This window comes from Jongsikchunia kroppenstedtii DSM 45133, from assembly GCF_000380485.1.
Taxonomy (GTDB): Bacteria; Actinomycetota; Actinomycetes; order Mycobacteriales; family Mycobacteriaceae; genus Jongsikchunia; species Jongsikchunia kroppenstedtii.
Window position 1 is genome coordinate 1 of record NZ_AQYG01000043.1, and the last position, 54,651, is coordinate 54,651.

A 54,651-nucleotide genomic window follows, 5' to 3' on the forward strand; every position below is an offset into this window, starting at 1 on the left:
GGGCCTACACCAACGGGGTGAACCGGCGGATGCTCGCTGGCCGCGGCATCAAGACCGTTATCCCGCAGAAGAGCACCGAGACCGACGCCCGCAAACGCAAAGGCTCCACCGGTGGGCGGCCTCCTGCTTTCGATGCAGTCCTTTACAAGGGCCGCAACGTTATTGAGCGTTCCTTCAACGACACCAAGCAGTGGCGCGCCCTGGCCACCCGCTACGACAAACTCGCCATCACCTACCGAGCCGCCGTGGTCCTACAGGCATGCCTCCGCTGGACACGCCTATTAGGAGACACGCCCTAGCTGAAGGATTGCTGAAGCCCCGTCCGCGGTCGCTCTGGTCGGAGGTCTTTGCGGATCAGTCGGCATCGAGCAGCGAGACGAACGCCCGCGCCGCCGGCGAGAGTGGGTCTTCGCGGTGAAAGCACGTGCCGGCGCGCGTCGGCTCCATGTCGACCAGGCGCAGCTGAGCTCCGAGCTTCTCCGCCAGCCGCGCCTCGGGTTCGGGAAGCAGCGCCACGCCGGTCCCGGCGAGCAGGAGCGGCAGCATCATCTCGCGGTGGTCGGTCTGCACCGCCACCGGCGGCATCGGCAGATGCGCCGCCGCCAGCTGGGCGACGAATTCGATTTGATTGGCGGACTTTTCGGGCACGTTGAGCAGGAGCCGAAACCGCACCAGATCGGTGAGCTGGATCGGATCGGCTTCGGGGACATCGGTGGCGTCGGGCGCGAAGACGGCGTACAGCTCGGGCGAGATCGCCAGCGGGAACGCGATGTGTCGCGGATACGGGGCCGGGTGGTCGGTGACCAGCAACTCGGCCTCGCCGCGGCGGAGCAGCTCGAACCCGTCCGGCCCGAACGGTGCGTGCAGCACCCGGACGGCCACGTCCGGGAAGCGTCTGCGGAACGACACGATCGGCGGGCCGAGCGCGTCGACCGCGATACCGTGCACCACCGCGATGTCCAGCCGGCCGGTGTGCAGCGACTCGACCGATTCCACCGCGGCTCGGGCGTTGTCGAACGAGCGCAGCGTCTGCCGGGCCGGGCCGACGAGGGCGCGGCCGGCGGGGGTGAGCGTGAGCCGCTTGCCACGCACGAAAAGCGGCGTCCGCATCGACCGTTCCAGCTCGCGGATCGACTGGGAAACCGCTGGTTGACTGAGGTGCAGGCGTCGTGCGGCGGCCGAGATGCTCTGCGCGTCCACCACGGCTATGAAGTGTGCGAAATGCCGCCGCTCCATAAGTGGAAGTTATCACTGGTCAAGGCAACTGGGCGGTTTACTTCGGGAACGACCCTTCCTAACGTCGATCGCATGGGCACATTGGATGGACGCGTAGCGGTGATCACCGGCGGTGGTCGTGGACTTGGACGTGAGCACGCGCTGCTCTTCGCGAAGGAGGGGGCAAAGGTCGTCGTCAACGATCTCGGCGGCGGTCCGGCAGGCGAGGGCTCGGACATTTCGGCCGCGCAAGCGGTCGCCGACGAGATCGTCGACGCCGGTGGCGAGGCCGTCGCCAACACCGACAGCGTGACCGACTGGGAGGGCGCGCGTCGGCTCATCCGGTCGGCCGTGGACGCGTTCGGCGACCTGCATGTCGTCGTGAACAACGCCGGCATCCTGCGCGACCGCACGCTGGTGAACATGTCCGAGGATGAGTTCGACACCGTCGTGAACGTTCACCTCAAGGGGACGTTCGCGGTGACCCGTCATGCCGCGGAGTACTGGCGCGAGCAGGCGAAGAACGGTATCGACGTCGATCGCGTGCTGATCAACACGTCGTCGGGATCGGGGCTGCACGGCAACCCCGGGCAGGCCAACTACGCGTCAGCGAAGGCCGGCATTGCCGCGATGACCCAGATAGCCGCCAAGGAGCTGGCGCGATATCACGTGCGCGCCAACGCCATTGCGCCGGTCGCCCGCACCCGGCTGACCGAGCAGACGCCCGGCCTCGGTCAGGTGATGACCGAATCCATCGGCGCCGACTTCGACGAATGGCATCCCGCCAATATCTCGCCGCTGGTCGCGATGCTCGCGGCGGCCGACTGTCGTTTCACCGGCCAGGTCTTCCGGGTCTCCGGCGGCGATGTGGGCCTGTACCAGGGGTGGACGGTGGTCGACCGGGTGAGCAGCGACAAGCGTTGGGCCATTGACGATCTCGCCGCCGCCACCGCGCACATGCCGGCCGAACCGGTCAGCGAACTGCCGGGCAAACACAACGAGAAGGCCAAAGCCATCCGAGGTGGAGTCTGAGTCGATGAGCCCCACCTACGAGATGCGCATAGAGCAGGGCAAGATCGCCGAATTCGCCCGTGCGACGATGTCGGACCACCCCGATTTCGCGGGTGAGAACGCGGTGGCGCCGCCCACGTTCCTGACGACATCGGGCTTCTTCTGGCAGACCGACGAATCCAAAGCTGTTGCGGCGCACGGCCTGGATCGTGCCCGAACGCTGCATGCGCAGCAGGAGTACATCTTCCACGGTGAGCCGCCGCATGCGGGTCAGGTGCTGACGGCCTCCGCACGCATCGCCGACCGCTACGAGAAGGTGGGCAAACGCGGCGGCACGTTGACATTCGTCGTCGTGGTCACCGAATATCGTGACGAACAGGGCAATCTGGTGGCCGAACAGCGCTCCACCGCGGTTGAGACCGCGCACGCGCCGAAGGCGGGCTGACATGAACGCACCCTCGATACATATTCCGGCGGTGGGGGACCGACTGCCCGAACGCGAATTCGGCCCGCTCACGATCACCGATATAGTCCGCTATGCGGGTGCCTCCGGCGACTTCAATCCCCTGCATCACGACGATGCGGTGGCCCGGGCGGCGGGCTTCGATGGCATCTTCTCGATCGGCATGTTTCAGGCCGCGTTGCTGGGTACGTTCGTCGTAGAGCGGCTGGGGCCGAGCAATATCCGGCGGTTCACCACCAGATTTTCCGAGCAGGTGTGGCCCGGTGACGTCCTGGTGTGCGCCGGGGTCATCACCGATGTGCAGCGCGACGACGCCGGCGTGACGGTGGCGGTCGACCTGACGTGTACGCGTCGCGGTGGCGGGGTGGCCATTGCCGGTTCGGCGGAGTTCCGGCTCGAGAATGGGACGGAGGCAGGATGACCGACATGGTGGGAGTGGTCGGGTACGGCGCGTACCTCCCGGTCTGGCGCCTCGACCGGGAGGCGATCGGGCAGGCTCTCGGGTCTGGTGGCGGCCGCGGCACGCGGGCGGTTGCCGGCTACGACGAGGACTCCACTTCGATGGGTGTAGGCGCCGGCCTGGCGGCACTCGACGGCGCGCCCGCGCCGGACGAGCTGATATTCGCCTCGGCCACACCGGCATACACCGACAAGACCAATGCCACGATCGTCCATGCGGCGCTGGCGCTGGACCGCGGCGCGGCGGCCTATGACATCGTCGGCGCGGCGCGCGGCGGAATGGGTGCGCTGTCGGCTGCCGCGGATGCGGCCGCCGCCGGCCGGGGCACCCTCGCGGTGCTGTCCGACATCCGTACCGGTCTGCCGGGCTCGGCCGACGAACGCGATGGCGGAGATGGCGCGGCCGCGGTGATGTTCGGGACGGGCGACGCCGTCGTCGCCGAGCTTCTGGGCCGGGGCAGCGCGACCGCAGAATTCTTGGACCGCTGGCGGGCGCCGGGTGACGCGTCGAGCCGGATCTGGGAGGAACGCTTCGCCGAGGGCATCTATCGCGAGCTGGCGGCCGAGGCCGTCGACGGCGCCGTGAAGTCCGCCGGGCTGACGCTCGCCGACGTCGACAAGGTCGCGGTCGGCGGCCTGCATCGGCGTGCGGTCGGTGCCGTCGGAAAGACATTGGCGGCCGATGCCGAACTGGTCGACGACCTCGTCGCCACCATCGGCACGACCGGCACCGCGCAGCCCGGACTGCTACTGGCGACCGCATTCGACACGGCGGCGGCCGGTGATGTCGTTCTGCTGGTGCATCTTGGAGACGGCGTCAACGCCATGGTCTTTCGCGCCACCGATGCGTTGCCGTCCTATCGCGAGCGTCGCACGGCTCCGTCCGTAGCCGAGCAGATCGACGGGATGCCGATCGCCTATCCGCGCTTTCTCACCTGGCGCGGCTTCCTCGATCGGGAGCCGCCGCGTCGCCCGGACCCGGATCGCCCGGCCGCACCGCCGGCGGCACGCAACAGCGAGTGGAAGTTCGGGCTCTCGGGCTCGCGGTGCGTCGATTGCGGCACTCGGCATCTGCCTGCTGTGCGAGTGTGCCGCACGTGCCACAGCGTCGATCACATGACCCGCCAACGGATTGTCGGTGAGCGCGGCACCATCGCCACCTTCCAGGCGGACCTGCTTGCGTACACATTGAGCCCGCCGCTCATCGGCGCGGCCATCAACTTCGGGAGCGACGGCGAATCGGATGCGGACGGTCGGCTGATGTGTGAGATCACCGATGCCGACCCGGACGCGCTGAAGATCGGCGATCCAGTGGAGATGACATTCCGGCGGCTGTATACCACCGCCGACGGCGTGCACAACTACTTCTGGAAGGCCCGTCCGGTCCGGGCGGCGAGGAGCTGATTCGTATGGCAACACATGGTATTCGCGACAAGGTCGCCATCGTCGGCATGGGCTGCACGCCGTTCGCCGAGCACTGGACCAAGAGCGCCGAGGACCTCCTGGTCGACGCCAACGTCGAAGCGCTCGCGAGCGCCGGGATCGCGCAGGACGATGTCGACGCCTACTGGCTCGGGACACTGGCATCGGGCAACTCCGGTCAGCTGCTGTCGAAAGCCTTGAAGCTGAACTACAAGCCGGTCACCCGGGTCGAGAACTTCTGCGCGACCGGATCGGAGGCCTTTCGCAACGCCTGCTACGCGGTGGCATCCGGGGCGGTCGATGTGGCGATGGCCATCGGCGTCGAAAAGCTGAAGGACTCCGGTTATTCCGGATTGGTCAGCGGGACGTTCCCGAACGACGGCACGATTCCCGGGCTCACCGCGCCGGCATCGTTCGGCCTGCTGGCGCCGGCGTACGCGAACGCGTACGGCCTCGACGATGACGACCTCAAGGACGTCATCACCCGGATCGCCTGGAAGAACCATCACAACGGTGCGCGGAACCCGCGGGCGCAGTTCCAGAAGGAGATCTCGCTCGAAGCCATCCGCAAGAGCCCCAAGGTGTCCGGCATGCTCGGCGTCATGGACTGTTCCGGTGTCTCGGACGGGTCGGCGGCGGCGATCGTCGTCCGCGCCGAGGATGCCCATCGCTACACCGACAAGCCGTTGTACGTGAAGGCGCTGTCGATGGTCGCCGGACCGGGCGACGGACCAATGGACCCGACGTTCGACTACACCTCGATCCGGGAGGTGGTCGAGTGTGCCCGCAACGCCTATCGCGAAGCGGGCGTGGACAACCCGCGGGCAGAGTTGGCGCTCGCCGAGGTGCACGACTGCTTCACGCCGACGGAATTGGTGCTGATGGAGGATCTCGGCTTCAGCGAACGCGGCAAGGGGTGGCGGGACGTGCTGGACGGCACGTTCGACCTGGACGGCGAGCTGCCGGTGAATCCCGATGGGGGACTGAAGAGTTTCGGGCATCCGATCGGGGCGTCCGGGTTGCGGATGCTCTTCGAGTGCTGGCTGCAGTTGCGCGGCGAGGCGCCGCCCGAGCGCCAGATAGCAAGTATCGCCAGCGGCGACCGCAAGCTCGGCCTGACGCACAACCTCGGCGGCCGGCCGGGCGACTGCGTCAGCTTCATCTCGGTCGTCGGTGCGGAGGCGTCGGAATGAAACGAACGCTGTTCGAGCAGGAGCACGACGACTTCCGGGCGACCATCCACAAGTTCTTCGAGTCGGAGATCGCGCCCAACATGGACGAGTGGGAGCATGCCGGCATCCTCCCGAAGTCGGTCTTCGTGCGGCTCGGCGAACTCGGTGTGGCCGGCCTCAACCTTCCCGAAGAGTACGGCGGCGGCGGCGTCGACGACTTCCGTTTCAACGCGGTCGTTCTCGAGGAACAGGCGCTCACGTACTCGACGCTGGGCGGGTTCGGGGTGAGTTGGAACATCGTCACGCCGTACCTGCAGCACATCGGCAATGAGGAACAGAAGCAGCGATGGCTCCCCGGCGTCGCCGCCGGGACCACGCAATGCTCGATCGCGATGACGGAGCCGGGCACCGGATCGGATTTGTCCGGCATCAAGACCACCGCCGTGCGCGACGGTGACGACTGGGTGATCAACGGCTCCAAGATCTTCATCACCGGCGGCATCAATGCCGATCTGGTGATCGTCGCCTGCCGAACCTCGACCGGTGACGACCGCCGGGATGGCCTGAGCCTGATCGTGGTGGAGGACGGGACCGCCGGATTCACCAAGGGCCGCAAGCTCGAGAAGCTCGGAACCCGGTCGACCGATACCGCCGAGCTGTTCTTCGACAACGTGCGGGTGCCGGGAGCGAACCTCCTCGGCGAGGAGGGCAAGGGGTTCAGCTATCTGACGCTGAACCTGGTGCAGGAGCGGCTGACGCAGTCGGTGTCGGCCGTGGCGACCGCGCAGGCTGCTCTCAATGCCGCGGTGTCCTACGTCCAGGAGCGGCACGTGTTCGGCAAGCCGGTGGCGGCTTTCCAGAACACGAAGTTCGAGCTGGCGGCGTGTGCCGCCGAGGTCGATGCCGGACAGGCCATGGTGGACAAGGCGATCGAGTTGCACAACGCCAGGGAGCTGTCGGTCGCCGACGTCGCCAAGGTGAAGCTGTTCGTCACCGAGATGGCGGGCCGAGTGGTCGACAAATGCCTGCAGCTGCATGGCGGCTACGGCTACATGCTGGAGTATCCGATCGCCCGGCTGTACGCCGACATTCGGCTGGGTCGTATCGCCGCGGGATCGAGCGAGATCATGAAGACCGTGATCGCCAAGTCGTTGGGTCTATAGGCGGCACCCGGGTGCGATCGGTACTGGACTTCGAACCGGCCACACTGCCGGCCGAACTGGATGATCTGCGGGCCGAGGTGCGCGAGTTTCTGGCGACGGAACTGGCGGGCCGCCGGTTCACGCCGACATCCGACAGCTGGATGAGCGCCGCCGATCTCGACTTCACCCGCGCCCTGGCCGGACGCGGCTGGTTGGGCATGACCGTTCCGAAAGAGTATGGCGGACAGGGGAGAACGGCGCTGGAGCGATTCGTGGTGGTCGAGGAGCTGGTGGCGGCCGGCGCGCCGATCGCGGCGCATTGGATCGGCGATCGGCAGATCACCCCCGGGCTGGTGCAGCGCGGCACCGACGATCAGCGCCGCCGTTTCCTTCCGGGACTGTGCAGCGGCGATATCGTCTTCGCGATCGGGATGTCCGAACCCGACACCGGGTCGGATCTGGCATCGGTGCGCACCAAGGGAGTTCGCGTGGACGGCGGCTGGTCGGTCACCGGTACCAAGATCTGGACCAGCGGCGCGCATATCGCGCAAGCGATGATGGCGCTGATTAGGACCGGCCCGCCTGGCGACAGTCGGCACGAGGGCCTGACGCAGATGATCATCGAATTGCCGAGCGATGGGGTGGAGATCCGGCCGATCGTGTCGATGGGCGGATCGCATCACTTCAACGAGGTGACCTTCACGGACGTGTTCGTGCCGGATGCGAATGTCTTCGGCGAGGTCGGCGGCGGATGGGCCGGGGTCACCGGCGAGCTCGCCTATGAACGCAGCGGACCCGAGCGGTTGCTCAGCACCATGCCGGTGCTACGGCTGTTGGCGACGCGCAGCCTGATCGACCAGATCACGTTGGGCCGCTTGCTCTCCCGTGCCTGGTGCCTGCGTGAGGCATCGATCTCGATCGCCATGTCGCTGAGCCGGGGTCACGCACCCGACGCGGCCGCGGCCGTGGTGAAGGAACTCGGTACCCGGTACGAGCGCGAGGTGCTGGATGCGGCTCGCGGTGCCGGCGTGGAACCGGATTTCACCTCGCCGGACGAGCTCGCCCGGATGCTGGCGCACGCCCAGGTGATGTCGCCGACGCAGACGCTGCGCGGCGGCACCAACGAGATCCTGCGGGGCATCGTCGCGAAGGCCGTCGGCGTGCGGGCGGGAGGAGCCCGATGAGCGGCGATCTCCTGGGCGATACCGCCGACCGGATTTTCGCCGACTGGTCCGAACATGCCGACCCGTGGCGGGTGGCCGAGGATGCCGGCCTGACGCGCATCGGCATCGGCGAGGAGGCCGGCGGCAGCGGCGGCGGCCTCGCTGAGGCGGCAGAGGTGTTGCGCTGGTCGGGTTTTCATGCGTTAGCGGCACCGGTCGCCGAGACGCTCTGGCTGGCGGGCCCGCTGCTGGCCGCGGCACGACTGCCGATCCCGGACGGTCCGCTGACCGCGGCCTGGGCCGACGCGGGCCAGGTCCGACTGGTCGCCGATGGGGGCGGCGCCTGGTCGCTCGATGGCGAGTTCAGCCGCGTTCCCTGGGCCCGTGACGTGGTGCGGATCGTGGTGGTCGTCGGGGACCGGCTGTGTTCGATTGCGCCTGATGCCTGCGAGATCATCCCCGGCGCAGATCTGGTCGGCGACCCACGAGACACGGTGCGCTGCAACCAAATCCGAATCGACGCCGACGATGTCGTCGACCTTCCGGTACAACCGGACATGCAGCTGCGGGCGGCACTGGCGCGCACAGTGCAGATCACCGGTGCGGCGCAGCGGGCCGTGGACCTGAGCGTGCGGTATGCCGGCGAGCGAGTGCAATTCGGCCGGAAGCTGGCGGCTTTTCAAGCGGTGCAACAGTATCTGGCGACGATGGCCGAGGAGGCAGCCGTCGCCGAGCTGGCGTCGATCAGCGCCGTGCGCGCCTACGAGGGCGATGCGGAGGCGGGCGCGGCGGTGGCGGCGGCCCGGATCAACGCGATCCGGGCCGCGGGAGTGATCGCCGAACTCGCACATCAGGTGCATGGTGCCATCGGAACGACCGAGGAGCACCCGCTGCATCGCGCCACACTGCGCCTCTGGGCATGGAGCGCGGAGCACGGCAACGCGCAGGCCTGGGCTCGACGACTCGGCGAGCGGGCGGGGTCCGTCAGCGACCCCTGGGAATTCCTGACCGGCTTCTAGGAATCGTCGGCGAGACCGACAAGACCGGCCGACGCCGTCCAGAGGCCATCGATCAGCTTTTGATCGTGCGCTTGCGGATTCTCGCGGCCGTTGGCCCGGTGCCGCGAGAAGTAGGTTCCGTTGATCTCCGGATCGGGTCCGCGCTGCGCCAGCGTGACCAGCGGAGCGGCGCCCTGCGCCGGCGTGATCGCGGCGACGCGTCGCAGCGGCGTGCGATACGCCAGCCCGACGATGAAGGAGTCGCGGCCGAAGCTCGATGCGACCGGGCCCGGATGCACTGCGGCGGAGACGATTCCGTCGCCCGACCAGCGCTGCGCGATGCCGCGGGTGAACAGGATGTTCATCAGTTTGCTGGTGCCGTACGCGCGCAGCTCGAGCTTGCGGCGTCGCTGGAAGTCCAGGTCGGTGAGGTCGACCCGGCCGAAGTTGTTGCCGATACTGGAGGTGTTGACCACCAGCGCGCCGTCGGCCGCGGTGAGCCTGTCGTGCAGGAGATTGGTGAGCAGGAACGGCGCCAGATGGTTGATCTGGAAGTTGGGTTCGTGGCCGTCGGCCGTGGTGTGTCCGGGATCGAAGGTACCGCCCGCATTGTTGAGCAGCACATCGATCGTGCTTACCCGTTCCCGGATCTTCGCGGCCAGCGCCCGGACGTCGTCGAGCTTGGCGAAATCGGCGGTGAAGGCGGTAGCGCCGGTGTCGGCGGCGACCGCGGCCAACTTCTCGGCCGACCGTCCGACGATGACGAGATCGACATCGGGTCCGGCCAACTCACGTGCGGCGACCGCACCGATGCCGTCGCTGGCGCCGGTGATGACGATTGTCTTGGGTGAGTTCATATTCTCGGTCCTGTCTGTGGTTTGGTTTGCTATCCGTACGCCGAACCGTCCGTGGCCGCTACGCGGTCACGTCGGTGACGAATGCCGCGATGTGATCGACCATCTGCTGTAGGCCGGGATCTTCCAGCGGGTAGTGCCCCGCGTTCTCCAATGCGGTCTCGCGGACCTCGACCTTGTCGATCCTGGACAGTACGGGCGTGCTCAGATGGCGTGGTGTCCAACGATCCTGGTCCGGTTGGGTCAGTAGCACCGGACAGCGATCGAAGTCCTCGGGCTCGACCGCCGGCGCGTAGTTCATGTAGCTGTTCAGGAAGGCGATCGACATGGCGTTGCCGGCCGAGGTCTTGTCCTTGGTAAAGACCTTCATCGCGCCGCGGTCGTTGGCGAGCGCGGACATCTTCGAGGCGAGCCGCATCGAGTAGCGCATCCGCCCGATCGGGGTGCCGGCGACCAGTCCCATCGCCGGGATGCCGACACGAGACGTGACGATGTCATGTGCGGTTTCATCGCGGACTTGCTGGTTACGCTGATCGAGGAAGGTCATGCCGACGATGCCTCGCAGCGTGTCCTTCGGGGCCGCGGCTGCGACGTGGTAGGTCAGCATGCCGCCGGCGCTCAACCCATACAGCACAGTGGGCTTGGGATCGCGGGCATTCTCGGCCGCCAGGAAGTCGACGACCATCTGGACCCAGTCGTCGTAGGTCGGATTGCTGTGTGGTGCAACAGCGGTCATGCCGTAGCCCAGATTGTCGACCGCGACGGTCTCGAACCCGAGTCTGGCGAGCGGCGCGCCGAGAATGAGCGACATCTGACGGCCGTTGGTGCCGACCCCGTGGTGCAGCACGACCCGGGCCGTAGCCGCCGGATTGCGGTAGCGGTCGAGATGGATGGTGTGGCCGTGCCAGTCCCAGAAGTCCTCTTCCGGCACATCCTGATCGGTCAGCCGCAGCCGTTCCGGGAGGAATTTCTGCAGGTCGCGCCAGGCGTTCTGGTCTCTGTAGAAGCGGCGCCCGGCCACGGTGGTTCTCCTTCACGCAAACAATGGGGTTTGGCCTAGAGTGTCATGAGTGGCACTGAGTGTCAACAGTGCTAGTGTGAACCCGTGAAGACGTTGCGCGATCAGAAGCGCCTGGCGGTGCAGCGCGAGGCGACGGCGCGGGCGGTCGAGCTGTTCGGTGAGCACGGATACGACGCCGTCACCGTCGATCAGCTCGCAGCGGCCGCCGGCATGTCGCGACGCACCTTCTTCCGTTACTTCGCTTCCAAAGATGAACTGATCGTGGGCAAGTGGGAGCTGATCGGCCGCGACATCACCGAAGCGCTGTGTGCCCGACCGTCCAACGAGCCGACCTGGGAGGCGCTGCGGCGGGCTTTCGACGTCGTGGTCGAGCACTACGCCGACCCGGTCCGGCGCGCGAACTCACTGCGGCTCGACGCGATCGTGCTGAACCATCCGACGCTGCGCGCCGCCTACCTGCTGAAGATCAACGACATCGCGCGAACCTGCGCCGATATCGTGCGCCGGCGGGACGGCTATGCCGCCAACGACCCCTTGCCGTACGTGATCGCCAATGCCGCCGGGGCCTGCCTGATGTCGGCGATGGCCGCGACGCTCGCCGATCGCCCCGACGAGTTCGCCGACGAGATCGATGCGCTGATGGCGCGGGTCCGCATCGGTTGACCCTCGGCATCAGTGGGTTTCGTTCTCGGCTTGCGGGCTCTACTGGCGCCTTCGGCGACGAAGTACATGGGAGCGTAGCCGCGAGAAGCCCTTCACTCGTACGTTGCGCAGATGGCGCAAGGAAAACTCGTTCTGGTCTTCGAGTGCGGCGGCCGCCTGGTCATCGATGAGTACGGTGCCTGGCCTGGCCACGCCTGTCAGGCGGGCCGCGACGTTGACGACCGTGCCATAGAGGTCGCCGAACCGGGTCAGCACAGGGCCGTACGCCAGCCCCACCCGGATCTGCGGCATCTCCGAGATCGTCTGCGCTGCAACTGCGATCTCGTCTTGAAGGGCCAATCCGATACGCGCCCCGGCAGCCGGATCCGCCGCCGCGAACATGACCTCGTCGCCGACGTTCTTGATCACCCAACCGCCCCCGTCGACAATCGCATCCGTGGTTGCGGTTTCGAAGGCGTCGAGCAGCTCGGTCAATTCGTCTGGATCAAGATGGCGGGAAAGCCGCGTGTACCCGACCATGTCTGCGAAACCGACGAGCAGTGGCCGCGTCGGTCCGGCCGATTCGACGGACCGGTTCAGCGCAGCGGCCAGATGCCGCTGCCAGGTGTAGTCCTGCAATCCGGTGAGCACGCCGACGATCCGGGTGATGGCCTCCGTCCGCCGATGAGAATCCGATACGGTCGAATCTCCCTCGGCCGGAGTGATTTCCCGGATTATCAGATCTGCATGCCATTCGGCGAGCCGAGCCATCGCCTGGCCGACGGTGCGCGCTGCGGCGATCTGATTGTGCTCGTCGGCAGTGGCGTCCGGCGCCAAACCGGAGAACGCGCGAATCGCGGCGACGTCGGCGTCTGTGAACGCCACATCGTCATCATCGGCAGCGGCCGGAAACCCCAACGCGACCCATAGTTTCCGAGCTCGTTCCGTGGGAACGCCCGATAGTTCCGCCACCTGTGACCGGGTATACCGGCGAGGGCCGCCCAGTAGCGACTGCTCGATGTCTGCCAGATCTCCCGTATCAGTCATGCCGCCAGTACAACATGATGACGCCCGTCTCTGTGGCCGCAGATCGAACCGGTCTATGACCGATCCGGTGTGACCGATCGGCGCGTCGCAGATGCGGCCAATGCGATCAGCGGTTGGGGCGTGGCGACTCGGCCTGAGAAGCGCTGCCGCGCAATGCCGATGCCAGCGCCGACAGCAGACCGATCGCGGCCGATACGCCGAACACGATCACCAGGCCGTGATGGAACGACGGTGAGATCAGCGACGGGAAGAACTCGCGGCCGGTCAAGGTGGCGCCGTTCGCCGCGGGGAGGCTGTGCAGGACTCCACTCGGCGCGAGCAGAGTGCCGACCGGATTGACGCCGAGGATGGATGCGAACAGCGACGAGACCGGTGGCAGACCCGCGACCTGATCGGCGACCGGGCCGGGCACCCCCTGCGCGGTCAGGCCCGTGGACATGGTGTGCGGCAACGAATGTGCCAGGCCGGCGATCATCAACGAGAAGAACACCCCGATCGACAGAGCGGTGCCGGTGTTCTGGAAGGTCGCCCGCATCCCGGATGCGACGCCGCGCTGCGATGCCGGGACGCTGCCCATGATCGCCGAGGTGTTCGGCGAGCTGAACACGCCGACGCCGATTCCGTTGGCGGCGATCAGGACGGCGAAAAGCCAATAGGGAAAATCGATCGGCAGCAGCATCAGCCCGACGAAGCTGGCCGCGAAGATCAGCATGCCGACGGTCGCGGGCCCGCGTGAGCCGATCCGGTCCGACAGCCTCCCCGACAGCGGTCCGGCGACGAGGAATCCGGCCGTCATCGGCAGCAGATAGATGCCGGCCCACAGCGGGGTATCGCTGTAGTCGTATCCGTGCAGCGGCAACCAGATCCCCTGCAGCCAGATGATCAGCATGAACTGCAGACCGCCCTGAGCCAGTCGGCAGCCGAAACCGGCGAGGTTGCCGAACGTGAACGCCCGAATGCGAAAGAGCTTGGGCGCGAACATCGGTTCGGCCACGCGGAACTCGATGACCATGAACGCGAGCAAGGCGATGGTCCCGCCGACGAACAACCAGACGACGAGCGGATTGGTCCAGCCCATCGAATGGTGGCCGTACGGATGGATGCCTTCGGTGATCGCCACCAGCAGGGCGCTCAACCCGACGGTGAATGTGGCGTTGCCCCACCAGTCGACGCGGGGCCGGTGTTCGGTGGGCGGCGCCGTCTCACGCAGTCGCAGGTAGGCCCACACCGTGCCGAAGACGCCGACCGGGACGTTCACCCAGAACACCGCACGCCAGTCCCAGAGGACCAGCAGGCCGCCGGCGACCAGGCCGATGAACATGCCGGCCAGCGCGGCGATCTGGTTGAGCCCCAATGCGAATCCGCGTTGATCGGAGGGGAACGCGTCGGTCAGGATCGCGGCCGAGTTCGCCATCAGGATCGATCCGCCGATGGCCTGCAGCATTCGCCAGACGATCAGCCACACGGCTCCGCCGCCACCATGGAACGGATCGAACGACAGGAGCACCGACGCGATGGTGAACACCAGGAATCCGAGGTTGTAGATCCGAACCCGGCCGAACATGTCGCCGAGCCGGCCCAGCGGAACCACGAGCACGGCCTGCACCAGGCGGTAGCCCATGATCATCCACAGCAGGAACCCGACGTTGCCCGGCGCGAGCGGGTCGAGGTCGATGCCGCGGAATATCGCGGGCAGCGCGATCAGCACGATCGAACCGTCGAGACCCGACATGAACACGGCCGCAGTGGTATTCGCGAGGACGACCCACCGGTACCGATCGGCGGCCGGCGTCGGCTCGGAGGGGGCCACGGCGGTGCGGGGGATGCTCATAGATTCTGCGCCACACGCGCGATCAGCGGGGCGGCCTCGGTGAGCCGGGCGCGCTCGTCGTCGGTCAACGCGGCCATCGCGGTGGCGACCGCCTCGGTCCGCGAGTTCCGGCGGTCGCGCAGCACCTGCCGTCCGGCGTCGGTGAGCGTGAGCACGATGCGTCGGCCGTCGGCGGGGTCGGTCGACCGGCTCAGCAGTCCCTGGGCTTCCAGGGGCGCGATGGTGGTGCCCATCGCCTGCGGGCTGACGGCCTCGGCCCGCGCCAACTCGCCGGACGTGGTGGGGCCGTTGGTGTCGAGCCTGCGGAGGATGGCCTGCGATCGCATCGACAGTTCGCCATCGGTAGCCCTGGCGCGTAGCCGGCGGACCAGTATTCGCACTGCCGACATCAGCTCTTCGGCGTCATCTCGCGGTTCCCGTCGGGTAGCCATATTGATAAACTAACTTTATCAACCTTGTTTATCAAATCGGGCGTTGTTGCACGGAGTGGACCCTCCGTGGGCGACCCGACCCGATTGGGACTAGGTTGTTACCTGGCAGTAGGACCAGCCGCCCACCCGGGAGGCGGTCCATGCTGCCCTGACGACCGTCTGGCAAGAAAAAGCTCCCTGGCCGAACGTCCACAAGACCGGCCAGCCTGTCACAAAGGGAGGACCACGTGTCCGCCGAAAACACCTCAGGACAGTCCGCCACAGTCTCGTATCCGGGCGGCAGTATCAATCTGCCGATCGTGGAGGCCACCGAGGGGAACAACGGCATCGGATTGGGCAAACTGCTCTCCGAGACCGGACTGACCACTTTCGACGGCGGTTTCGTCAACACCGCGTCCACCAAGTCGGCCATCACCTACATCGACGGCGACGCCGGCATCCTGCGCTACCGCGGATACCCGATCGACCAGCTCGCCGAGAAATCGACCTTCCTCGAGGTGAGCCACCTTCTGATCCACGGTGAACTCCCGACCCAGACGGAGCTCGAGGATTTCACCACCCGCATCCAGCGGCACACCCTGCTGCACGAGGACCTGAAGCGGTTCTTCGACGGCTTCCCGCGCAACGCGCACCCGATGCCGGTGCTGTCGTCGGCGGTGAACGCGCTGTCCGCGTACTACCAGGACTCGCTCGATCCGAAGGATCCCGAACAGGTCGAGCTGTCGACCATTCGGCTCCTCGCCAAGCTGCCGACGATCGCGGCCTACGCGTACAAGAAGTCGGTCGGCCAACCGTTCCTGTACCCGGACAACTCGCTCAACCTGGTCGAGAACTTCCTGCGGATGACCTTCGGCTTCCCGGCCGAGCCCTACGAGGTCGACCCCAAGGTCGCCAAGGCTCTCGACATGCTGTTCATCCTGCACGCCGACCACGAGCAGAACTGTTCGACGTCGACGGTGCGGCTGGTCGGCTCCAGCCAGGCCAATCTCTTCACCTCGATCTCCGGCGGCATCAACGCGCTCTGGGGACCGCTGCACGGCGGCGCCAACCAGGCCGTCCTCGAGATGCTCGACGACATCAAGGCCTCCGGCGGCGACACCAAGGCCTTCATGAACAAGGTCAAGAACAAGGAAGACGGTGTGAAGCTCATGGGCTTCGGACACCGCGTCTACAAGAACTACGACCCGCGCGCGGCCATCGTGAAGAAGACCGCCGACGAGATCCTCACCAGCCTCGGCGTCCAGGACGACCTGCTGGATATCGCTAAGGGCCTGGAAGACGTTGCGCTGCACGATGATTACTTCATCGAGCGCAAGCTGTACCCGAACGTCGACTTCTACACCGGCCTCATCTACCGCGCCATGGGCTTCCCGACCCGGATGTTCACCGTGCTGTTCGCCCTCGGCCGGCTCCCGGGCTGGATCGCGCACTGGCGCGAGATGAACGCCGACCCGGCCACCAAGATCGGCCGTCCGCGGCAGATCTACACCGGAGCCACCGAACGCGACTTCAAGGAGATGAGCAACCGATGAGCAAGCGTCAGCGAGCGAATCAAAAAGCGCAGTGCCTGTGTTCCTCATGGGCGCACGGAGCGAAGCGAGTACGTCCATGAGCAAGCCTGAGGTCGAATTCCAGGAAGGCCCGGCCCCGACCGAGCTGACCATCAAGGACCTGGTCATCGGTGACGGCGTCGAGGCCGTGCCGCATGGCGTCGTCGACGTGCACTACGTCGGCGTGGAGTTCGAGTCCGGCGAGGAGTTCGACTCGTCGTGGAATCGCGGTCAGTCGGCCAACTTCCCGCTCGACGCGCTGATCCCTGGCTGGCAGGAAGGCATTCCGGGAATGAAGGTCGGCGGCCGTCGCCAGCTGACCGTTCCGCCGGAGCTCGCCTACGGTCCCGCCGGCGGCGGACATCGCCTGTCGGGCAAGACACTGGTCTTCGTCATAGATTTGATCGGCGTCGGCTGAGCCGCAGGCCCATCACGCAAGCTTGAATGACGTCGCCGGGATTCCGGCGGCGTCATTCACGTCTATGGCCGCAATCATGTTGCCGGACACGGTGAATCGCATCACGATCGTTGGTCGGCCATGCGGTGCGACCACCACCGCGGGCCGGTCGTCGACCAGGACAACCGCCGACAGTCGCGCCCGAGCGGCGAATAGCCGGGTCTGCTCAGCGACCTCGTCGGCGCCCTCCGTGCGGGTCGGCATGCCGCTCGGCAGCACCGCGGGATCGGCCGTCCGGATCACGTCGGGCGCGAGGATCCGCAGCAGCCGCTCGATGTTGCCGTCCCGGGACGCCTGAAGGTACGCCCGCACCAGATCGACATCGGCGGTGTCGGTCTCGGCGGGCGGCGCGATGCGTCCGCGCGCCCGGCTGGCCAGCTTCTTGGCGGCGGCGGGGGAGCGACCGGTGATCGAGCCGATCTCGTCGAAGGACAGCGCGAACATGTCGTGCAGCACGAACGCCACCCGTTGCGCCGGCGAGAGTTGTTGTTGCACAACCAGTAATGCGCGCCCGACCTCGTCGAGCCGGATGGCCGCGTCCTCCGGGGTGGGGTCCTCTCCGGGCCGGTCGGCGATCGCGTCCAGTGCCACCTCGCCGCGCCGCCGATGCCCCCGGAGCAGATCCAGGCAGGTGCGCGACACCACCGTGGTGAGCCAGGCCGACGGCTCCCGGATGTCGGTCGGGTCCGCGTTCGTTCCGCCGACCGCCGCGGCCGCCTTCTCCCAGGCGATCTGCAGCGCGTCGTCGGCATCGTCGGCCGAACCGGTGATGCGGAACGCGATGGCGCGCAGGCGCCCGCGATCGCGTTCGAATTGCGCGAGGAGGGTCACCTTTTGATCGTGCCACGCGTCAGGTGGGCGAACGGAAAGGAATCCAGACCATGCATACCGCCTATCTCGTCCTCGCCTGGATCACGGTCGGGCTCAACGTATCGATCGCGGTCGCCGATTATCTGCGCGCGCCGTTCGTCTTGGCGAACTCGTCGGAGGTCCACGTCCCCGAGCCGTGGTTGCCGGGACTGGCGACGCTGAAATTCGCCGGAGGAGTCGGGGTGGCGCTCGGTGTCATCGCCGGGGTTCCGGCGCTCACGCTGGCCGCCGCGCTCGGCATCGTGCTCTTTTTCATCGGCGCGATGACATTTCACGCGCGCGCCAAGGTTTTCTACAACATCGCGTTTCCCGGTATGTTCCTCGGGACTGCGGCGGCGACGGTCGTCCTCTCCCTGTGGGAGATCTCGGGTTAGGGTGGCTGCATGCGCGCCGACGTGGGACTGTGGACCGGATCGATCGAATCGCAGCCGCTGGCGGCGATCCCGGAGATCGCGACGACGATCGAGTCGCAGGGCTGGTCGTCGTTGTGGATCCCGGAAGCCGTTGGTCGCGAGGCGTTTACCGCGTCGCAGCTGCTGCTCGCCGCGACCTCACGGCTGGCGATCGGCACCGGCATCGCGTCGATCTGGGGCCGCGACGCGTTCGCCGCCGCCAGTGCGGGCCGCACGCTCCGGGCGCTGTCGGATAACCGGTTCACCCTCGGGCTGGGCGTCTCGCACGCGCCACTGGTCGAGCGCATGCGCGGACACAACTACGGCCGCCCGGTCGCCGCGATGCGCGACTACCTGCGGGCGATCCAGCAGGCCCCGCCGACGGTGCCCGGCGAGGCGGATCTGCCGCCGATCGTCATCGCCGCGCTCGGGCCGAAGATGCTTGATGCGGCAGTGGAATTCGGCGTCGGCGTGCACCCGTACCTGGTGACACCCGACTGGACTGCCGCCACCCGTTCCCGGGTCGGTTCCGATACCCGGGTCGTGGTGGAGCAGGCCGCGGTGATCGACCCCGCGGCCGACCGCGACGAGTGGCGCCGCCGTGCGCAGTGGCATCTGGAGATCTACACGGGGCTGCCCAACTACCGGGCGTCGTTCGAGCGTCAGGGGTTCTCGGCCGAGGACGACGCGGTCCGCGGCGGCAGCGAGAAGCTGAAGGAAGCACTGGTGACGCATGGCGTCGACGCGACCGCTGCGCGCATCGACGAGCATTTCGCGGCCGGCGCCACCGAGGTGGTGCTGCAGGTTCTGGGCACCGACATCACGCAGGTGCCGACGGCTGACTGGCAGCTGCTGGCCGAGACTCTGTAGCGCCGACCTGACCGCCGGTCACCTCAAGCCGCGTGCCCCCGAGCGGGCTGTCGGTGAGAGTGGCTGTGCCGCCGTGCAGTTCGGCCTGTTGGGCGACCAGCGCCAAGCCGAGTCCGGACCCGGGCTCGGGGGAGTCTCCGCGCACGAATCGTTCGAAGAGTCGGCCGCGGTCGGCCTCCGGAATGCCGCGCCCGTTGTCATCGACGCGGAGCCGCCAGGCGCCCGGCAGGTATTCGGCGGTGATAACGACGCGGGTCGCACCGCCGTGGCGGACAGCGTTCTTCACCGCGTTCTCCAGGACCATCCGGATTCCCGATTCGATCACGGTGGCCGGCACCGGACCGTCGGGCTGACCCTGAATGATCTGCAGTCCGGGGTGGCTCCGCGTGGCTTCGGTGACGACGCGGTCGACCAGGTCAGCCAGGTCGACGGCATCGCGCGGGGCGCCGCCGAGGCTGCCCTGAGCCAGTGATTCCAGCGCGCCCAGTGTCTCCACGACGCGGGCATGGGAGGTGCGCAGGTCACCGATGATCGCCGCCCGGTCGGCCTCGGACGGATTCATCGTCGCGAGTACTTCGAGATCGGTGCGCATCGCCGTCAGCGGGGTGCGCAATTCATGCGCCGACACCGAGGAGAAGTCGCGGGCCGTCGCCAATGCGTCTGCGGTTCGGGCGTGTTCGGCGTCGACGCGGCCCAGCAACGAGTCCATCGCGGTGGCGATCTCGGTGGCCTCGCGGGCGCCGGTGATGTCCAGGAGCCGGGCGCGTCGCCGATTGTCGGTGCCGGGGTCGACCGGCAGCGTCGCGGTGCGGTCGGCCAACCGCCGCAGCGGCCGCACGGCGAGGCCGCCGAGCAACCACGCCAGCAACGCGGACAGCGCGATGGCGCCGACAGCGATACCGACGAGCGCCCAGTGCTGGCGGTCGATCCGATCGAGCGTGGGCTGCAGCGGGACCGCCACGGAGACCTGCGCCAGCTGCTGCAGCTGCGGGGTGTCGATGACGTAATTGGTCTTGACGCGGTAGCGCTTTCCGTTGATGGTCATGTCGCCGGTGCCGGGCGCGCGCAGCGGGATGTCGACGGCGGTGCCCGCGACCTTGGCTCCCTCGAACCGGAAGGTGACCAGCGCGCCGTCGCTCTGACTCTGCTGCACCGTTGCCCAGTTGAGGGCGGAGATGTTCGGTTGCATTGCGGCGGACAGGGTGTCGACCTTGCCGTTCAGCGCGCCCGACGCACTGTCGGTGATCTGCGTCCAGGCGATCACCGAGACGATCAGGACGACGAGCGTGGTCGCGGCGGTCGCGGCCAGGGTGACGCGGGTGCGCAGCGACAGGTTGTTCACGAGTCCTCCCGCACCACGAAGCCGACCCCGCGCACCGTCTGAATGATCCGGGATCGATCGTCGGCCTCGAGCTTGCGGCGCAGGTACCCCACGAAGACGTCGACGACGTTGGTATCGGCGGCGAAGTCGTAGCCCCATACCTTGCTCAGCAATGTCGTGCGGCTCAACACGATTCCGGCATTGGCGACCAGCACCTCGAGCAGATCGAACTCGCGGCGGGTCAGCGCGATCTCGGTATCGCCGCGGTGCGCGCGCCGGGCGCCGAGGTCCACCCGCAGATCGCCGAACGTCAGCACATCGGTCGACGCGGGTCCGGCGGTCTCGGCGGTCGACCGTCGGCGCAGCAGGGCGCGCACCCGGGCGATCAGTTCGCCCAGGTCGAACGGCTTGGTGAGATAGTCGTCGGCGCCGGCCTCCAGCCCCGCGATGCGATCGTCCACGGAGTTGCGGGCGGACAGTACGCAGATCGGAATCTCATCGCCGAGTGCGCGCAGCGCGGTGACCACGCTGACGCCGTCCAGGCCGGGCATGTTGACGTCGAGGATCAGCGCATCCGGCCGAGAGCCCTGGATCGATCGCAGCGCGTCGGCGCCGTCGGCGGCGGAGTCGACATCGAATCCGGCCAGCCGTAGGCCGCGCTCCAGTGCGCTGCGCACCTGCGCATCGTCGTCCACCACCAATACCGACGCAGTCATGCGCTTCATTCTGCCGTAACCAGGCCGGCCGGGTCCGCCACCACTATGAAAGATTCGGGTAGCCGAACAATTTGATTCGGCAGACTTGAATTGGCTGCGATCGTGTGCGAGATTTGCCGCATGAGCCTCGACACCCCGCGAATGACGCCGACGCGTCGGCTGGCGCTGCTGTTGGGACCGGCGTTCGTGGCCTCGATCGCCTACGTCGACCCGGGCAATGTCGCGGCGAATGTCACCGCCGGCGCGAAGTACGGCTTTCTGCTGCTGTGGGTGCTGGTGATGGCCAGCGCGATGGCGATGCTGATCCAGTACCAGTCGGCGAAGGTCGGCATCGTCACCGGCCGATCGCTACCGGCGCTGATCGGCGAGCGACTGAGTTCGCGGGGGCGCCTGGCGTTCTGGGCGCAGGCCGAGATCGTGGCCGCGGCAACGGATCTGGCGGAGGTGGTCGGCGGCGCGATCGCACTGCGGCTGCTGTTCGGGCTCCCGTTGATCGTCGGCGGGCTGATCGTCGGCGTGGTGTCGATGGGTCTGCTGCTGCTGCAGGCGCGACGCACGCAACGGCGGTTCGAGTTCGTCATCGGTGCGCTGCTGCTGATCATCGTGATCGGCTTCCTCTCCGGGCTGGTGGTCAACCCGCCGTCGTCCGGTGACATGCTCGGCGGCCTGGTCCCGCGGCTCGAGGGCGGCGAGACGGTGCTGCTGGCGGCATCGATGCTCGGGGCGACCGTGATGCCGCACGTGATCTACCTGCATTCGGCGCTGGTGGTCGACCGCTTCGGGCCCAGCCGGGAGCCGGGCAGAATGCGGAGTCTGGTGCGGGCGACCCGCTGGGATGTCGGTCTGGCGCTGCTGGTCGCGGGCGCGGTGAACGCGGCGCTGCTGCTGCTCGCCGCGCAGAACCTGCGGGGCAAGACCGGCACGGACACCATCGACGGCGCACAGCATGTCGTGCGGGACGCGATGGGGCCGACCATCGCGACTATCTTCGCCGTCGGTCTGCTCGCCTCGGGGCTCGCGTCGACGTCGGTCGGCTGCTACGCCGGCTCGGTGATCATGGACGGCCTGCTCAAGCGTCGGGTGCCGCTGGTGGCCCGGCGTGCCCTGACGATGGTTCCGGCGCTGGTCGTGCTCGGCATCGGATTCGATCCGACTCGTGCGCTCGTGGTCTCGCAGGTGGTGCTGAGCTTCGGGATCCCGTTCGCCGTCATCCCGTTGCGCCGCATCGCCTCCGATCGAGCGCTGCTCGGCGACTTCGTCGACGGTCCGGCCTTGCGCTGGGCCACCGGGATCGCTGCGACGATCATCGTGGTGCTCAACGTGGTGTTGATCGGGCTGACGGTGACGGGGCGGGGCTGACGGGAGCGCAGCGCCGGGGCGCGGACGGGGCGCGACCGACGGGCGAATGGCCGATAATGCCCGGGTGACCCAAACCCGACGGTCGAGTCCCCAAACCCGACAGGCGAGATTCCGCCTCGTCCCGATGTCCGGCCGCGATCCTGACGAGCCGCACCGCACGGCATCCCCCCTGGAGCTGCTGTTCGACCTCACCTTCGTGGTGGCGGTCGGCACGGCCTCGGCCAACTTCGCCGACGCCTTCGTCGAGGGGCATGAGGGAACGGCGCTGCTGGCCGGGCTGCTCGCGATGTTCGCGATCAGCCTGGCGTGGATCAACTACTCCTGGTTCGCCTCCGCATTCAGCACCGACGACTGGCTCGACCGACTGCTGACGATGCTGCAGATGATCGGCGTCGTCGTGTTCGCGCTTGGGATTCCGCCGATGTTCCGATCGGTGGTGGCCGACGAGCGATTCGAGATCCGGCTGCTGGTCTTCGGTTACGTCGTGATGCGGATCGCGATGGTGCTGCAGTGGTGGCGGGCCAGTCGGCAGTCGGCGAGCTTTCGTCGCGTGGCCCGGATCAACATCGCGGGCCTGATCGTCGCGCAGGCCGGGTGGATCGCGGTGGCCCTGGCACGTCCGCACCTGGCGGTGGCGCTGGTGTTCTTCGTGCTCTTGGCGGCGCTGGAGCTGCTGCTGCCGGTCTTCGCGCAGGGCGGTGCGGGCGGCACGCCCTGGCATCCGCATCACGTCGCCGAGCGCTACAGCGCATTCGTCATCATCGCGCTCGGTGAGGGCGTGGTCGGCACCGTCGCTTCCTCGGCCGGGCTGCTCGGCGGCGACAACGGACTGCACTGGACCGGCAACGGCATCGCGGTTGCGGTGGCCGGCGTCGGATTGACCTTCGGGCTGTGGTGGGTCTACTTCTCGGTCCAATTCGGGGAGATGCTCTCGCGCCGCCGCGGTCTCGGGTACGTGTTCGGATACGGCCACTTTCTGATCTTCGTCGGCATCGCCGGTGCCGGTGCCGGGCTGCACATCATCGGGCTGGAGATGGAGCATCATGCCGACATCGGTCCGGTGACAACCATTGCGGCGCTGGTGATCCCGGTCGCCGTGTACCTCGTTGCGGTCTACGCGCTCTATACCGTTCTGCTGGGTGAGCTCGATCCCTTCCACCTGGTGTTGATCGTGGTGACCACGCTGATCCTGGTGCTTGCGGTGGTGCTGGCGGTAGTCGACGTGCCGGTCGCGGTCTGCCTCATCGTGGTGATGGTCGCGCCGTTCGTCAGCGTGGTCGGCTACGAGCTGGTGGGGAACCGGCACCAGCAGACGGCACTGGCGCGCACTGCCGCTAGCGAGTGATGCGGTAGTCGCGCGGGTCGGGCACCGACAGCATTGTGGCCAGCGTCGCGCGGTCGTACGGCCACAGGTCGACGGTGTTGTCCTCGTTGAGATACCAGGAATTGCAGCCCGTGTTCCACACCGTCGGCGCCATCGCGTCGATGACGCCGGCGTTGAACTCGTCCGTCGCCTCCTCGGTCACCTCGACCGCCGACACGGACCCGTCCGCGAACTTGCGCAGCCAGTGCAACAGGTACTTCGACGTCCGCTCGGCGGAGTACTGCAACGAGATCGAACCGGTCGGCGAGTTGGGCCCCAGCACGGTGAACAGGTTGGGGAATCCTGGGATCGCCGTCATCCGATATGCTTTGGGGCCCTTGACCCACGCATCGTCGAGGGTGATGCCGTCGCGGCCCACGACATGCATCGGTCGCATGTAGTTGTGCGCCGCGAACCCGGTCGCCAGCACGATCAGGTCGAGCTCATGATGTCGCCCGTCGGCCGTCGTGATGCCGGTCGGTGTCACCTCGACGATCTCGTCGGTCACCAGCGCCGCGTTTGGTCGCTGGATGGCGCGGTAGTAGGTCCCGGAGACCACCTGGCGCTTACACAAGGGCTGGTAGTCAGGGGTCAGCTGGGTGCGCAGCTTCGGATCGCGCACCTGGGCTCGCAGCGATTGCCGGGCGTACTCCTGCACGGCGCGCCGGCGCCAGGTCGGCCGCAGCACCACATCGGCGAGCACGCCCGAGAATGCCAGCAGCCCTTGGTGTACCGCGTCGTGGGCGCGGGGCGCGCGACGGAGCAGCTCGGCGACGAGGCGGGGCTGGCGCAGCGTCATCGGTGCCCACAGGATCCACTGCGGCGACCGGACGAAGTGGGAGATGTGCGCCGCCTCACGCTGTAGGGCTGAGACCACCTGCACCCCGGTCGATCCGGTACCGAGTACGGCGATCCGCTTGCCGCGCGTCTGCACCGAATCGTCCCACCGGGCGGTGTGCACGACCTCGCCGGAAAACGATTCCAGCCCAGGGATATCCGGTATCGACGGGTGATGCAGCACCCCGGTGGCGCAGATGACGAAGTCGGCTTCCAGCTCCTCGCCGTCGGCCAGCCGGACCCGCCACTGCTGACCGCCGTCGGCCGATTCGTATTCGGCGGCAACGACTTCAGCGTTCAGGCGCAGGTATCGATCGAGCCCGAAGCGTTCCAGCACGTCGCGGTGATACTGCTGGATCTCCGACCCGCTGGCCCACATGTGCGACCAATCGGGCTTGGGCGCGAAACCGAACTGATAGATCTGCGACGGCACATCGCAGGTGAGTCCGGGGTAGCGGTTCCAGTGCCAGACGCCGCCGACGTCGGATCCCTTCTCGAGGATGGTCAGCTTCGTGAAGCCCGCCTGGGTGAAGGTGTGCGCCGCGGTGATGCCGGCGACGCCTGCGCCGATGATGATGATCCGCGGGTCACGCGGCGCGGCAGTCACTTCGCGTCCTTCGCGTGTTCGCGGGTCTGGCGATCGATGCGGTCCGTGTACGCCCGGCGATCCTCGGGATCGAGCGAGGTGAGGGCGCGCCGGTCGTCGATGACCCGGCGGCCCACCCGCATCACCGGTTCCGGCACGAGGGTTTCGGTGAGCGACCACAGCCGCCAGATCCAGCCGGGCACCGAGACGCGCGCCTTGCGGGTCGAGAGCGTTTTCACGATCGCCGCGGCCACGTCCTCCGGATCCACGGCCGGCAGTCCCTTGCCGAGCGGTGCTCCCGAGGCCAATTCGGTCCGGACCGCCGCGGGCAGGATCGCCGACACCGTGACGCCGGTACCCGCGTACTCCTGGCGGGCGGCGAGCGACGCACCGAGCGCCCCGTACTTGCTGGCGTTGTAGGTGACCATGCCCGGGATGGGAATCATGCCGGCCATCGACGCGACGTTGACGACGTGGCCGCGACCGCGCGCGACCATGTGCGGCACGACGGTCCGCATGCCGGCGAGCATGCCGCGGACATTCACGTCGAGGATCAGGTCGGTGGTCGCATCCGACTCGTCGGCGAAAGCGCCGAGGGGCATGATGCCCGCGTTGTTGATCAGCACGTCGATGCGACCGTCGGCCTCCAGCACGGTGTCAACCGCGGCGCGCCAGGAGTCGCGGTCGGTGACGTCGAGCGGGAGTGCGGCCGCCCGGGAGATGCCGGCGGCGGTGGTCACGGCGACATCGTGATCGACGTCGCCGATCCAGACCTTGGCGCCCTGCGCCGCGAACAGCGAGGCGGTGGCGGCACCGATGCCGCGGGCCCCACCGGTGATCAGGACGACGGCGTCGTGCGGGGCGATTCGGGGGGATGTGGTGGGCATGTGGCTCCTTCGGATTTCGGATACCGACGGTATGCGAATGGCTGCGGCGAGTCAACAGTGCCCGGTACGATTCCTGCCATGGCATCGTTGACCCGCGCCGAAAGGCAGGCCCGCACCCGCGCTGACCTGCTGCAAGTCGCGCAGCAGCGGTTTCTTGCCGATGGCTATACCGGCGCCAGTCTGGATGCGATCGCGGAGGCTGCGGGCTATTCGAAGGGCGCCGTCTATTCCAACTTCACGGACAAACGGAGCCTTTGTGCCGCGGTTCTCGACAATATCCACCACCAGAAGGTGGCGGAGATCGAGGCAATCGTCGCCACCGACGCGCCGCTCGCCGACCGAGTCGAGCGCATCAACGAATGGCTGGAGCACACCGTGGGTGATGTCGGCTGGACCCGGCTCGAGATGGAGTTCGCCGCCGGGGTCTGGCGCGACGAAGAACTCGCGGCCATGGAGATCGGGCTCCGCAGGGACATGAAGCAGCAGGTGGCGGCGATGTTGCAGACGCTCGCCACCGAGCTCGGTGTCACTGATGAGCGAATCGCGTTGGCGCAGATGTCGATCGACGACATGGCCGAACTCGTGCTCAGTACCGGCATCGGTCTGGGGATCCAGCGCGCGGTCGATCCCACGGTGTCGGTGGCCCCGGCGGTCGACGCGGTGCGCCTGGTGGTGGGCATGCTGTCGATGCTCGGCGGCGCGGCCTCGGGCGCGCGTTAGGTCAGGTCAGGCCCAGATACTCAGCCACATTCCGAGCCGCCTCACGGCCCGCCCGGTTCGCGCCGATGGTCGACGCGGACGGACCGTAGCCGAGCAGTTGGATGCGATGGTCGGCCGCCACGGTGGTGGCCAACCGGCCGGTCATCGTGATGCCGCCGCCGGCCTCGCGCAGATGCAGTGGTCCGAGGTGGTCCAGCGAACTGCGAAAACCCGTGCACCACAACAGCACGTCGACATCCAAGCGTTCGCCCGTATCCCAGGTGACGCCATCCGCGTCGATCGCGGTGAACATCGGTCGCCACCGCAGCAGCCCGTCGCGCCGGGCGGCCCGGATCGAATCGTTCTCCGGGAGGCCGGTCACCGAAACGACCGAAGTCGGCGGCAGGCCGGCGCGCACCCGACGCTCCACCCGCGCGACCGCCTCCCGGCCGCGCTCCGGGCTGAACGGGCCGGGGTCGAAGACAGGCTCTCGGCGACTGCACCAGAAGGTCTGTGCGCCCGGGGCTTCCCGGCCGATCTCGATCAGCAGCTGCACCGCGGAGATGCCGGCGCCGACCACCAGCACGCGGCGTCCGGCGAAATCGGCGGGCCCACGGTAGTCGTGCGTGTGCAACTGCGTGCCGCGAAAGGTGTTGCGGCCGGCGAAGAAGGGAATGAACGGGCGATCCCACGTGCCCGTGGCGTTGATCAGGGTGCTGGCGATCACGGTCGCGTCGCGGCCGTCACGGACGTGGTCGATGGCGAAGCCCGCCGGATCGGGACGGACGCGGCGCACATGCACCGGCCGCTGGACCTCGATGCCGAACTTGTCCTCGTATTGGCCGAAATACTCGGGGACCGCACTCGCCGCCGGCAGCGCGTCGCAATCGGTGCCGAGCGCCTCGACGATCCCGAGACCCGGGAGATCGTGCACGCGGTTGGCCGTGGCGAGGGTCAGCGTCGGCCAGCGATGTTGCCAGGCGCCGCCGGGCCGCTCATAGTGATCAACGATCAGCGAGCGATCGACGCCGAATTTGACCAGATAGTAAGCACCCGACAAACCGGCCTGCCCCGCGCCGAGTACCGCTACGTCGACATCTGCACCCGCCATGAAATTCACGGTATGCGATGTCGGTTCAAGTACGGTGAGCGCCATGATTGGAGTCAGTCGTACCGGTGATGTGACCACTATCGAGCTGCAACGCCCCGAACAACGCAACGCGCTCAATCACGAGATGGTCGACGGTATTGCGACTGCGGTGACCGGCGCCGTCGACGCCGGAGCCCGCGTGATCGTCCTGACCGGGCAGGGCACGGTGTTCTGCGCGGGCGCCGACCTGTCGGGCCCGGTCTACGACCAGGATTTCCTCGAGAAGCTGCTCGCGATGCTGCGCGTGATCGACTCCGTGCCGGTTCCTGTCATCGCGGCGCTGAACGGCCCCGCACTGGGTGCGGGGCTGCAATTGGCGATGGCCGCCGACCTGCGGGTGATGGCACCGGAGTCGATGGTCGGCATACCGGCGGCGAAGATCGGTGTCGCTGTTGATGATTGGACCATCAAGCGGCTCGTGTCGCTGGTCGGCGGCGGCGTGGCCCGCGGCATCACGCTGGCCTGCGAGTCGTTGAGCGCCGATCGCGCATGGGAACTCGGCTTCGCGAACAAGATCGGTGACCTCGCCGATGCGCAGCACTGGGCGGCGACGATCGCCGTGCTCGCGCCGTTGACGCTGCAGCATTACAAGCTGGTGCTGAACGACGACGGTACGCGCGATGCGGCCCCCGCGGCGCACCTGGAATCGATGATGCGTGCCTGGGAGAGCGAGGATCTCGAGGAGGGTAAACGCGCTCGGATCGAGAAGCGCATGCCGGTCTACCGGGGGCGATGACCGCGATCATCGCCCCCGATCCCGGGTGGTCAGAAGTCGAATTGCTTTCCGTACGCGGTCGTTTGGAGCGTGCCGGCATCGGAGTTCAATGTCGCCGTCACGAACGGGACCGCGGATGCGCGTCCGCCGCACTGCGACAGATTCAGCGCGGTGGCGGCATGCTCGACCTGGTAGGGCGACGTGGCATGGTCGCCGAGTGTGGCGTCGATGACCTTGACCGCGGTGACCTCTCCGGGAGCCAGCGTGAGGGAGATGTTGCCGCCCAGGTTCGCCGAGGGGCTCAGGCTGTTGGAGCCGGGGGACGCGCCCAAGCTGGCGCCCAGCCCGATTCCAGGGGAGACGCCGAGACTGAGACCGCTGCTCAGATCGGCCTGGCACCCGATGAGGTAGCCCGCGACCATCTGGCCGCCGCTGACCTTTCCGTTGAAGCGAACGTTGGCACGCTCGGAAACCGTTGCAGCATGGTTGAATAGGGCCGCGTTCGGGGTGCTCTGACCGGCCGGACGCGAATGCGAATCGATCACCTGCACCGTCATCGTGAGCGGGCTGTTGTCCAGCGAGACTGTGCTGGTACCGATCCCGTGCGCGGGTGCGGCACCGGCGATTCCGGCGACCGCGGTGGACGCGGCGGCGGCGGTGATGACGGCTGTGACGATCGATTGGCGGGTCAGCATTTCTCTCCTCATGGCGGGTGATGAACAACGCGTCCGACACCGGCCCGGATTCGGGTGATTGCAGTGGTCGTCGGAAACGCGCGACATCCACTAGTCGGGGAGAATGCCGACGGGGTTCCGGCGGGTGCGAGAAACGCTGGGTGAGTGCCGTCACACCCGCCGTGGGCGGTCAGAAGTCGAATTGCGTTCCGTACGCGGTGGTCTGCAGGGTTCCGGAGTTCGAATTCAGCGTCGCGGTGACGAACGGAACGGCCGACGCGCGCCCGCCGCATTGCGAGAGGTTCAACGCCGTTCCGTTGTGCGCCACCTGATACGGCGAACTGATTCCGCTGCCGAGCGACGTGTTGATGATCGTGGCGGTGGTGACCTGGCCAGGTACCAGTGACATCGAGATGCTGCCGCCGAGACCGACCGATGGGCCCGCGTAGTCGTCCGACGGCACGCCCGGCGTGTAGCTCCCGCTCAGGCCGACGTTGGGCGAGATCCCGACGTTGATGCCGTTGCTCAGATTGACCTGGCAGCCGACCAGATACCCGGCGGTCATGTTCCCGCCCGTCGTCTTCCCGGTGAAGGTCAGATCGGCGCGCTCGGAGACGATCGCCGAATGGTTCAGGACCACGGCGGTCGGTGTCATGGCGCCGGCGGCTGCAGAATGCGAATCGATCACTCGCAGGGTCATGCGCAGCTGGTTGCCGGTCAACGACACGCTGCTCACCCCCGCGGCGGGCGCCGCGGACGCCGTTGCCGCGGCGGCGCCGGCGAAGGTTGCGGTGGTCACGGTCGCGATGGTGGCGAGTACGAGGGTGCCGCGGGTCGGTCGTCGCAGATTCATGGCGGCGATAGTAGAGGCGATTCCTGGGGGTTCAGTGTGGGCGCCGATCTGCCCGGATGGCCCCAAAGTCCGGAAATGACAGTACTTTCCGGCTTCGGCAGGCGAAGAATGCGTCGATCGTCGGCCGCGCACGCCGACAGATGTCCGATGTGGCCCGCGTGACCCGGCCGTATCCCCTGCGGATGAAGAACGTCGGGATCGCCGGATCGATCGGTAGGCTGCAGTGTTGTGCTATCCAAGCTTTCCGAGCGGCCCCGTGATCTGCTGAACTCCGGCCGCGCCACCTACGACGCGATGGGCGCGTCGAAGGCGCAGATCGTCGCCGATATCGCGGGCTCCCCGCACCAGCGCGACGGTGTGTTCGCCAACCTGGAACCGTCGCGGCAGGTGGAGAACGGCGGCGGGGCGGCCCTGGAGATGGCGCGCCGGGGACGGACCGGATCGCCGCGGCGGCCGATCCCGCTCCTGCCGGTCGACAGCCCGGCCGAGCCGGCCGAACTGGCGGCGACCTGGCTCGGACACGCCACCGCGCTCCTCGAGGTCGACGGCGCCCGCATCATCACCGACCCGGTGTTCTCGCAGCGCTGCTCGCCGTCGCCGATCCTGGGGCCCGCCCGAATGCATCCGATGCCGTGCGCCGTCGCCGATCTGCCGCCGATAGACGTGGTGCTCGTCAGCCATGACCACTACGACCATCTGGACATGCCATCGGTGATCGACCTAGCCGGCCGGTTTCCGGACGCGCAGTTCGTCACCCCCATCGGGGTCGGCGCGCACCTGCGCCGCTGGGGAATCGATGGCGACCGCATCCACCAGGCCGACTGGGGCCAGCGGATCACGGTCGGGGACATCGCCTTCGACGCCTGCTCCGCCCGGCATTTCTCGGGGCGGGCGCTGCGGCGCAACACCACGCTGTGGGCCAGCTGGGCGATCGCCGGTCCGCGGCACAACGCTTTCTTCACCGGCGACACCGGCTACACCGACGCGTACATCGATCACGGTGCGGCCCACGGACCGTTCCAGCTGACGCTGGTGCCCATCGGCGCCTACAGCCCCATGTGGCCCGATATCCATACCAATCCGGAAGAGGCGGTGCGCATCCATCGGGCGCTCGGGGGCGATCGCCCGGCGGACAGTGTGCTGCTGCCGATCCACTGGGCCACTTTCAATCTGGCCACCCATGAGTGGGACGACCCGGTCCGCCGGCTGCGGGCAGCGGCCGACGGGCTCACGGTGTACACGCCGAAACCCGGTGGCCGGATCGACGTGGTGGCGCGCACCGGCCCGGGAACGACGGATCAACAGTGGTGGGAGGCCGTGGGATGACAGTGGGCGAGCCGGAGGCCGGGCAAATAGGCACGTCCGTGGCGCGCGATCCCGGACTCACGACCGCCCAGGTCGCCGAGCGGGTCGCGGCCGGGCAGGTCAACGAGCTGCCGGATCGTTCGGGCCGCAGCGTGTGGGACATCGTGCGCGCCAACATCTTCACCCGGATCAACGCTCTGTTGGGTGTCCTCTTCGCGTTGGTGCTGTTCACCGGTTCACTGGTGAACGGGCTCTTCGGCCTGATCATCGTCGCCAACAGCGGAATCGGCATCATCCAGGAGATCCGCGCCAAGCGGACCCTCGACAAGCTGGCGATCGTCGGCCAGACCAAACCGGTCGTTCGACGCGATGGCGTCGCCGTCGAGATCTCGCCGAACGAGGTTGTCCTGGACGACATCCTGGAGATCGCCGCCGGTGACCAGATCGTCGTGGACGGCGAATGCGTCGAGGGCGCTGCGCTCGATCTGGACGAATCGCTGCTCACCGGTGAGGCCGACGCGGTCGACAAGTCGCCCGGCGACCTGATCATGTCCGGCAGCTTCGTCGTCGCGGGTTCGGGCGCCTACCGGGCCACCAAAGTGGGTGCCGACGCCTACGCCGCCAAGCTGGCCGAGGAGGCCAGCAAGTTCACCCTGGTCAACTCCGAGCTACGCAGCGGCATCAACCAGATCCTGAAATTCATTACCTGGCTGCTGATTCCGGCCGGAATTCTGACGATCGTCAACCAGCTCTACATCTCGAAGAGCGGGCTGAAGTCGTCGATCCTCGGCATGGTCGGCGCGCTGGTCCCGATGATCCCCGAGGGTCTGGTGCTGCTGACGTCGGTCGCCTTCGCGGTCGGCATGATCCGGCTGGGCAAGCGCAACTGCCTCGTCAACGAGATGCCGGCGATCGAGGGGTTGGCGCGGGTCGACGTCGTGTGCGCCGACAAGACCGGCACCCTCACCGAGAACGGCATGCGCCTGTCGGAGGTGAATCCGGTCGGTGATGCCGACCCGGCCCGGATCGCGGAGGCGTTGGCCGCGCTGGCCGCCGCCGACCCCCGGCCCAATGCCAGCGTGCAGGCGATCGCCGAGGCCAACCCGGACTCGCCGGGCTGGACCTCGACCGCTATCGCGCCGTTCACCTCCGCCAAGAAATGGAGCGGAATCTCCTTCGAGGACAGTGACACAGGTGAAAGCAGGGGGAACTGGCTGCTGGGCGCGCCCGACATGCTGCTCGACCCGGCGAGCGAGACCGCCGCGGCGGCGACCGAACTCGGGTCCGGCGGACTGCGGATCCTGCTGATCGCCTCCACCGACCAGCCGGTCGACGCGCCTGGCCCGACGGAACTGGCACCGCCCGGCACCGTGCGTGCGGAGGCGCTGCTCGCGCTGGAGCAGCGGGTGCGCCCGGACGCGCAGGACACGATCGAATACTTTGCTTCGCAGGACGTCTCGGTGAAGGTGATCTCCGGCGACAACGCCGTGTCGGTCGGCGCGGTGGCGGCGTCGCTGGGGCTGGGCTCAGTGGAGACCTCCGTCGACGCCCGCGAACTGCCGACCGATCAGGAGGCGTTGGCCGACACCGTCGAGTCCGGTGTCACCTTCGGCCGGGTCCGGCCGGATCAGAAGCGCGCGATGGTGACGGCGTTGCAGTCGCGCGGCCACACCGTCGCGATGACCGGCGACGGCGTCAACGACGTACTGGCGCTCAAGGACGCCGACATCGGCGTCGCCATGGGGGCGGGCAGCTCGGCGACCCGGTCGGTGGCGCAGATCGTGCTGCTGGACAACAAGTTCGCGACCATGCCGTACGTGGTCGGCGAGGGCCGGCGGGTGATCGGCAACATCGAACGCGTCTCGAATCTGTTCCTGACCAAGACGGTGTACGCGGTGCTGCTGGCGATGATCGTCGGCGTCGCCGGGGTCATCGCCAAGCTGGCCGGCGCATCACCGGTCTCGTACCCGTTCCAGCCGATCCACGTGACGATCCTCAACTGGTTCACGATCGGCGTACCGGCGTTCATCCTGTCGCTGGCGCCGAACAACGAGCGGGCCCGCACCGGTTTCGTCCGCCGGGTGCTGCGGCTGGCCATCCCGTCCGGCGTCGTGGCCGGGCTCTGCACATTCGTCTGCTATCTGATCGTCAATCCCGGCGGCGAAGCCAACGCGCTGGGCAGCAAGGACTCGGTGGAGATGACGCCGGCGCAGATGCAGGCGTCGACCACCGCGCTGATCACGCTGATCATGATCGCGTTCTGGGTGCTGGTGATGGTCGCCCGGCCCCTCAACTGGTGGAAGTACATCCTGCTGGGGACGTGCATTGTGGCGTATCTGCTGATCTTCACGATGCCATTCACTCGCCACAAGTTTTTCCTCGATCCGAGCGACCCCGCGAAGACTTCCCTGGGTATCGTCTGCGGCGTCGTCGGGATCGTGCTCGTCGAACTGTGCTGGCGAATCGGGCCAAAAATTCTTGCTCGGTGGGAAGATCGGCACTGACATATATTGGAGATCGAGCAGAATCTCCGCTCCACTGACAAGGGAAGGCATCATGGCCGACATCAAGGGACTTGTGGACAAGGCGAAGGGCTTCCTCGGCTCCAAGACTGGCCAGGACGGCCTGGCGAAGGGCGCTGACGCAGTCAAGAAGGCGACCGGCGGCAAGTTCGACAGTCAGGTCGACAAGGGTGTCGACGCCGCGAAGAAGTTCGCGGGCGGCGAGGCCGACAAGAGCGAGGGTCAGCCGAGCTGATTTCTCGCAATAATCTGCAGCACCGCCGCAATCGGATCAGTCCGGTTGCGGCGGTGTGCTTTTCGGCGGCCTTGCTGACGCTGGTGGCTGCCTGCGGCTCCGGTTCGTCGAATCCGGAGCCGGCCGCGTCGTCCGGAACCGCCGCCGGGACGACGGCGCCCCAGCAGCCGTCGGCGTTGCCGGCGGCACCGAGTGCCGCCGATCGGGGTGCGCTGATCCGGCAGGAGTCGTATTCCGGAGGCGGAGGCCTTACGGAGTACCGCGGCCGCCGGATCGTCTACCGGTCGACCGCGGGCTACCGTCCCGGCGCGGCCACCGGTGAATTCGGCACGCAGGTGTCGGGGGTGGTACTGATACCGAACGGCATTCCGCCGGCCGGCGGCTGGCCGATCGTCGCGTACGGGCACGGCACCACCGGGACCGCACCGAACTGCGGGCCGTCGGGCTACGCGAATCTGCTGGGCGGCGCGGGCACGGTCGCCTCGCTGCTGAAGGAGGGGTGGGCCGTCGCGGTTCCTGACTACCAGGGCCTCGGCACGCTCGTCCCGAACGCGCAGCCGCATCCGTATCTCGAGCCGCGCACCGCCGCGTTCAACATGATCGACGCTGTCCGTGCAGCGCGCCATACCTTCGCCGACATCGGCGCCACCTGGGCCGCGATCGGATCGTCGCAGGGCGGCCAGGCCGCGTGGGCATCAGCCGAGTATGCGGGCGACTACGGCAGTGGCCTGCGGTTCGTCGGCGCGACCGGCTCGGCGCCGGCGGCCGATATCTCACCGGTCGTGCGCGGCGCCGCGACGGTCTACACCACCACGCAGAAGATGTTCCTCCCCGTGATCTTCGACGGTCTCAAGGCGCAGTATCCGCAGCTGAACGAGGCCGACTACTTCCGCGGCGAGATCGCCGCCAACCAGGCGACCCTCACCAGTTGCGGCCCGGGCTACCTGCAGTCGCGGATCGGTGCGGCGCTCAGCTTCCAGCCCGGGGACGCGGCGATGACGAACGCGGCCGGAGACGTGGTGCGACCGATGCTGCAGGCGCGTGCCCTGCCGCAGCGACGAGCCGCCGGACCGCTGTACTTCGCGTATGGCGACCAGGACCAGATAGTCAATGCTGAGTGGACCACGGCGGCCATCGGCCGTGCCTGCCGGTTGGGCGACGTCATCGACTCCGAGATCGTGCCCGGTAAGGGGCATACCGATGTCGGCCGTTCCGGGCAGGAGATCGATTGGCTACGGGGTCGCTTCGCCGGTCGTCCGGCGCCGAACACCTGTCCTGCCGGGAGTTGACCGCAGCTGGGGTTAGATAGCAGGCATGGCGAAGGTGAATGTCTCCGGTGATCTGTCGTTGAGCCCGACCCAGGCGTGGGCGGCGTGTTCGGACCTGTCGCGGTTCGGTGATTGGCTCACCATCCACGAGACCTGGCGCAGCCCGCTCCCGGCTCCCGACGAGATCGGCGCCGGCACCAAGCTGTCGTCGATCATCAAGGCCAAGGGCACTCGGGTGCGGTTCGAGTGGACCATCTCCGAGTACCAGCCGCCGGCCGACGATTCGTCGTCCGGCACCGTGACGCTCAAGGGCGACGGCAAGGGCGGCGTGAAGACCGATGTCACCCTGTCGGTGAAACCGGCCAAGTCGGGTTCGGCCGTGGGCATCGAGGCGAATCTCGGCGGACTGCCGCTGATCGGCCTGGCCGGCAAGGCCGCGGCGAAAGTGATCAAGGGCGACCTGGAGAAGTCGCTAGCGAATATCAAGCGGGAGTTCGACTCCTAGCGGGCTCTGTTCAGTCCAGTCCGATGCGAACGAAAGCGTAAGTCCATGAACACTTTTCAGCGCGTTGCGAAGGCGATGAATTCGGTCGTGATGCCCATCCTGCGCATCCCGGGGCTGTCGGGCCTGGCCGCCAAGTCGATGACGGTGCTGGTCTATCGGGGCCGACGCTCCGGGAAGTCATTCGAGCTGCCGGTGGGATATCGGCGGAGCGGCGAGAACACGCTGCAGGTCGCCGTGGCCATGCCCGATCAGAAGACGTGGTGGCGCAACTTCACCGGCGACGGTGCGGATCTCACCGTCCGCCTACCCGAGGGCGATCGATCCGGTCATGCGGTCGCGACGCGCGACGATGCGGGCCGGGTACTGGTGGCCATCGAACTGCGCTGATTGCCCTGCAGCTAGGACGCTGAGCCGGTCGGCGGATATGCGACGTCTGACGTCCACCCTTCGTCGGGGCGGGTAGCGGCCTGCCACATCGCCTCCGCGATCGGCGGCGGGGAGAACTCGCCCTCGTCGGCGAGGATGCCGTCGATTTGCAGGCAGACCGCGCGGACGCCGACTGGCTTGAGGGCGGTGTCGAGGCTGCGGGTGAGATTGCGCAGACCGGCCTTCTGCACCCCGAGGGACGCTGCCTTGAACCAGGGCTTGTCGGCCGCGGCACTTCCGGTGACCAGGACGCGAGCGCCGGGAGGCAGTGCGGGCCGAGCCGCCTGGACCGCCGGGAGCAGTGCGGCGACTCCGAGCGCGAGATCGGCCAGCAGTTCGTCTGCGGTCAGCTCGAGCGGATCCTTCTCGCGCCATGCGCTCGGGTTGAAGTGCAGCACGTCGATGCGGCCGTACCGGTCGGCGACCTCCGTGACCGCGCGTTCGGTGTCGACGGCGCTGGACAGGTCGACCGCGATCCCCTCGGCGTTATTCCCCTCGTCGGTCAGCGCGGCCGCGAGCTGCGCGACCCGATCGGCGTTTCGGGCGCCCAGCACGGCGACATGGCCGGCCCGCGCGAACCGGCGGGCGGCGGCGAGGCCCAGTCCGGGTCCGACGCCGAGGCCGAGATAGACCGGAGCATTCTTGTCCACCCGGGCGATGTTGTCGGAGTTGACGTTCATGGTCAACCCGACGGCGCTGGGCTGACGGGATCGTCGGCGGCCGCTGACGTAGACTCCGACACGGCTGTTTCAGCCCTCGTAGCTCAGGGGATAGAGCACGGCTCTCCTAAAGCCGGTGTCGCAGGTTCGAATCCTGCCGAGGGCACCGCACGGGCGTCTCAGTAGACGCTGACGCGTCCCACACTCCGGTGCCAGTGGTTGTACCAGTCCCAGGCCGAGGTGACGGCAAAACCGGCGCCGCAGGCGGTGGCAAAGGCCCAGACCGCGGGCGCGGTTGCCGGGCTGACGCTGAACATCGCCGACACGGCCTTGACCGCACAGGCGAGCACGCCGCACGCGCTGGCCAGGATGTAGCCGGCGACCATCGTCCGCATCTTGGTCTCGTAGAGCACCGGCCAGAACAGGTATGCGCTGTACGCGAGTGCGTAGGCCAGGACGCCGGTGAGCGCCAGCCAGTACCAGACCAGCCAGACGCCGTCGTCGACGGCGAAGAAGTCGTGCGCCTGCTCCTGCTTCCCGTCGGCCAAGAAGAACGCGAGCATCACGGGAATGATGAGCAGGCAGGGCAGTTCGACGCGCTGCTGGAACTTGCGCTGGAGCTCTTCGTCAGGATTGCGCATGTAGAGCGCGGTCATGAGGATCGACGACGCCGCCACCACATAGCAGTCGTGTCCGATCAGATTGGTGAGGTTGCCGTAGCCGGTGCGGTCGTACAGCCACTGGCCGAGAGTGTCGTTCGTGACCGGCAGCATCAGCAGCACGGCGCATCCCTGCAGCAGCAGGTTGATGGTGATTCCGCGCTCGGCTGGACTCGACCACGTGGCATGGCGGATGAGCAGCGCCGCAATAATCGCAACAATCGCGATGAAGGCGGGGATTGGCATGGGTCCTACAACTTAATCGGGGCCGCCGACCACCCCCGATGGTGGCGCCGGAGGAACAGCTGAGTGTCAGTAGGCGTGTGTTCCGCGGATGAACACTTCGCGCTGGCGCTTGCCGACCTGCTTGGCGGTCGTAGTAGCCGTGGTGGGCTGCGTGAGAACTGCGGCAGCCGACGCTGAACGGCCCTCGCCGGAAGGTACCCGACCCTCGACGAGGTCCATGAAATCGCGAACATCGGCGATGTCGATGACACCGCACCAGTTGAGCAGCCCGACCAGGTTGACACCGAAGTGCTGAGCGATCGCGCTGAAGTCGGTTGAGGTCATCGTGCCGTTGCGGCAGCGGTTGCTGTACGTCTGCCGCGTGACGCCGAGTAGATCGGCGACCTCCTGCTGGTTGATCTCGCGCTCAAGCATCCTGGTCAGGTAGGCCTCGGGGCGGTTGATACTAAGCATGGCCAAACACTACCGGCTGGTGGCGGACAGATTCAAGTATCAAGTGCCCAGTACGTTATAAATTTTTGACACAAGGCTTGCATTTCATAACGCATTCGGTAATGTCGTGCGTACTCCAGCACGACCGAGGGGTCGGAGTCGAAGGGCCGTACGGCGGGGGCCGTCGGCCGATTCCGTTGTGTCGTGTCGGCCATCGAGTAAGGGGTCGTCCGGTAGTGGTCGGGGGCTACATCGCTCCGAGCGGTGCAGCAACACTACTGGCGGTCGGGGAGGACTCGGTACGAAAGAGCGGGTGGCAGGGATACCCTGCAACCCGCTCTTCGTGCGTTGTGGGTCGGTTCAGAGGGCGCCGCGGTCGGCATCGCCGGCCGGGATCGGGTTGGCGACGGTGACCTCCAGCGGACCTGCGAGCAGGGTGCCGATCTTCTCCGTCAGGCCGGTCAGCGCAGGCGCTTTGCCGTGCACGCCCAGGTCTTCGACGCTGGCCCACTTCTCCACCATCACGAAACCCTCCGGAGCCTCGTGCAGCGAGTAGAGTTCGCAGCCCGGCTCGGCGTGGACTGCCGGAATCACCTCCAGGAGTGCCGCTTTGACGGCGTCGCGGTGTTCGGGTTGCGGGGTGATCTTGGCGATGACTGTGACGGACATGACTTTCACCGTAGGCGACCGTCACGATTTTCGGTTGTACCCCGTCGATATGGCGAGCACCCATCGTGAAGCGAGAGGATGAACCGATGAAGATCGCAGTCGCCGGAGGTACAGGAGTCGCGGGTCGCCGAGTCGTCGAGGCGTTGATCGCCGCGGCACATGAGCCCGTCGTGCTCGCGCGCTCGACCGGAGTCGACGTACTGACCGGCGCGGGCCTGGATGCCGCGCTGGCCGGGGTCGATGCGGTGGTCGACGCCACCAACAAGATGACGACGAGTCGCCGAACGGCGGTGAAGTTCTTCGAGACCGCCGGCCGCAACCTGACCGCCGCCGCGTCCCGGGCCGGTGTCGGGCACTTCGTCACGTTGTCGATCGTCGGCATCGACCGGGTCGACTACGGCTACTACGAGGGAAAGCTGGTGCAGGAGAAGATCGTTCGTGAATCCGGCTTGCCGTACACGATCCTGCGCGCCACGCAGTTCCACGAGTTCGCCGATCAGGTGCTGAAGCTGACGCCCGGCCCGGTCGCGTTCATTCCACGAATGCAGAGCCGGACCGTTGCGGTCAGCGAGGTCGGGCAGGCGCTGGCCGAGATCGCCACCTCCTCGCCGCAGAGGATGGTCGAGATCGCCGGGCCGCAGGTCGAGTCGATGCTCGATCTCGCGCGTCGACTGGTCAAGGCGCGGGGCGCGCATCGGGTGGTGCTCCCGTTGTGGATGCCGGGTTCCGGTGCCAAGGCGATGGCGTCGGGCGGCCTGCTGCCGACCGATCCGAACAGCCGGCGCGGCCGCATCGGCTTCGACGAATGGCTCGCCACCGTGGGGGCTCCGAGCGCCCCGTAGTGACCGCGAACGGCCGGTTCCGAGGCGCGCGATCGCGTAGGTTCGGGGCATGGGAACGACGATCGTGGATCGGCCGGCCGTTGTCGCGGCCCTGGATTCGGTGTGGGCGACCATCGACGGTCTGGTCGCCGAGCTGGACGACGCGGGGTGGCGCTCTCCGTCGTCGTTGCCGGGGTGGTCAGTCGCTGACCTGGTGGCGCACATCATCGGCACGGAGCGCTTCCTGCTCGGCGAGCAGCCGCCGGAGCCGGACGTCGACGTCACCGAACTCGATCATGTGCGTAACGACATCGGCGCCCTGAACGAGAAGTGGATCCTGCACTACCGCGCACAGGGCACCGGACAGCTGCTCGCCGACTTCCGTCAGGTCACTGCCACGCGGCGGGCACAGTTGGCCGAGGCGACCGACGAATCCTTTGCGGTGCAGGGCTTCACGCCGGCCGGGCCGGACACGTATGGGCGATTCATGCGGATCCGGGTGTTCGACTGCTGGATGCACGAGGTGGACATCCGGGACGCGCTCGGCCTGCCGGCCCCGTCGGACGCCGAGACCGCGGACGTCGCCTACTCGGAGATTGCGAACATCATGCCGTACGTGGTCGGCAAGAAGGCCGGGACGCCGGACGGATCAGCGGTGCGAATGTCAGTGTCCGGCTTGCTGAATCGTGCTATCGATGTCGCGGTGGATGGCCGGGCGGCTCTGGTGCCGGGGCTCGACCGGCAGCCCGATGTCGTGCTGGCCTGCGACACAATCGAATTCGCTCGACTCGCCGGCGGACGCGCCAACGCCGATCCCGCTGCGGTCGCGGTCTCCGGCAACGCCGACCTCGCCGCCCCCATCATCGCCAATCTCGCGTTCACGATCTGAGCAACGCCACCGCGTGACTCAGTCCAACGCGATGACCAGGTCGCCCAGCTGCGTCTGATCGGTGATGACCTCGATCGATGCGATGCGACCCGCTCGGATCGTCACGCCGAACATCGCGCGCGGCACGTCGTCGGGCGCCCACACCGCGGCGGGGACTCCCTCGACGAGACCGACGCGGGCCTCCTCCGCGCGACCGGCGAACACGCGCGCCACCGCATCCGCGCCGACGACGTGCTCATCGAGCAGCGGTGCCCCGTGGTCGGCGTTGCCCGCAGCATAGGCGACGGTGCGTGGATCGGTGCGCAGCTCGACCTCGGGGTCGAGCAACTGCAGCAGCGCCCCGAAGTCGCCCCGGCGCGACGCGGCGAGGAACGCATCGACGGCCTCGCGCTGCCGGGTCTGTTCCGCGACCGGGTCGGCCGCCTGGACCCGACTCCGGGCACGGGAGGCGAGTTTCCGGGTCGCGGCCGGAGTGCGCTCGACGATCGGCGCGATCTCGTCGAACGGCATCCCGAACAAGTCGTGCAACACGAAGGCCAGACGCTCGGCGGGCGACAGTGCGTCGAGCACGACGAGCAGCGCCGCGCCGATCGCGTCGGCAGCGACGGCCTCGGCCTCCGGGCCGATCGGGATCACCGTGCCGGCCGGCGTATCGCTCTGCTCGTCCACGGTGGCGACGTCCTCCACCGGGTCTTCGGGACGGGCTCCACGGGCGCGGAGCATGTCGAGGCATATCCGGGAAACGACCGTCGTCAACCAGCCGGCCAGATTCTCCACGGCGGCGATGGCGGCGCGCTGCAGCCGGAACCAGCTCTCCTGCACGGCGTCCTCGGCGTCGGCGTACGACCCGAGGATCCGATAGGCGATGATCCGCAGCCGCGGACGCTGCTCCTCGAACGCGAGTGCCAAATCGGCAGGGGCGGCGGGCATATCGGTGGTCACCAGACTCCTCAATCGATCGCGGTCACACTTTTCGCGCCGCATCCGTCAATCATCATGACACGGTAAAACTGCCGTGGCCCTTCCGAACAAGGAGTCCGCCATGACCGCACGTATCGCCAATCTGTCCTCGTACCACGCGTTCGCCAACGAGGCGCTCGGCACGCTCGGCAGCCGCGCCGGCGAGTATGGGATCGATGCCTCGATCCTCGAGCTGACGCATCTGCGGGTCAGCCAGATCAACGGCTGCGCCTGGTGCCTGGAGTACGGCCTGCGCGGTGCGGCGAAGGCCGGCCTGACCGACTCGCAGGTGATCCAGGTCGCCGGCTGGCGAGACTCGGAGCTGTTCTCCGAGGCCGAACGCGCCGCACTCGATCTCGCCGAGCACATCACCCGGATCGGGGATCGCAGTAACCCGGTGCCGGATCCGATCTGGGAAGAGGCGGCGCGCCACTTCGACGACTCGCAGCTCGCCGGTCTGGTGCTATGGGTGGCCACCACCAACGCCTACAACCGGATCAACGTCACCACCCGGCGGGTGCCCGGAACCTGGTGACCCGAGGCGGCCGGAATCAGCGCAAACCGCTGATTCCGGCCGTTGCGTTCGCGTACCCTTCGGCCAATGCGGCTCATTCGAAATGCACTGGCGGCCCTTATCGTTTCCAGCGTCGTCGCCGCCGGGTGCGCCCTGTCCGCCGGTCCGGCGCAGGCCGCGCCGTCCGTGCTGGGTCCCGGGTTCTTCTGGGGCGTGGCGAGCTCGGGCTTCCAATCCGAGGGATCGTCGCCGGACAGCAACTGGCTCCGCTACTCCCGCAAGCAGACCGACCAGATCGGCACCGCGGCCGACTTCTATCACCGCTATCGGAGCGACATCGCTCTGGCAAAAGAATTGGGCGTCAAGGTTTATCGGATCAGCGTCGAGTGGGCCCGTATCCAGCCCCGGCCGGGGGTATGGGACCCCGCCGGAGTCAAGTTCTACGACAACGTGATCGGTGCGATCGTGGCGGCCGGTATGCGGCCGATGATCACCCTGGATCACTGGGTATATCCGGGATGGGCGGCTGATCGCGGCGGCTGGAACAATCCGCAGATGGCCGACTGGTGGTTGGCCAATGCGCGGTACGTCGTCCACCGGTACGCCCACTACAACCCGCTGTGGATCACCATCAACGAGCCGACAGCGTATGTGATGCAAGAACTTCGGCAGGGCGGACTGCCGCCGACGAGCACGTCGATGATGTTCGATCAGCTGGTTCGGGCGCATCGCAGCGCCTTCGACTACATCCACTCCCGCCAGCCCGGTGCGATGGTCTCGTCGAACGTCGCCTACATCCCGGCGGTCGAGCCCGCGCTCGACGCGCAGTTCCTCGACCGCGTCGCCGACAAGCTCGACTACGTCGGGATCGATTACTACTACGCCGTCTCGCCGACGGACGTGTCGGTCGCGAGCCTCGTCCTGAACGACTATGGGTCCGCCGGCGTCGCGCCCGACGGCCTGTACTACACGCTCCGGCACTACGGCCGGAAGTTCCCGGGCAAGCCGCTCTACGTGGTCGAAAACGGTATGGGTACCAACAACGGGGCCCCGAGACCGGATGGCTATCGGCGCGCCGATCTGCTGCGCGACGATGTCTACTGGCTGCAGCGAGCGAAGGCGGACGGGTACAACGTCATCGGCTACAACTACTGGAGCCTGACCGACAACTACGAGTGGGGCAGCTACACACCGCGTTTCGGGTTGTACACGGTCAATGTCAAGACTGACCCCACGCTGACCCGCCGCCCGACCGATGCGGTGGCCGCCTACCGGCAGATCACTGCGTCGAATGGTGTCGGGTCGCAGTATCGACCGACTCGTCCGGCCCAGTGGTGTTCTCTGGTGGACGGTGCCGATAGCTGTTTGAATCCCGTTCGCTGACTTCGCGTTCCACCGGAGCCGGCCGCAAGGCCTCGCCCAGGTGAGCGCGGTCCAGCGGCGGGATGTGTACCTCGTTGGCCTCGGCCGACCGTTGCGCCTCGCCGGCGCCGAAGGCCGCTACGAGGACCGCGCCGCCGATGGCGAGGGCGAATCCGAAGAGCCCCAACCAATGCAATCCCGGTTGCATGGAGTCGTTGAGCAGGGCCAAGCCGATGATTCCGGGGAATGCGGTCTCGCCCACCACCATTGCCGCCGTCGAGCCGTTGACGGCGCCCAGCTGCAGCGACACCGTGCGGATATAGAACCCGAACGCACCGGCGATCGCCAACGCCCACGTGGCCGGATCGGAGAGCAGCGCGGTGATCGAGAACGGGGTGATGCCGTCCATCACGCGGACGCAGACCGCGACGATGCCGAACTGCAGCCCGGCCGCCGCGCCGGCGGGCACCGACGCCTTGGCGCCGAGCAGGCGGACCATCAGCAGGGACGCGAGCGTCAAGGCGATGGTGGCCCACAGCATGCCCCAGTGGAATGTGGTGCTGGCGGCATGTCCACCCGCGCTGCGTGAGGCCGCGCCCAGCATGCCCAGCGCAATTACCACCAGCGCCATGGCCGACCAGTCGCGGGCGCGTAGGCGCACGCCCAGCAGCGAGGCGCCCAGGACTGCGGTGACCAACAGATTCGCCGACACCAGGGTCTGCGACAGGAACAGTGGCAGCATCCGCGCTGCGGTGGCGCCGGCGGCGAAACCGAGAATGGTGAAGGTCATGCCGACCGCGAACGCGCTGGTCTGCGCGGCCGCTTTGGTGGACTCGAGCGATGGGGCGCCGTCTTCAATCGTGCCGCGCCCGGCCTCGCTCACCGATTGGCGCGCCCCGATGGTCTGCATCACGGCACCCAGGCCGTAGCCGACCGCGGCAACCAGGGCGAACACGACACCGATCAGCATGGGGGCAGCACCTCCTCTTCACACTCTTACCTGATTCTTAACATCGCACACTGCTCAGACATTTCGGGTCCAACCAATATCTAGCCCACCTACTAGCATTATCCCATGCAACAACGCTTAACGGTGCTGGTCACAGGGGCTTCCAGCGGTATCGGAGCCAGCGCGGCAAAGATGTTTAATGATCGTGGATTCCACGTTGTGGGAACAAGCCGCAGTCCGGAGAACGTGGCCGATCCCACTCCGGGCGTCGAGTATCTGCCGCTGGACCAGACCGACCCGGCGAGCATCGCGGCCTTGGTCGAGGCGGTCGGCGAGGTCGACATCCTGGTCAACAACGCAGGCGAGAGCCAGACCGGCGCGCTCGAAGAGGTGCCGATGGCCGACATCGAGCGACTCTTCGCGACGAATGTCCTCGGTCCGATCGCGCTGACCAAAGCGGTGCTGCCGGGTATGCGGGAACGCGGCCGCGGCTCGATCGTGATGGTCGGATCGATGGCCGGGAGCTTTCCGACGCCGTACCGATCGGTGTACAGCGCCGCCAAGAGTGCGCTGCGGACCTTCGCCGACAGCCTGCGCGGCGAGGTGGCCCAGTTCGGCGTCGCGGTCACCACCGTGGAGCCCGGCGTGATCGCCACCGGTATCGAGACCCGGCGGGCGCGGATCTCCGACGACACCTCGCCGTACCGAGTCGGCTTCGAGTCGGTCGACAAGGCGATGGCACGCCGCGAGCGCAGCGGTCTGGCCACCGACAAGCTGGCAGAGCTGGTCGTCGAGGCGGCGCTGTCGGCGAATCCGAAGCCGTTGTACGCCAGGGGCACCAACGCGCCCTTCGTCTTCGCCCTGGCGCGCCTTGTCCCGCGACGAATGCTGCTCGATACGATCGCCCGGACGCACGGCATCGGCCGGACGCGACCCGACTTGTCCGGTCGATGAACTACAGGGGGAGTCGATGACCGCTACCGGCGTGCGTGATGATTCGCCGAATCTGCTGCTGATCGGCATCGGGCCGGGCGATCCGAAGCAGATCACCATCGAGGCCATCGAGGCCATGCGCGAGGCGGACGTGTTCTTCGTCCTGGACAAGGGCGAGCACAAGCACACCCTGCTGGCGCTGCGGCGGGAGATCTGTGAGCGCTATATCCCCGAGGGCGGCTATCGATTCGTCGAGATTCCTGATCCGCCCCGCGATCGGCATCCGGACGATTACACCGCCGAGGTCCGCGCGTGGCACGACGGCCGGCTCGCCAAGATCGAGGAGGCATTCGCCGCCGAACTCGCAGACGGGCAGGTCGGGGCTTTTCTGGTCTGGGGTGATCCGGCGCTGTACGACAGCACCCTGCGGATCGTGGAACAGATCGCCGAGGCGGGCCGCTTCCCGGTGCGGTACCGGGTGATCCCGGCCGTCTCGAGCATCTCGGCGCTCGCCGCGGCGCATCGAATCCTGTTGAACCGCATCGGCGAACCGATCCACATCACCACCGGTCGACGGCTGCTGCTCGACCGCGGCGGCGACACCAACCAGGTCGTGATGCTCGACTCCGGCTGCTCGTTCCTCGAGGTCGCCGAGCCCGACGACCACATCTGGTGGGGCGCGTACCTGGGGACCGATGAGGAGATCCTGATCTGCGGCACGGTCGCGGAGGTCGGACAGCTGATCAAGGTGACCCGCGAGGAGGCCCGCATCCGGATCGGCTGGATCCTCGACGTCTATCTGCTGCGTAAACCTGAGTATCGGTAGTTACAGCGCGGCCAGGAGATCGTCCGCGATCTCCTGACGGCAGATGACGAAGTCGGGCAGGTAGATGCTGCGTCGGTTGTAGACCAGCGGACTGCCGTCGACCCGGCTGCAGTGCAGCCCGGCCGCCCGGGCCACGCCGACCGGGGCACAGTTGTCCCATTCGTACTGACCGCCGGTGTGCACGTAGGCGTCGGCATCGCCGCGAACCACCGCCATCGCCTTGGCGCCCGCTGAGCCGATCGGCAGGTACTGCAGATTCAATTTGCTTGCGGCCCAGGAGATGTCGTAGTTGACGTAGTGCGGTGTCGCGATGAATCCGGTGAGCGGTCCGGTCGGCGGCTCGACCGTGTCCGTGCGGAACAGTTCGTCGGTGTCGGGCAGGGCGACCGCGCACGCGGTCGGCTGTCCGTCGACCGTGAGGGCCACATGGACGGCCCATTCGGGGCTGCCGGATGCGTAGTGACTCGTCCCGTCCAGCGGGTCGATGATCCACACGCGACTGGCGGTCAGGCGATCGACGTCCTCCGGCGACTCCTCGGAGATGATCGCGTCGCTGGGCCGATGAGCGTGCAGCACCGCGTGAATCCAGGCGTTGGCCAAGGTGTCTCCGGCGTCGCCGAGCGCTCGGCGGGTCAGCAGGTCGCCGTGGCGCACCCCGAGCAGCAGCCGGCCCGCACCTTCGGCGATACGCGCGGCGAGTTCGGCATCGGTCAGCCGGCGTCCCGCGGGACTGGGTCGCATCACGCTCCCAATAGAACACGAACGTCGGACCGATAGATGAGAATGGGCCCATGCCCGAGTTACCGGAAGTGCAGGCGATCGCCGACTACGTCGATTCGCGGGCCGCCGGGCTGCCGATCCGGCGCGTCGACGTCGCGTCGCTGTCGCTGCTGAAGACGGCCGATCCAAGCTATTCGGCGCTGGCCGGGCGCACCATCGCGTCGGTCTCGCGGATCGGCAAATACCTGGTCTTCGACACGGTGTCGGACGCCGGTGAGGGCTCGATCTACCTGATCATCCATCTGTCGCGGGCCGGTTGGCTCCGATGGTCGGACAATCTGTCGCCGACGCCGCCGAAGCCCGGCGGCAAGGGACCGATCGCCCTGCGCGTGCACTGCGGCTTGCCGGGTGAGGGGTTCGACGTCACCGAGGCCGGCACTCAGAAGCGTTTGGCGGCCTGGATCGTTCGCGATCCGGCCGACGTGGAGCGGGTGGCGACGCTCGGGCCCGATGCGCTGGCGGTGAGCCGCGAGGAGTTCGGCGCGCTGCTGGCGAAGACGTCCGGGCGGATCAAGAACGTTCTCACCGATCAGCGCACGCTTGCCGGAGTCGGGAACGCCTACAGCGACGAGATCCTGCACACCGCAAAGATGTCGCCGTTCGCCACCGCGAAATCCCTTGCGCCGGACAAGGTCGATGCGCTCTACACCGCGATGCGGGAGGTCCTGCGTGATGCTGTCGACCGGTCGTCCGGGCAGAAGGTGGCAACGCTGAAGGGGGAGAAGCGATCCGGCCTGCGGGTGCATGCGCGCACCGGCCTGCCGTGTCCGGTGTGCGGTGACACGGTGCGCGAGGTGTCGTTCGCCGACCGCTCGTTCCAGTACTGCCCGACCTGCCAGACCGGCGGCAAGATCCTCGCCGACCGTCGGATGTCACGTCTGCTGAAATAGCTGGTCAGCGGTGGGGAGTTCTGCCCATCGCCAATCGCGCGCCGCGCTCCTAGCGTGTTCGTCAACAGCCACGAACCCAGGAGGCCGACATGATCCGCAACATTCGCTTCGCTCGTGCGGCGAGTGCCGCCGCATTGACCGCTGTGGCCGGTGCCGCACTGCTGGCCGTGGGCACCGGCCCGGCGGCCGCGGTCCAGGGGCCGTGCAACGCGCACCAGAATCTGATCGCCGGCGTCGACACCGACAACGCCCGGGCCGCGATCTGCCAGTGGCAGGGCGACGGCCGACTGGCCTACTTCGGTCTGAACCGGAACACCGGCGACACCATCGTGCTGGAAGACGCCATCGACGTGTCGCACGGCGGCACCATCGAATATGCGGCGACCGCCGACGACGGCACCATCTACCAGGTCTATCCGGACGAGCGACTCGTCATCGTCTCGCCCGCGCATCGGGTGATCTTCGACGAATGGCAGGTCACCCACTGAGTTGCCGTCCCCGAGAGGGCTGCGTCTGACAGACTGGCCTGGTGCCGACCGGACCCGTGTTCGACGAGCTGCCAGAGGGATTGCGGCTCAATCAGATTCAGGTGATCGGTACGCACAATTCCAGTCATCGGATGCTGCGGCCCGACGAGCGGTTCACCCCGTTGCTCGGGCGCGACGTCGATGACTATCGCTACGAGCACCCATCGCTGACCGAGCAGCTCGGTGTCCAGGGCGTCCGCGGCCTGGAGCTGGATGTATACCCCGATCCCGACGGCCGCTACGGATATCCGCTGGCGCGCAGGTGGTCCGGTCGGGGTCGACGGCCGCAATCACTCTGGGCTGAGCCGGGTTTCAAGGTGATGCACGCCCCCGATGCCGACTACCGGACGAGCAGCCCGAGACTGCTGGATGCGCTTGACGAGATCGCCACGTGGTCGGCGGCGAATCCGCGACATGTTCCGATCTTTCTGCAGCTCGAGCTCAAAGGGAACTGGCCGTGGTCCCGGTTGTTCGGCGGCGTCGCCGTGCCGCGCTGGACGACGCGGATGTTGGATGACCTCGATGCGATGCTGCGTGCTCGGCTGACCGATCGGCTGCTGGTACCGGACGATATCCGGGGCGCGGGAATGACTTTGGCCCAGTCAGTGCGCGACGTGGGCTGGCCCTTCGTCGACGACATCCGCGGCCGCGTCCTGTGCTTCCTGGACTGTCCGGTCGCGATCCGCCGGCGGTACGCCATCGGTCGGCCGAGCCTGCAGGGTCGGGCGGCATTCACCTGCCCGGAGCCGAGCGCTGCGGATGCAGCGATGCTGATGCGCAACGACCCCCGGGGCGCATACGCCGGCGAGATCGCCGGGCTGGTGCGGGATGGCTTTCTGATTCGTACTCGCGCCGATGAACCGGTGGCCACCGCGCGGACCGACGACCTGGCGCGTCCGGCGTCGGCGCTGGCCAGTGGCGCGCACCTGATCAGCACCGACTTCCCGGTGCCGGGGCGAGCCTTCCGTTGGGGTTCCGGTCGGTATGTCGCGCAGCTGCCAGGCGGCGCGACGGTCCGGCCGAATCCGATCACCGCGGGGCTGGACCCACAACTCTGATCCGAGTACTCTAACTAGAGTATTTGGAGGTGAGTATGTCGTACCGGCGATCGAATCCGCTGGCCCTGGCGGTGCTCTGCTGCGTATCGGAACGGCCGATGTACCCCTACGAAATCACCACCACCCTGCGCGAACGCGGCAAAGAAGGCAGCATTCGGCTGAACTTCGGATCGCTGTACGCGGTGATCAAGAACCTTGCCAAGCACGGCTTGATCGAAGAGTCGCAGACCGAGCGTGACGGCAACCGGCCGGAGCGGACCGTCTACCAGATAACGCCGGCCGGCAAAACCGAGACGCTCGACTGGCTGCGGTCCTTGATCTCCGAGCCCGCCAAGGAGTACCCGCAGTTCGAGGCGGGTCTGTCGTTCCTGCCGATGCTCGATCCGGATGACGTCCTGGAGCTGTTGCGGCACCGGCTCGGCCGGATCGACGAGCAGATCGCCTTCGCAGATGAGATGTGCGCGATGGCGAGCCGGGCCAACTTGCCGGATCTGTTCATGATCGAGGGGCAGTACGCCGTGGCGATGATGCGGGCCGAGCGGAATTTCGTTGCAGGCGTTGCCGATCAGTTGGCCGCAGGCACGTATCCGGAACAGGATCAATGGCGGGAGCTTCATCAGATGCGCTCCGCCGGAAAGACTTTCGCCGAGGTCGCGGCGGAACTGCCGATGTTCGGAGGTATTGACTACAGCAAGCTGCCGAAATAAGAGTGGCCCGGATGTTGCAGCATCCGGGCCCGACTTCGAAGAAAAACATCCGCGAGCGGACGCATTGACATCCCAGGAAGCCGTTTTCAACTATACGGGTTCCGCGTTCGCTCACCCCTGTGAGGAGCATGATGAGCCCACTTGGCTTGCAGGCGCAGGACCTGCACAAAACCTATCGAATCGGACGGGGCAAGCCGCCCGTCGAGGCGCTGCGCGGCGTGACCTTCGCCGCGGACAGCGGAACCGTCTTCGCCCTGCTGGGCCCCAACGGCGCTGGAAAGTCGACGACCGCCAAGATTCTGTCGACTCTCGCGAAGCCCGACTCGGGGCGGGCATCGGTCGCCGGCATCGACGTCGTGGAGCATCCCGACCTGGTCCGCCGAACCATCGGATTCGTTGCACAGCAGCCGGTTTCCGAGCCGATGGACACCGGTCGCGAGAACCTGGTGCTCTCCGGACGCATCCACGGCATGTCCGGTCGGGACGCACGTGCGCGGGCCGATGAACTGCTGACGCTGTTCGGTCTCGCCGATGCCGGCGATCGGCTGGTCAAGACCTACAGCGGCGGCATGGCACGCAAACTCGATGTGGCCCTGGGCATCATGCATCGACCGCAGGTGCTGTTCCTCGACGAGCCGACCACTGGCCTCGATCCGGAGGCGCGGGCGCAGATGTGGGCCGAGATCGAACGCCTCGCCGGTGGCGAGGGCATGACGATCCTGCTGACCACCCACTATCTCGATGAGGCCGACCGGCTTGCCGATCGCATCGCGATCGTCGACGGCGGCCGCATCGTCACCGAGGGCAGCGCGGACGAGCTGAAGAACCAGCTGCGCGGGGACACCGTGATCGTCGACATCATGGGGTCGGCCCAGCAGGCCGCGGGGCTGCTGACGGCGGCCGAGCTGCTCGAGGTCGAAGTCAGCGGATCGACGATCCGCGCGCGAGCCGACCGCGGCGGCGAGGTGCTGCCCAAACTGTTGGCCGAGTTGGATTCTCGGGGCGTGACGGTGGCGTCGGCCACGGTCGCGCGACCGAGTTTGGATGATGTATATCTGCGCCACACCGGACGAAGTCTGGTCGCCGCCGGCGCCGAAGGAGGCGTGCAATGACCGTCGACCTGCGCACCACTCGCCCGGCTCCCGGAGCCGGACTATCCACCGCCGTGACCCACACGGTGCAGCTGACCGGACGACCACTGCGCACGCTGCGGCGGATGCCGGTATTCCTGGTCATGACGATCGTGCAGCCGATGATCTGGCTGCTGCTGTTCGGGCAGCTGTTCAAGAACATCGTCGATCTACCAGGATTCGATTCCCCGCCAGGCGGTTACATCAGCTTCATGGTTCCGGGAGTCGTGATGATGACGGCGATGTTCGGCTCCTCGTGGGCGGGTACGTCCTACATTCAGGACATGGAACGCGGGGTGATGGCCCGCCTGCTCACCTCGCCGACCAGTCGGACCGCAATGATCACGTCGACCATCGTCTATCAGTCGATCTGCACCGTGATCCAGGCCGGCATCGTGCTGGTGGTGGCCGCGTTGTGCGGCGCCCAATATCCCGGCGGCGCAACGGGAGTCGTCGTGCTGCTGGTGGCAACCGTACTGCTGACCGCCATCTTCAGTGCGTTGTCCAATGCCGTGGCGCTGCTGACCAAACAGCAGGAGGCGTTGATCGGCATCTCGCAGCTGCTGATCATGCCGTTGATGTTCCTCAGTTCGGCGATCATGGACACCCGTCTGTCGCCCTCCTGGGTGCGGACGGCGGCGAAGTACAACCCGTTCGAGTGGGCTGTGCAGGTCGGGCGGCAGGCCATGTCGTCGTCACCGGACTGGGGGAGCGTCGGCATTCATCTGGGGCTGCTCGGGGCGGCGACCGTGGTGATGATCGCGCTGGCCACGCAGGCTTTCCGGAGCTACCAGCGGTCGGTCTGACAGACTGGCACCCGTGAGTAAGACGCCGCAACGCAACAGGATTCTGATCACGGGTGCCAGCTCCGGGCTGGGCGAAGGGATGGCCCGGGCCTACGCGGCCCGCGGCAAGTCGCTCGGACTGGTCGCGCGGCGGAAGGCCCGGCTGACCGAACTCGCCGCCGATCTGTGCTCGACGGCCGCGGCGGTCGCCGTCGAGCGGCTGGATGTCACCGAGATCGAGACGGTGCCCACAGTGTTCGAGGCGATCGCCGAGGAACTGGGTGGACTCGATCGGGTGATCGTCAATGCCGGTCTCGGTAAGGGCGCGCCAATCGGTACCGGCAAGGCCCACGCCAACATCGAGACGGTGCAGACCAATCTCGTTGGCGCCCTGGCCCAGATCGAGGCCGCGATGGAGATCTTCCGGGCGCAGGACGCCGGCCACCTGGTGCTGATCAGCTCGATGTCTGCGGTGCGCGGGTTGCCCAAGGGGCAGGCCGCGTACTCGGCGTCCAAGGCGGGGCTGGCCGCGCTGGGGCAGGGACTGCAGGCCGAGCTGGCGGGCTCGCCGATCAAGGTCAGCGTGATTCTGCCGGGTTACATCGAGACCGACATCAACCGCGGCGTCAAGACCCGGATGAAGGTCGATACCGAGACCGGCGTGCGGGAATTGGTCGCCGCGATCGATGCCGAACCGCAGCGGGCCGTGGTGCCCAAGTGGCCGTGGATCGGCATCGATGCCGCGCTGCGTTACTTGCCCGACAATGTGACGCGCCGGATGGTGTAGACGCTCGGTGTCGAGGCGGCGAAATGGGTTGTCGGCGTGAGGATCAGCCGGCGATCCGGTTCGTCATCGGCGGCGACGCCGGTGCCTGGCGTGCGGCGCTTCGCTGCGCGCGAAGGGCAAGGGGAACCAGCCAGAGGAACGCGCCGAGGTCGGCCACCAGGGTCGATGGCAATCGGTTGTGGACGAAACCGATCGACAGTCCGCTGGTGGGATCGGCCCAGCCGAAGCATCCACTTGCGCCGACGTGGCCGAAACCGGATGCGAGCCCGGGGATCGGGCTGCGGTGAAATCCGAGGTTCCAGCTCATCGGCAACCCGAGCACCCGATCGAATTCCAGGCGACGCGGGCCGCTGAGCATCCGTACCCGCGGGGCCGAGAGCAGGCGCCGGTCTCCCACGGTCCCGTCGGTGGTCAGGGCGGCGTAGACCGTACCCAGCGCCCGGGCGGTGCTCACCGCATTCGCGGCGGGCATCTGCGTATCCATCAAATGCTTCTCGGGCGCAATGAATGACGGCCCGGCGCCCGGTCCCGCGTAGATCGATCCGGTCAGCGCACCGCCCAATAGGGTGGGCATCCGGGCGCCACGCGCCAATACGCGGTCGCGGCAGATGGCCGTGAACGTGCCCACCGGATCCACGTAGTCCGCGACCACGCCGGTGTCTGATTGGGGTCTGCCGAGCGAGAGCTCAGCGATGCCGAGCGGGGAGCACAGTTCGTCTTGATACAAGGCGCGCATGTCTTTTCCGGTGACCGCATGCGCGATGCCCGCCATCAGCCAGCCGATCGTCAATGCGTGGTAGGCCGGCTTTCCCGTCAGTCCGTCGCGGTCTACCGCCGCGAGCCGGCGCTGCATGAGCTGAAAATCGAGCGCGTCGTCGGCCGTCGCGGAGATCCGCCGCACCTGCGAGAGCCCGGCGGTATGTGAAAGCACTTCTCGGACTGTTACCGACGACTTTCCGGCCGCGGCGAACTCGGGCCAGTACTCGGCGACCGGTGCGTCGTAGTCGACCAAGCCGCGGTCGGCGAGTCGGTGAATGACGAGGGAGGTCAAACCCTTGGACGCGGAATAGATCACCGACGAGGTGGATTCGGTCCAGGGCAGTTCACCGCGATCGTCACGGCTGCCGCACCATACGTCGACCACGGGTACGCCGCGGTCGTAGATCGCCAGCGCGCCGCCGCCGAGCACTCCGGCCGACCACACTCGGGCGAACGCGTTGACGACCCGCTCGTAGCCGACATCTGCGTGCCCGTGGATCGCATCACTCATGTTGAGCTCCCTCGATAAGCTTTACTCTCGGTAAAGCGCTGCGCTGAAAAGTACGCGCGGGTAGCGGTAGAGTCAACCCCCGAAAAGGCCTGGTTCGCCGCGTCCTCATCGTCTCGAAGGGGTGGTCACCTCATGCCGCCGACGCAGCGACGTCCTACTGATGACGAGTTGCTCGATGCTGCAATGGCCGCGTTCGCCGAACACGGCTTCGCCAACGCGGGGATGAGTCAGATCGCCGAGGACGCCGGGTCGACCAAGCCGACTCTGTACGCGCATTTCGGCTCGAAAGAGAACTTGTTCAATCGCGTCGTTCAGCGTGAATTGACGCGAATCGTGACTGACATTCTTCCGCGATATGACGAGGTCG

General features: G+C 67.3%; 60 protein-coding genes and 1 tRNA gene (1 of these 61 only partly in view). 39 read left to right on the forward strand and 22 right to left on the reverse strand.

What is annotated here, in order from left to right:
* The coding region (locus tag G341_RS0106850; protein ID WP_018178375.1) for an IS5/IS1182 family transposase at positions 1-299 on the forward strand (299 nt) is incomplete at its 5' end.
* Positions 300-354: 55 nt separating this feature from the next.
* Here G341_RS0106850 and G341_RS0106855 read toward each other — a convergent pair.
* The gene (locus G341_RS0106855) at positions 355-1,236 is read right to left on the reverse strand and encodes a LysR family transcriptional regulator (protein WP_018178376.1); all 882 of its coding nucleotides are present in this window, start codon (positions 1,234-1,236) and stop codon (positions 355-357) included.
* A gap of 72 nt (positions 1,237-1,308) precedes the next feature.
* Between G341_RS0106855 and G341_RS0106860 the strand changes: the two genes are divergently transcribed.
* From G341_RS0106860 to G341_RS0106895, 8 genes are read left to right on the forward strand one after another with little or no spacing between them, the layout of a single operon-like run.
* A complete protein-coding gene (locus G341_RS0106860; RefSeq protein WP_026303345.1) occupies positions 1,309-2,247 on the forward strand; it encodes an SDR family oxidoreductase in 939 nt (312 codons plus the stop codon).
* 4 nt (positions 2,248-2,251) lie between these two features.
* Positions 2,252-2,671, forward strand: coding sequence for an FAS1-like dehydratase domain-containing protein (locus tag G341_RS0106865; protein ID WP_155826827.1), 420 nt, complete (start codon positions 2,252-2,254; stop codon positions 2,669-2,671).
* 1 nt (position 2,672) lies between these two features.
* Positions 2,673-3,110 (forward strand): MaoC/PaaZ C-terminal domain-containing protein, encoded by a 438-nt coding sequence (locus G341_RS0106870; RefSeq protein ID WP_026303347.1) that lies wholly within the window; start codon positions 2,673-2,675, stop codon positions 3,108-3,110.
* On the forward strand, positions 3,107-4,552 hold the full coding sequence (locus G341_RS0106875; protein WP_018178380.1) for a zinc ribbon domain-containing protein: 1,446 nt from the start codon (positions 3,107-3,109) through the stop codon (positions 4,550-4,552). The genes G341_RS0106870 and G341_RS0106875 overlap by 4 nt, the downstream gene beginning before the upstream one ends.
* Positions 4,553-4,557: 5 nt before the next feature.
* Entirely contained in the window at positions 4,558-5,763 is a 1,206-nt protein-coding gene (locus G341_RS0106880; protein ID WP_018178381.1) for an acetyl-CoA acetyltransferase, read from the forward strand.
* Positions 5,760-6,905, forward strand: a complete 1,146-nt coding sequence (locus tag G341_RS0106885; protein WP_018178382.1) for an acyl-CoA dehydrogenase family protein — start codon at positions 5,760-5,762, stop codon at positions 6,903-6,905. The genes G341_RS0106880 and G341_RS0106885 overlap by 4 nt, the downstream gene beginning before the upstream one ends.
* Before the next feature lie 11 nt (positions 6,906-6,916).
* Entirely contained in the window at positions 6,917-8,068 is a 1,152-nt protein-coding gene (locus tag G341_RS0106890) for an acyl-CoA dehydrogenase family protein (RefSeq protein WP_018178383.1), read from the forward strand.
* Entirely contained in the window at positions 8,065-9,066 is a 1,002-nt protein-coding gene (locus tag G341_RS0106895; RefSeq protein ID WP_018178384.1) for an acyl-CoA dehydrogenase family protein, read from the forward strand. The genes G341_RS0106890 and G341_RS0106895 overlap by 4 nt, the downstream gene beginning before the upstream one ends.
* Here G341_RS0106895 and G341_RS0106900 read toward each other — a convergent pair.
* Together G341_RS0106900 and G341_RS0106905 are read right to left on the reverse strand one after the other, a co-directional pair.
* Positions 9,063-9,902 (reverse strand): SDR family NAD(P)-dependent oxidoreductase, encoded by an 840-nt coding sequence (locus G341_RS0106900; RefSeq protein WP_018178385.1) that lies wholly within the window; start codon positions 9,900-9,902, stop codon positions 9,063-9,065. The two genes, G341_RS0106895 and G341_RS0106900, sit on opposite strands and share 4 nt — an antisense overlap.
* A gap of 58 nt (positions 9,903-9,960) precedes the next feature.
* The gene (locus G341_RS0106905) at positions 9,961-10,920 is read right to left on the reverse strand and encodes an alpha/beta fold hydrolase (RefSeq protein ID WP_018178386.1); all 960 of its coding nucleotides are present in this window, start codon (positions 10,918-10,920) and stop codon (positions 9,961-9,963) included.
* A gap of 84 nt (positions 10,921-11,004) precedes the next feature.
* Here G341_RS0106905 and G341_RS21290 point away from each other — a divergent pair, with 84 nt between their 5' ends.
* Positions 11,005-11,583, forward strand: coding sequence for a TetR family transcriptional regulator (locus G341_RS21290; RefSeq protein WP_018178387.1), 579 nt, complete (start codon positions 11,005-11,007; stop codon positions 11,581-11,583).
* Between the two features lie 39 nt (positions 11,584-11,622).
* Here G341_RS21290 and G341_RS0106915 read toward each other — a convergent pair whose 3' ends face one another.
* The 3 genes from G341_RS0106915 to G341_RS0106925 form a co-directional block, all read right to left on the reverse strand.
* Positions 11,623-12,609, reverse strand: coding sequence for an adenylate/guanylate cyclase domain-containing protein (locus G341_RS0106915; protein WP_026303348.1), 987 nt, complete (start codon positions 12,607-12,609; stop codon positions 11,623-11,625).
* Between the two features lie 106 nt (positions 12,610-12,715).
* Positions 12,716-14,440 (reverse strand): MFS transporter, encoded by a 1,725-nt coding sequence (locus tag G341_RS0106920; protein WP_018178389.1) that lies wholly within the window; start codon positions 14,438-14,440, stop codon positions 12,716-12,718.
* Positions 14,437-14,871: a MarR family winged helix-turn-helix transcriptional regulator gene (locus G341_RS0106925; protein WP_026303349.1), complete on the reverse strand. Its 435-nt coding sequence runs from the start codon at positions 14,869-14,871 to the stop codon at positions 14,437-14,439. The genes G341_RS0106920 and G341_RS0106925 overlap by 4 nt, the downstream gene beginning before the upstream one ends.
* Before the next feature lie 227 nt (positions 14,872-15,098).
* On the opposite strand from G341_RS0106925, the gene G341_RS0106930 reads away from it, so the two are divergent.
* Positions 15,099-16,403, forward strand: coding sequence for a citrate synthase (locus G341_RS0106930; protein WP_018178391.1), 1,305 nt, complete (start codon positions 15,099-15,101; stop codon positions 16,401-16,403).
* Between the two features lie 76 nt (positions 16,404-16,479).
* Entirely contained in the window at positions 16,480-16,839 is a 360-nt protein-coding gene (locus G341_RS0106935; protein WP_018178392.1) for an FKBP-type peptidyl-prolyl cis-trans isomerase, read from the forward strand.
* Positions 16,840-16,851: 12 nt separating this feature from the next.
* Here G341_RS0106935 and G341_RS0106940 read toward each other — a convergent pair whose 3' ends face one another.
* The gene (locus G341_RS0106940) at positions 16,852-17,709 is read right to left on the reverse strand and encodes a sigma-70 family RNA polymerase sigma factor (protein ID WP_018178393.1); all 858 of its coding nucleotides are present in this window, start codon (positions 17,707-17,709) and stop codon (positions 16,852-16,854) included.
* Positions 17,710-17,759: 50 nt separating this feature from the next.
* Here G341_RS0106940 and G341_RS0106945 point away from each other — a divergent pair, with 50 nt between their 5' ends.
* Together G341_RS0106945 and G341_RS0106950 are read left to right on the forward strand one after the other, a co-directional pair.
* Entirely contained in the window at positions 17,760-18,122 is a 363-nt protein-coding gene (locus tag G341_RS0106945) for a DoxX family protein (RefSeq protein ID WP_043450889.1), read from the forward strand.
* Between the two features lie 9 nt (positions 18,123-18,131).
* On the forward strand, positions 18,132-19,010 hold the full coding sequence (locus tag G341_RS0106950) for a TIGR03620 family F420-dependent LLM class oxidoreductase (RefSeq protein WP_026303350.1): 879 nt from the start codon (positions 18,132-18,134) through the stop codon (positions 19,008-19,010).
* Here G341_RS0106950 and G341_RS21295 read toward each other — a convergent pair.
* Positions 18,961-20,352: a sensor histidine kinase gene (locus tag G341_RS21295; RefSeq protein WP_018178396.1), complete on the reverse strand. Its 1,392-nt coding sequence runs from the start codon at positions 20,350-20,352 to the stop codon at positions 18,961-18,963. The two genes, G341_RS0106950 and G341_RS21295, sit on opposite strands and share 50 nt — an antisense overlap.
* Entirely contained in the window at positions 20,349-21,056 is a 708-nt protein-coding gene (locus G341_RS0106960) for a response regulator transcription factor (RefSeq protein WP_018178397.1), read from the reverse strand. Before G341_RS0106960 ends, G341_RS21295 begins: the two co-directional genes overlap by 4 nt.
* Positions 21,057-21,167: 111 nt before the next feature.
* Between G341_RS0106960 and G341_RS0106965 the strand changes: the two genes are divergently transcribed.
* Complete coding sequence (locus G341_RS0106965) at positions 21,168-22,406, forward strand: Nramp family divalent metal transporter (protein WP_018178398.1); 1,239 nt, start codon at positions 21,168-21,170, stop codon at positions 22,404-22,406.
* A gap of 124 nt (positions 22,407-22,530) precedes the next feature.
* Positions 22,531-23,751, forward strand: a complete 1,221-nt coding sequence (locus tag G341_RS0106970) for a low temperature requirement protein A (protein ID WP_018178399.1) — start codon at positions 22,531-22,533, stop codon at positions 23,749-23,751.
* Here the strand turns inward: G341_RS0106970 and G341_RS0106975 are convergent.
* Together G341_RS0106975 and G341_RS0106980 are read right to left on the reverse strand one after the other, a co-directional pair.
* Positions 23,741-25,213, reverse strand: a complete 1,473-nt coding sequence (locus tag G341_RS0106975; RefSeq protein ID WP_018178400.1) for a flavin-containing monooxygenase — start codon at positions 25,211-25,213, stop codon at positions 23,741-23,743. The genes G341_RS0106970 and G341_RS0106975 overlap by 11 nt on opposite strands.
* Complete coding sequence (locus G341_RS0106980) at positions 25,210-26,079, reverse strand: SDR family oxidoreductase (RefSeq protein ID WP_018178401.1); 870 nt, start codon at positions 26,077-26,079, stop codon at positions 25,210-25,212. The genes G341_RS0106975 and G341_RS0106980 overlap by 4 nt, the downstream gene beginning before the upstream one ends.
* A gap of 78 nt (positions 26,080-26,157) precedes the next feature.
* Here G341_RS0106980 and G341_RS0106985 point away from each other — a divergent pair, with 78 nt between their 5' ends.
* Complete coding sequence (locus tag G341_RS0106985) at positions 26,158-26,799, forward strand: TetR/AcrR family transcriptional regulator (protein WP_018178402.1); 642 nt, start codon at positions 26,158-26,160, stop codon at positions 26,797-26,799.
* Position 26,800: 1 nt separating this feature from the next.
* Here the strand turns inward: G341_RS0106985 and G341_RS0106990 are convergent, their stop codons facing one another.
* Positions 26,801-27,889, reverse strand: coding sequence for an FAD-dependent oxidoreductase (locus G341_RS0106990; RefSeq protein WP_043450895.1), 1,089 nt, complete (start codon positions 27,887-27,889; stop codon positions 26,801-26,803).
* Between the two features lie 43 nt (positions 27,890-27,932).
* On the opposite strand from G341_RS0106990, the gene G341_RS0106995 reads away from it, so the two are divergent.
* Complete coding sequence (locus G341_RS0106995) at positions 27,933-28,664, forward strand: enoyl-CoA hydratase (RefSeq protein WP_018178404.1); 732 nt, start codon at positions 27,933-27,935, stop codon at positions 28,662-28,664.
* Between the two features lie 29 nt (positions 28,665-28,693).
* Here G341_RS0106995 and G341_RS22970 read toward each other — a convergent pair whose 3' ends face one another.
* Together G341_RS22970 and G341_RS0107005 are read right to left on the reverse strand one after the other, a co-directional pair.
* Entirely contained in the window at positions 28,694-29,338 is a 645-nt protein-coding gene (locus G341_RS22970) for an MspA family porin (protein WP_018178405.1), read from the reverse strand.
* A gap of 169 nt (positions 29,339-29,507) precedes the next feature.
* On the reverse strand, positions 29,508-30,170 hold the full coding sequence (locus G341_RS0107005) for an MspA family porin (protein WP_018178406.1): 663 nt from the start codon (positions 30,168-30,170) through the stop codon (positions 29,508-29,510).
* Positions 30,171-30,398: 228 nt separating this feature from the next.
* Here G341_RS0107005 and G341_RS21305 point away from each other — a divergent pair, with 228 nt between their 5' ends.
* From G341_RS21305 to G341_RS0107035, 6 genes are read left to right on the forward strand one after another with little or no spacing between them, the layout of a single operon-like run.
* A complete protein-coding gene (locus G341_RS21305; RefSeq protein ID WP_018178407.1) occupies positions 30,399-31,496 on the forward strand; it encodes an MBL fold metallo-hydrolase in 1,098 nt (365 codons plus the stop codon).
* On the forward strand, positions 31,493-33,979 hold the full coding sequence (locus tag G341_RS0107015; RefSeq protein ID WP_018178408.1) for an HAD-IC family P-type ATPase: 2,487 nt from the start codon (positions 31,493-31,495) through the stop codon (positions 33,977-33,979). Before G341_RS21305 ends, G341_RS0107015 begins: the two co-directional genes overlap by 4 nt.
* Positions 33,980-34,031: 52 nt before the next feature.
* A complete protein-coding gene (locus G341_RS0107020) occupies positions 34,032-34,232 on the forward strand; it encodes an antitoxin (RefSeq protein ID WP_018178409.1) in 201 nt (66 codons plus the stop codon).
* Between the two features lie 53 nt (positions 34,233-34,285).
* On the forward strand, positions 34,286-35,521 hold the full coding sequence (locus G341_RS0107025; protein WP_018178410.1) for a lipase family protein: 1,236 nt from the start codon (positions 34,286-34,288) through the stop codon (positions 35,519-35,521).
* 25 nt (positions 35,522-35,546) lie between these two features.
* The gene (locus G341_RS0107030) at positions 35,547-36,005 is read left to right on the forward strand and encodes a type II toxin-antitoxin system Rv0910 family toxin (protein WP_018178411.1); all 459 of its coding nucleotides are present in this window, start codon (positions 35,547-35,549) and stop codon (positions 36,003-36,005) included.
* Between the two features lie 45 nt (positions 36,006-36,050).
* The gene (locus tag G341_RS0107035; protein ID WP_018178412.1) at positions 36,051-36,392 is read left to right on the forward strand and encodes a nitroreductase/quinone reductase family protein; all 342 of its coding nucleotides are present in this window, start codon (positions 36,051-36,053) and stop codon (positions 36,390-36,392) included.
* Between the two features lie 11 nt (positions 36,393-36,403).
* Here the strand turns inward: G341_RS0107035 and G341_RS0107040 are convergent, their stop codons facing one another.
* On the reverse strand, positions 36,404-37,111 hold the full coding sequence (locus G341_RS0107040) for an SDR family oxidoreductase (protein WP_018178413.1): 708 nt from the start codon (positions 37,109-37,111) through the stop codon (positions 36,404-36,406).
* Between the two features lie 72 nt (positions 37,112-37,183).
* Here G341_RS0107040 and G341_RS0107045 point away from each other — a divergent pair.
* Positions 37,184-37,256, forward strand: a tRNA-Arg gene (locus G341_RS0107045).
* Positions 37,257-37,269: 13 nt separating this feature from the next.
* On the opposite strand, the gene G341_RS21310 is transcribed toward G341_RS0107045, so the two are convergent.
* The 3 genes from G341_RS21310 to G341_RS0107060 form a co-directional block, all read right to left on the reverse strand.
* The gene (locus G341_RS21310; protein ID WP_018178414.1) at positions 37,270-37,995 is read right to left on the reverse strand and encodes a hypothetical protein; all 726 of its coding nucleotides are present in this window, start codon (positions 37,993-37,995) and stop codon (positions 37,270-37,272) included.
* Positions 37,996-38,061: 66 nt separating this feature from the next.
* Positions 38,062-38,448 (reverse strand): helix-turn-helix transcriptional regulator, encoded by a 387-nt coding sequence (locus tag G341_RS0107055; RefSeq protein ID WP_081622454.1) that lies wholly within the window; start codon positions 38,446-38,448, stop codon positions 38,062-38,064.
* A gap of 339 nt (positions 38,449-38,787) precedes the next feature.
* Entirely contained in the window at positions 38,788-39,096 is a 309-nt protein-coding gene (locus G341_RS0107060; RefSeq protein ID WP_026303356.1) for a putative quinol monooxygenase, read from the reverse strand.
* Between the two features lie 86 nt (positions 39,097-39,182).
* Here G341_RS0107060 and G341_RS0107065 point away from each other — a divergent pair, with 86 nt between their 5' ends.
* Together G341_RS0107065 and G341_RS0107070 are read left to right on the forward strand one after the other, a co-directional pair.
* The gene (locus G341_RS0107065) at positions 39,183-39,938 is read left to right on the forward strand and encodes an SDR family oxidoreductase (protein ID WP_026303357.1); all 756 of its coding nucleotides are present in this window, start codon (positions 39,183-39,185) and stop codon (positions 39,936-39,938) included.
* A gap of 49 nt (positions 39,939-39,987) precedes the next feature.
* On the forward strand, positions 39,988-40,806 hold the full coding sequence (locus G341_RS0107070; RefSeq protein WP_018178418.1) for a maleylpyruvate isomerase family mycothiol-dependent enzyme: 819 nt from the start codon (positions 39,988-39,990) through the stop codon (positions 40,804-40,806).
* An 18-nt stretch (positions 40,807-40,824) separates the two neighbouring features.
* Here the strand turns inward: G341_RS0107070 and G341_RS0107075 are convergent, their stop codons facing one another.
* Entirely contained in the window at positions 40,825-41,736 is a 912-nt protein-coding gene (locus G341_RS0107075) for a sigma-70 family RNA polymerase sigma factor (protein WP_026303358.1), read from the reverse strand.
* Between the two features lie 112 nt (positions 41,737-41,848).
* On the opposite strand from G341_RS0107075, the gene G341_RS0107080 reads away from it, so the two are divergent.
* Together G341_RS0107080 and G341_RS21315 are read left to right on the forward strand one after the other, a co-directional pair.
* Positions 41,849-42,301, forward strand: coding sequence for a carboxymuconolactone decarboxylase family protein (locus tag G341_RS0107080; protein WP_026303359.1), 453 nt, complete (start codon positions 41,849-41,851; stop codon positions 42,299-42,301).
* Between the two features lie 66 nt (positions 42,302-42,367).
* Positions 42,368-43,663 carry a glycoside hydrolase family 1 protein gene (locus G341_RS21315; RefSeq protein ID WP_018178421.1) on the forward strand — a complete coding sequence of 432 codons (1,296 nt, stop codon included), beginning with the start codon at positions 42,368-42,370 and terminating at the stop codon, positions 43,661-43,663.
* Here the strand turns inward: G341_RS21315 and G341_RS0107090 are convergent.
* A complete protein-coding gene (locus G341_RS0107090) occupies positions 43,560-44,612 on the reverse strand; it encodes a DMT family protein (RefSeq protein ID WP_018178422.1) in 1,053 nt (350 codons plus the stop codon). The two genes, G341_RS21315 and G341_RS0107090, sit on opposite strands and share 104 nt — an antisense overlap.
* Before the next feature lie 105 nt (positions 44,613-44,717).
* On the opposite strand from G341_RS0107090, the gene G341_RS0107095 reads away from it, so the two are divergent.
* Positions 44,718-45,545, forward strand: a complete 828-nt coding sequence (locus tag G341_RS0107095) for an SDR family oxidoreductase (RefSeq protein WP_026303360.1) — start codon at positions 44,718-44,720, stop codon at positions 45,543-45,545.
* Between the two features lie 16 nt (positions 45,546-45,561).
* A complete protein-coding gene (gene cobF, locus G341_RS0107100; RefSeq protein WP_018178424.1) occupies positions 45,562-46,350 on the forward strand; it encodes a precorrin-6A synthase (deacetylating) in 789 nt (262 codons plus the stop codon).
* Here the strand turns inward: cobF and G341_RS0107105 are convergent, their stop codons facing one another.
* On the reverse strand, positions 46,351-47,091 hold the full coding sequence (locus G341_RS0107105; protein ID WP_018178425.1) for a 3'(2'),5'-bisphosphate nucleotidase CysQ: 741 nt from the start codon (positions 47,089-47,091) through the stop codon (positions 46,351-46,353).
* A 50-nt stretch (positions 47,092-47,141) separates the two neighbouring features.
* Here G341_RS0107105 and G341_RS0107110 point away from each other — a divergent pair, with 50 nt between their 5' ends.
* From G341_RS0107110 to G341_RS0107140, 7 genes are all read left to right on the forward strand, one after another.
* Complete coding sequence (locus G341_RS0107110) at positions 47,142-48,020, forward strand: Fpg/Nei family DNA glycosylase (RefSeq protein WP_026303362.1); 879 nt, start codon at positions 47,142-47,144, stop codon at positions 48,018-48,020.
* Positions 48,021-48,109: 89 nt separating this feature from the next.
* Positions 48,110-48,508: a hypothetical protein gene (locus tag G341_RS22975; protein ID WP_018178427.1), complete on the forward strand. Its 399-nt coding sequence runs from the start codon at positions 48,110-48,112 to the stop codon at positions 48,506-48,508.
* Positions 48,509-48,549: 41 nt separating this feature from the next.
* Entirely contained in the window at positions 48,550-49,605 is a 1,056-nt protein-coding gene (locus G341_RS0107120; protein WP_018178428.1) for a Ca2+-dependent phosphoinositide-specific phospholipase C, read from the forward strand.
* 35 nt (positions 49,606-49,640) lie between these two features.
* Positions 49,641-50,312 (forward strand): PadR family transcriptional regulator, encoded by a 672-nt coding sequence (locus G341_RS21325; RefSeq protein WP_018178429.1) that lies wholly within the window; start codon positions 49,641-49,643, stop codon positions 50,310-50,312.
* A gap of 131 nt (positions 50,313-50,443) precedes the next feature.
* Positions 50,444-51,424 (forward strand): ATP-binding cassette domain-containing protein, encoded by a 981-nt coding sequence (locus G341_RS21330; protein WP_222836588.1) that lies wholly within the window; start codon positions 50,444-50,446, stop codon positions 51,422-51,424.
* Positions 51,421-52,248, forward strand: a complete 828-nt coding sequence (locus G341_RS0107135; RefSeq protein WP_018178431.1) for an ABC transporter permease — start codon at positions 51,421-51,423, stop codon at positions 52,246-52,248. The genes G341_RS21330 and G341_RS0107135 overlap by 4 nt, the downstream gene beginning before the upstream one ends.
* 13 nt (positions 52,249-52,261) lie before the next feature.
* Entirely contained in the window at positions 52,262-53,014 is a 753-nt protein-coding gene (locus G341_RS0107140; protein ID WP_043450867.1) for an SDR family oxidoreductase, read from the forward strand.
* A gap of 43 nt (positions 53,015-53,057) precedes the next feature.
* Here the strand turns inward: G341_RS0107140 and G341_RS21335 are convergent, their stop codons facing one another.
* Entirely contained in the window at positions 53,058-54,284 is a 1,227-nt protein-coding gene (locus G341_RS21335) for a serine hydrolase domain-containing protein (protein ID WP_018178433.1), read from the reverse strand.
* 132 nt (positions 54,285-54,416) lie between these two features.
* On the opposite strand from G341_RS21335, the gene G341_RS22980 reads away from it, so the two are divergent.
* On the forward strand, positions 54,417-54,651 hold the start of the coding sequence (locus G341_RS22980) for a TetR/AcrR family transcriptional regulator (RefSeq protein WP_081622455.1). Its footprint extends 374 nt past the window's final position; the window shows 235 of its 609 coding nt (coding positions 1-235); it begins with the start codon at positions 54,417-54,419; its stop codon lies beyond the right edge, outside the window.

Bases quoted from the DNA above. Each gene is read 5' to 3' on its own strand.
- G341_RS0106855 (WP_018178376.1), bottom strand. From the start codon at position 1,236: ATGGAGCGGCGGCATTTCGCACACTTCATAGCCGTGGTGGACGCGCAG.
- G341_RS0106860 (WP_026303345.1), top strand. From the start codon at position 1,309: ATGGGCACATTGGATGGACGCGTAGCGGTGATCACCGGCGGTGGTCGT.
- G341_RS0106865 (WP_155826827.1), top strand. From the start codon at position 2,252: ATGAGCCCCACCTACGAGATGCGCATAGAGCAGGGCAAGATCGCCGAA.
- G341_RS0106870 (WP_026303347.1), top strand. From the start codon at position 2,673: ATGAACGCACCCTCGATACATATTCCGGCGGTGGGGGACCGACTGCCC.
- G341_RS0106875 (WP_018178380.1), top strand. From the start codon at position 3,107: ATGACCGACATGGTGGGAGTGGTCGGGTACGGCGCGTACCTCCCGGTC.
- G341_RS0106880 (WP_018178381.1), top strand. From the start codon at position 4,558: ATGGCAACACATGGTATTCGCGACAAGGTCGCCATCGTCGGCATGGGC.
- G341_RS0106885 (WP_018178382.1), top strand. From the start codon at position 5,760: ATGAAACGAACGCTGTTCGAGCAGGAGCACGACGACTTCCGGGCGACC.
- G341_RS0106895 (WP_018178384.1), top strand. From the start codon at position 8,065: ATGAGCGGCGATCTCCTGGGCGATACCGCCGACCGGATTTTCGCCGAC.
- G341_RS0106900 (WP_018178385.1), bottom strand. From the start codon at position 9,902: ATGAACTCACCCAAGACAATCGTCATCACCGGCGCCAGCGACGGCATC.
- G341_RS0106915 (WP_026303348.1), bottom strand. From the start codon at position 12,609: ATGACTGATACGGGAGATCTGGCAGACATCGAGCAGTCGCTACTGGGC.
- G341_RS0106920 (WP_018178389.1), bottom strand. From the start codon at position 14,440: ATGAGCATCCCCCGCACCGCCGTGGCCCCCTCCGAGCCGACGCCGGCC.
- G341_RS0106925 (WP_026303349.1), bottom strand. From the start codon at position 14,871: ATGGCTACCCGACGGGAACCGCGAGATGACGCCGAAGAGCTGATGTCG.
- G341_RS0106935 (WP_018178392.1), top strand. From the start codon at position 16,480: ATGAGCAAGCCTGAGGTCGAATTCCAGGAAGGCCCGGCCCCGACCGAG.
- G341_RS0106945 (WP_043450889.1), top strand. From the start codon at position 17,760: ATGCATACCGCCTATCTCGTCCTCGCCTGGATCACGGTCGGGCTCAAC.
- G341_RS0106950 (WP_026303350.1), top strand. From the start codon at position 18,132: ATGCGCGCCGACGTGGGACTGTGGACCGGATCGATCGAATCGCAGCCG.
- G341_RS0106960 (WP_018178397.1), bottom strand. From the start codon at position 21,056: ATGAAGCGCATGACTGCGTCGGTATTGGTGGTGGACGACGATGCGCAG.
- G341_RS0106965 (WP_018178398.1), top strand. From the start codon at position 21,168: ATGAGCCTCGACACCCCGCGAATGACGCCGACGCGTCGGCTGGCGCTG.
- G341_RS0106970 (WP_018178399.1), top strand. From the start codon at position 22,531: ATGTCCGGCCGCGATCCTGACGAGCCGCACCGCACGGCATCCCCCCTG.
- G341_RS0106980 (WP_018178401.1), bottom strand. From the start codon at position 26,079: ATGCCCACCACATCCCCCCGAATCGCCCCGCACGACGCCGTCGTCCTG.
- G341_RS0106985 (WP_018178402.1), top strand. From the start codon at position 26,158: ATGGCATCGTTGACCCGCGCCGAAAGGCAGGCCCGCACCCGCGCTGAC.
- G341_RS0106990 (WP_043450895.1), bottom strand. From the start codon at position 27,889: ATGGCGGGTGCAGATGTCGACGTAGCGGTACTCGGCGCGGGGCAGGCC.
- G341_RS0106995 (WP_018178404.1), top strand. From the start codon at position 27,933: ATGATTGGAGTCAGTCGTACCGGTGATGTGACCACTATCGAGCTGCAA.
- G341_RS22970 (WP_018178405.1), bottom strand. From the start codon at position 29,338: ATGCTGACCCGCCAATCGATCGTCACAGCCGTCATCACCGCCGCCGCC.
- G341_RS0107005 (WP_018178406.1), bottom strand. From the start codon at position 30,170: ATGAATCTGCGACGACCGACCCGCGGCACCCTCGTACTCGCCACCATC.
- G341_RS0107015 (WP_018178408.1), top strand. From the start codon at position 31,493: ATGACAGTGGGCGAGCCGGAGGCCGGGCAAATAGGCACGTCCGTGGCG.
- G341_RS0107020 (WP_018178409.1), top strand. From the start codon at position 34,032: ATGGCCGACATCAAGGGACTTGTGGACAAGGCGAAGGGCTTCCTCGGC.
- G341_RS0107030 (WP_018178411.1), top strand. From the start codon at position 35,547: ATGGCGAAGGTGAATGTCTCCGGTGATCTGTCGTTGAGCCCGACCCAG.
- G341_RS0107035 (WP_018178412.1), top strand. From the start codon at position 36,051: ATGAACACTTTTCAGCGCGTTGCGAAGGCGATGAATTCGGTCGTGATG.
- G341_RS0107040 (WP_018178413.1), bottom strand. From the start codon at position 37,111: ATGAACGTCAACTCCGACAACATCGCCCGGGTGGACAAGAATGCTCCG.
- G341_RS21310 (WP_018178414.1), bottom strand. From the start codon at position 37,995: ATGCCAATCCCCGCCTTCATCGCGATTGTTGCGATTATTGCGGCGCTG.
- G341_RS0107055 (WP_081622454.1), bottom strand. From the start codon at position 38,448: ATGCTTAGTATCAACCGCCCCGAGGCCTACCTGACCAGGATGCTTGAG.
- G341_RS0107060 (WP_026303356.1), bottom strand. From the start codon at position 39,096: ATGTCCGTCACAGTCATCGCCAAGATCACCCCGCAACCCGAACACCGC.
- G341_RS0107065 (WP_026303357.1), top strand. From the start codon at position 39,183: ATGAAGATCGCAGTCGCCGGAGGTACAGGAGTCGCGGGTCGCCGAGTC.
- G341_RS0107070 (WP_018178418.1), top strand. From the start codon at position 39,988: ATGGGAACGACGATCGTGGATCGGCCGGCCGTTGTCGCGGCCCTGGAT.
- G341_RS0107075 (WP_026303358.1), bottom strand. From the start codon at position 41,736: ATGCCCGCCGCCCCTGCCGATTTGGCACTCGCGTTCGAGGAGCAGCGT.
- G341_RS0107080 (WP_026303359.1), top strand. From the start codon at position 41,849: ATGACCGCACGTATCGCCAATCTGTCCTCGTACCACGCGTTCGCCAAC.
- G341_RS21315 (WP_018178421.1), top strand. From the start codon at position 42,368: ATGCGGCTCATTCGAAATGCACTGGCGGCCCTTATCGTTTCCAGCGTC.
- G341_RS0107090 (WP_018178422.1), bottom strand. From the start codon at position 44,612: ATGCTGATCGGTGTCGTGTTCGCCCTGGTTGCCGCGGTCGGCTACGGC.
- G341_RS0107095 (WP_026303360.1), top strand. From the start codon at position 44,718: ATGCAACAACGCTTAACGGTGCTGGTCACAGGGGCTTCCAGCGGTATC.
- cobF (WP_018178424.1), top strand. From the start codon at position 45,562: ATGACCGCTACCGGCGTGCGTGATGATTCGCCGAATCTGCTGCTGATC.
- G341_RS0107105 (WP_018178425.1), bottom strand. From the start codon at position 47,091: ATGCGACCCAGTCCCGCGGGACGCCGGCTGACCGATGCCGAACTCGCC.
- G341_RS0107110 (WP_026303362.1), top strand. From the start codon at position 47,142: ATGCCCGAGTTACCGGAAGTGCAGGCGATCGCCGACTACGTCGATTCG.
- G341_RS22975 (WP_018178427.1), top strand. From the start codon at position 48,110: ATGATCCGCAACATTCGCTTCGCTCGTGCGGCGAGTGCCGCCGCATTG.
- G341_RS21325 (WP_018178429.1), top strand. From the start codon at position 49,641: ATGTCGTACCGGCGATCGAATCCGCTGGCCCTGGCGGTGCTCTGCTGC.
- G341_RS21330 (WP_222836588.1), top strand. From the start codon at position 50,444: ATGAGCCCACTTGGCTTGCAGGCGCAGGACCTGCACAAAACCTATCGA.
- G341_RS0107135 (WP_018178431.1), top strand. From the start codon at position 51,421: ATGACCGTCGACCTGCGCACCACTCGCCCGGCTCCCGGAGCCGGACTA.
- G341_RS21335 (WP_018178433.1), bottom strand. From the start codon at position 54,284: ATGAGTGATGCGATCCACGGGCACGCAGATGTCGGCTACGAGCGGGTC.